General features: G+C 37.0%; 61 protein-coding genes and 7 pseudogenes (2 of these 68 cut by a window edge). 22 read left to right on the forward strand and 46 right to left on the reverse strand.

Annotation, left to right across the window (positions count from 1 at the left end; genetic code table 11):
* From D0Z64_RS07520 to D0Z64_RS07545, 5 genes and pseudogenes are all read left to right on the forward strand, one after another.
* Positions 1-1,548 carry the 3' portion of an ATP-binding cassette domain-containing protein gene (locus D0Z64_RS07520; protein WP_127345858.1) on the forward strand. Its footprint begins 24 nt before the window's first position, so the window shows 1,548 of its 1,572 coding nt (coding positions 25-1,572); its start codon lies beyond the left edge, outside the window; it ends in the stop codon at positions 1,546-1,548.
* Between the two features lie 222 nt (positions 1,549-1,770).
* On the forward strand, positions 1,771-2,022 hold the full coding sequence (locus D0Z64_RS07525) for a hypothetical protein (RefSeq protein WP_127345859.1): 252 nt from the start codon (positions 1,771-1,773) through the stop codon (positions 2,020-2,022).
* Positions 2,023-2,138: 116 nt separating this feature from the next.
* Positions 2,139-2,486: pseudogene (locus D0Z64_RS07530) on the forward strand (AAA family ATPase); the annotation flags it as partial.
* A 752-nt stretch (positions 2,487-3,238) separates the two neighbouring features.
* A pseudogene (locus D0Z64_RS07540) lies at positions 3,239-3,543 on the forward strand (DUF6176 family protein); the annotation flags it as partial.
* 45 nt (positions 3,544-3,588) lie between these two features.
* The gene (locus D0Z64_RS07545) at positions 3,589-4,311 is read left to right on the forward strand and encodes a GNAT family acetyltransferase (protein WP_241244184.1); all 723 of its coding nucleotides are present in this window, start codon (positions 3,589-3,591) and stop codon (positions 4,309-4,311) included.
* Positions 4,312-4,359: 48 nt separating this feature from the next.
* On the opposite strand, the gene D0Z64_RS07550 is transcribed toward D0Z64_RS07545, so the two are convergent.
* The 4 genes from D0Z64_RS07550 to D0Z64_RS07565 form a co-directional block, all read right to left on the reverse strand.
* Positions 4,360-4,689, reverse strand: coding sequence for a hypothetical protein (locus D0Z64_RS07550; protein ID WP_335621974.1), 330 nt, complete (start codon positions 4,687-4,689; stop codon positions 4,360-4,362).
* Positions 4,686-4,952, reverse strand: coding sequence for a TSUP family transporter (locus D0Z64_RS07555; protein ID WP_080881958.1), 267 nt, complete (start codon positions 4,950-4,952; stop codon positions 4,686-4,688). Before D0Z64_RS07555 ends, D0Z64_RS07550 begins: the two co-directional genes overlap by 4 nt.
* A gap of 59 nt (positions 4,953-5,011) precedes the next feature.
* On the reverse strand, positions 5,012-6,379 hold the full coding sequence (brnQ, locus tag D0Z64_RS07560; RefSeq protein ID WP_080881959.1) for a branched-chain amino acid transport system II carrier protein: 1,368 nt from the start codon (positions 6,377-6,379) through the stop codon (positions 5,012-5,014).
* Between the two features lie 165 nt (positions 6,380-6,544).
* Positions 6,545-6,877, reverse strand: coding sequence for a pyridoxamine 5'-phosphate oxidase family protein (locus D0Z64_RS07565; protein ID WP_040457271.1), 333 nt, complete (start codon positions 6,875-6,877; stop codon positions 6,545-6,547).
* Positions 6,878-7,017: 140 nt separating this feature from the next.
* Here D0Z64_RS07565 and D0Z64_RS08605 point away from each other — a divergent pair.
* The 8 genes and pseudogenes from D0Z64_RS08605 to D0Z64_RS07600 all read left to right on the forward strand — a co-directional run.
* Positions 7,018-7,155 (forward strand): annotated as a pseudogene (locus D0Z64_RS08605) (ABC transporter substrate-binding protein); the annotation flags it as partial.
* 221 nt (positions 7,156-7,376) lie between these two features.
* Complete coding sequence (locus D0Z64_RS07570) at positions 7,377-7,631, forward strand: hypothetical protein (RefSeq protein ID WP_080881960.1); 255 nt, start codon at positions 7,377-7,379, stop codon at positions 7,629-7,631.
* A gap of 179 nt (positions 7,632-7,810) precedes the next feature.
* Positions 7,811-9,352: an exopolyphosphatase gene (locus tag D0Z64_RS07575; protein ID WP_080881961.1), complete on the forward strand. Its 1,542-nt coding sequence runs from the start codon at positions 7,811-7,813 to the stop codon at positions 9,350-9,352.
* On the forward strand, positions 9,349-11,538 hold the full coding sequence (locus tag D0Z64_RS07580) for an RNA degradosome polyphosphate kinase (RefSeq protein ID WP_127345863.1): 2,190 nt from the start codon (positions 9,349-9,351) through the stop codon (positions 11,536-11,538). Before D0Z64_RS07575 ends, D0Z64_RS07580 begins: the two co-directional genes overlap by 4 nt.
* Before the next feature lie 79 nt (positions 11,539-11,617).
* Positions 11,618-12,550 carry a Ppx/GppA family phosphatase gene (locus tag D0Z64_RS07585; RefSeq protein WP_080881963.1) on the forward strand — a complete coding sequence of 311 codons (933 nt, stop codon included), beginning with the start codon at positions 11,618-11,620 and terminating at the stop codon, positions 12,548-12,550.
* 598 nt (positions 12,551-13,148) lie between these two features.
* Entirely contained in the window at positions 13,149-14,510 is a 1,362-nt protein-coding gene (locus D0Z64_RS07590) for a DHA2 family efflux MFS transporter permease subunit (protein WP_127345864.1), read from the forward strand.
* A 75-nt stretch (positions 14,511-14,585) separates the two neighbouring features.
* A pseudogene (locus D0Z64_RS07595) lies at positions 14,586-14,866 on the forward strand (FMN-dependent dehydrogenase); the annotation flags it as partial.
* A 62-nt stretch (positions 14,867-14,928) separates the two neighbouring features.
* Entirely contained in the window at positions 14,929-15,114 is a 186-nt protein-coding gene (locus D0Z64_RS07600; RefSeq protein ID WP_127345865.1) for a homoserine O-acetyltransferase/O-succinyltransferase family protein, read from the forward strand.
* Here the strand turns inward: D0Z64_RS07600 and D0Z64_RS07605 are convergent.
* Positions 15,111-16,103: an AraC family transcriptional regulator gene (locus tag D0Z64_RS07605; protein ID WP_127345866.1), complete on the reverse strand. Its 993-nt coding sequence runs from the start codon at positions 16,101-16,103 to the stop codon at positions 15,111-15,113. The two genes, D0Z64_RS07600 and D0Z64_RS07605, sit on opposite strands and share 4 nt — an antisense overlap.
* 201 nt (positions 16,104-16,304) lie before the next feature.
* On the opposite strand from D0Z64_RS07605, the gene D0Z64_RS07610 reads away from it, so the two are divergent.
* Complete coding sequence (locus tag D0Z64_RS07610; protein ID WP_127345867.1) at positions 16,305-17,426, forward strand: NAD(P)-dependent alcohol dehydrogenase; 1,122 nt, start codon at positions 16,305-16,307, stop codon at positions 17,424-17,426.
* A gap of 55 nt (positions 17,427-17,481) precedes the next feature.
* Here the strand turns inward: D0Z64_RS07610 and D0Z64_RS07615 are convergent, their stop codons facing one another.
* Complete coding sequence (locus D0Z64_RS07615) at positions 17,482-19,101, reverse strand: glycoside hydrolase family 13 protein (RefSeq protein WP_080881968.1); 1,620 nt, start codon at positions 19,099-19,101, stop codon at positions 17,482-17,484.
* A gap of 497 nt (positions 19,102-19,598) precedes the next feature.
* Positions 19,599-20,693, reverse strand: a complete 1,095-nt coding sequence (gene xerS, locus D0Z64_RS07620; RefSeq protein ID WP_006352277.1) for a tyrosine recombinase XerS — start codon at positions 20,691-20,693, stop codon at positions 19,599-19,601.
* A gap of 330 nt (positions 20,694-21,023) precedes the next feature.
* Here xerS and D0Z64_RS07625 point away from each other — a divergent pair, with 330 nt between their 5' ends.
* The 4 genes and pseudogenes from D0Z64_RS07625 (at position 21,024) to D0Z64_RS07640 (ending at position 23,497) form a co-directional block, all read left to right on the forward strand.
* On the forward strand, positions 21,024-21,212 hold the full coding sequence (locus tag D0Z64_RS07625) for a hypothetical protein (protein ID WP_241244185.1): 189 nt from the start codon (positions 21,024-21,026) through the stop codon (positions 21,210-21,212).
* Between the two features lie 9 nt (positions 21,213-21,221).
* Positions 21,222-21,946: pseudogene (locus tag D0Z64_RS08390) on the forward strand (carbon-nitrogen hydrolase family protein).
* Positions 21,947-22,797: 851 nt separating this feature from the next.
* On the forward strand, positions 22,798-23,004 hold the full coding sequence (locus D0Z64_RS08835; protein ID WP_406565685.1) for a hypothetical protein: 207 nt from the start codon (positions 22,798-22,800) through the stop codon (positions 23,002-23,004).
* The gene (locus D0Z64_RS07640; RefSeq protein ID WP_127345871.1) at positions 22,937-23,497 is read left to right on the forward strand and encodes an MFS transporter; all 561 of its coding nucleotides are present in this window, start codon (positions 22,937-22,939) and stop codon (positions 23,495-23,497) included. The genes D0Z64_RS08835 and D0Z64_RS07640 overlap by 68 nt, the downstream gene beginning before the upstream one ends.
* Positions 23,498-23,529: 32 nt before the next feature.
* Here D0Z64_RS07640 and D0Z64_RS07645 read toward each other — a convergent pair whose 3' ends face one another.
* A complete protein-coding gene (locus D0Z64_RS07645) occupies positions 23,530-25,605 on the reverse strand; it encodes a hypothetical protein (RefSeq protein WP_127345872.1) in 2,076 nt (691 codons plus the stop codon).
* A 280-nt stretch (positions 25,606-25,885) separates the two neighbouring features.
* Between D0Z64_RS07645 and D0Z64_RS07650 the strand changes: the two genes are divergently transcribed.
* Positions 25,886-26,107, forward strand: coding sequence for a hypothetical protein (locus D0Z64_RS07650; RefSeq protein WP_006352284.1), 222 nt, complete (start codon positions 25,886-25,888; stop codon positions 26,105-26,107).
* Positions 26,082-26,978: a CPBP family glutamic-type intramembrane protease gene (locus D0Z64_RS07655; RefSeq protein ID WP_155860222.1), complete on the forward strand. Its 897-nt coding sequence runs from the start codon at positions 26,082-26,084 to the stop codon at positions 26,976-26,978. The genes D0Z64_RS07650 and D0Z64_RS07655 overlap by 26 nt, the downstream gene beginning before the upstream one ends.
* A gap of 161 nt (positions 26,979-27,139) precedes the next feature.
* Here D0Z64_RS07655 and D0Z64_RS07660 read toward each other — a convergent pair whose 3' ends face one another.
* From D0Z64_RS07660 to D0Z64_RS08610, 3 genes and pseudogenes are all read right to left on the reverse strand, one after another.
* Positions 27,140-27,751, reverse strand: coding sequence for a tyrosine-type recombinase/integrase (locus tag D0Z64_RS07660; protein WP_080881974.1), 612 nt, complete (start codon positions 27,749-27,751; stop codon positions 27,140-27,142).
* Positions 27,752-27,957: 206 nt separating this feature from the next.
* Positions 27,958-29,010 carry a C39 family peptidase gene (locus D0Z64_RS07665; RefSeq protein ID WP_080881975.1) on the reverse strand — a complete coding sequence of 351 codons (1,053 nt, stop codon included), beginning with the start codon at positions 29,008-29,010 and terminating at the stop codon, positions 27,958-27,960.
* A 56-nt stretch (positions 29,011-29,066) separates the two neighbouring features.
* Positions 29,067-29,595 (reverse strand): annotated as a pseudogene (locus D0Z64_RS08610) (NlpC/P60 family protein); the annotation flags it as partial.
* A 355-nt stretch (positions 29,596-29,950) separates the two neighbouring features.
* Here D0Z64_RS08610 and D0Z64_RS07680 point away from each other — a divergent pair.
* On the forward strand, positions 29,951-31,057 hold the full coding sequence (locus D0Z64_RS07680; RefSeq protein WP_127345874.1) for a glycosyltransferase: 1,107 nt from the start codon (positions 29,951-29,953) through the stop codon (positions 31,055-31,057).
* Between the two features lie 383 nt (positions 31,058-31,440).
* On the opposite strand, the gene D0Z64_RS07685 is transcribed toward D0Z64_RS07680, so the two are convergent.
* The 22 genes and pseudogenes from D0Z64_RS07685 to D0Z64_RS08400 form a co-directional block, all read right to left on the reverse strand.
* Positions 31,441-32,295, reverse strand: a complete 855-nt coding sequence (locus tag D0Z64_RS07685) for a metallophosphoesterase family protein (RefSeq protein ID WP_080881978.1) — start codon at positions 32,293-32,295, stop codon at positions 31,441-31,443.
* 115 nt (positions 32,296-32,410) lie between these two features.
* Complete coding sequence (locus D0Z64_RS08840) at positions 32,411-32,530, reverse strand: LPXTG cell wall anchor domain-containing protein (RefSeq protein ID WP_164742142.1); 120 nt, start codon at positions 32,528-32,530, stop codon at positions 32,411-32,413.
* Positions 32,531-32,674: 144 nt separating this feature from the next.
* Positions 32,675-33,139, reverse strand: coding sequence for a mucin-binding protein (locus D0Z64_RS07695; protein WP_320051450.1), 465 nt, complete (start codon positions 33,137-33,139; stop codon positions 32,675-32,677).
* A complete protein-coding gene (locus D0Z64_RS08845) occupies positions 33,085-33,378 on the reverse strand; it encodes a YSIRK-type signal peptide-containing protein (RefSeq protein WP_127345876.1) in 294 nt (97 codons plus the stop codon). Before D0Z64_RS08845 ends, D0Z64_RS07695 begins: the two co-directional genes overlap by 55 nt.
* Before the next feature lie 257 nt (positions 33,379-33,635).
* Positions 33,636-34,118 carry a DUF7679 family protein gene (locus D0Z64_RS07705; RefSeq protein WP_164742143.1) on the reverse strand — a complete coding sequence of 161 codons (483 nt, stop codon included), beginning with the start codon at positions 34,116-34,118 and terminating at the stop codon, positions 33,636-33,638.
* A gap of 246 nt (positions 34,119-34,364) precedes the next feature.
* A pseudogene (locus D0Z64_RS07710) lies at positions 34,365-34,805 on the reverse strand (HAD hydrolase family protein); the annotation flags it as partial.
* A gap of 238 nt (positions 34,806-35,043) precedes the next feature.
* Positions 35,044-36,816 carry a DNA helicase RecQ gene (recQ, locus tag D0Z64_RS07715; protein ID WP_127345878.1) on the reverse strand — a complete coding sequence of 591 codons (1,773 nt, stop codon included), beginning with the start codon at positions 36,814-36,816 and terminating at the stop codon, positions 35,044-35,046.
* A 292-nt stretch (positions 36,817-37,108) separates the two neighbouring features.
* Positions 37,109-37,816 (reverse strand): biotin--[acetyl-CoA-carboxylase] ligase, encoded by a 708-nt coding sequence (locus D0Z64_RS07720; protein ID WP_080881985.1) that lies wholly within the window; start codon positions 37,814-37,816, stop codon positions 37,109-37,111.
* A 1-nt stretch (position 37,817) separates the two neighbouring features.
* The gene (gene fabI / locus D0Z64_RS07725; RefSeq protein ID WP_006351377.1) at positions 37,818-38,576 is read right to left on the reverse strand and encodes an enoyl-ACP reductase FabI; all 759 of its coding nucleotides are present in this window, start codon (positions 38,574-38,576) and stop codon (positions 37,818-37,820) included.
* A gap of 8 nt (positions 38,577-38,584) precedes the next feature.
* Positions 38,585-39,355, reverse strand: a complete 771-nt coding sequence (gene accA, locus D0Z64_RS07730) for an acetyl-CoA carboxylase carboxyltransferase subunit alpha (RefSeq protein ID WP_080881986.1) — start codon at positions 39,353-39,355, stop codon at positions 38,585-38,587.
* Positions 39,348-40,199 (reverse strand): acetyl-CoA carboxylase carboxyltransferase subunit beta, encoded by an 852-nt coding sequence (locus D0Z64_RS07735; RefSeq protein ID WP_127345879.1) that lies wholly within the window; start codon positions 40,197-40,199, stop codon positions 39,348-39,350. The genes accA and D0Z64_RS07735 overlap by 8 nt, the downstream gene beginning before the upstream one ends.
* Positions 40,177-41,562: an acetyl-CoA carboxylase biotin carboxylase subunit gene (accC, locus tag D0Z64_RS07740; protein ID WP_127345880.1), complete on the reverse strand. Its 1,386-nt coding sequence runs from the start codon at positions 41,560-41,562 to the stop codon at positions 40,177-40,179. The genes D0Z64_RS07735 and accC overlap by 23 nt, the downstream gene beginning before the upstream one ends.
* Before the next feature lie 8 nt (positions 41,563-41,570).
* Positions 41,571-41,999 carry a 3-hydroxyacyl-ACP dehydratase FabZ gene (gene fabZ / locus D0Z64_RS07745; protein WP_080881989.1) on the reverse strand — a complete coding sequence of 143 codons (429 nt, stop codon included), beginning with the start codon at positions 41,997-41,999 and terminating at the stop codon, positions 41,571-41,573.
* A gap of 1 nt (position 42,000) precedes the next feature.
* A complete protein-coding gene (accB, locus tag D0Z64_RS07750) occupies positions 42,001-42,456 on the reverse strand; it encodes an acetyl-CoA carboxylase biotin carboxyl carrier protein (RefSeq protein WP_080881990.1) in 456 nt (151 codons plus the stop codon).
* Positions 42,456-43,691 carry a beta-ketoacyl-ACP synthase II gene (fabF, locus tag D0Z64_RS07755; RefSeq protein ID WP_080881991.1) on the reverse strand — a complete coding sequence of 412 codons (1,236 nt, stop codon included), beginning with the start codon at positions 43,689-43,691 and terminating at the stop codon, positions 42,456-42,458. Before fabF ends, accB begins: the two co-directional genes overlap by 1 nt.
* A 9-nt stretch (positions 43,692-43,700) precedes the next feature.
* A complete protein-coding gene (locus D0Z64_RS07760) occupies positions 43,701-44,432 on the reverse strand; it encodes a 3-oxoacyl-ACP reductase family protein (protein WP_080881992.1) in 732 nt (243 codons plus the stop codon).
* Positions 44,416-45,360, reverse strand: coding sequence for an ACP S-malonyltransferase (locus tag D0Z64_RS07765; protein ID WP_080881993.1), 945 nt, complete (start codon positions 45,358-45,360; stop codon positions 44,416-44,418). The genes D0Z64_RS07760 and D0Z64_RS07765 overlap by 17 nt, the downstream gene beginning before the upstream one ends.
* Positions 45,360-45,605 carry an acyl carrier protein gene (locus tag D0Z64_RS07770; protein WP_080881994.1) on the reverse strand — a complete coding sequence of 82 codons (246 nt, stop codon included), beginning with the start codon at positions 45,603-45,605 and terminating at the stop codon, positions 45,360-45,362. The genes D0Z64_RS07765 and D0Z64_RS07770 overlap by 1 nt, the downstream gene beginning before the upstream one ends.
* A gap of 15 nt (positions 45,606-45,620) precedes the next feature.
* Positions 45,621-46,589: a beta-ketoacyl-ACP synthase III gene (locus D0Z64_RS07775; RefSeq protein ID WP_080881995.1), complete on the reverse strand. Its 969-nt coding sequence runs from the start codon at positions 46,587-46,589 to the stop codon at positions 45,621-45,623.
* Between the two features lie 15 nt (positions 46,590-46,604).
* On the reverse strand, positions 46,605-47,042 hold the full coding sequence (locus D0Z64_RS07780; RefSeq protein WP_080881996.1) for a MarR family winged helix-turn-helix transcriptional regulator: 438 nt from the start codon (positions 47,040-47,042) through the stop codon (positions 46,605-46,607).
* A 65-nt stretch (positions 47,043-47,107) separates the two neighbouring features.
* Positions 47,108-47,512 carry a hotdog family protein gene (locus tag D0Z64_RS07785; protein ID WP_040456768.1) on the reverse strand — a complete coding sequence of 135 codons (405 nt, stop codon included), beginning with the start codon at positions 47,510-47,512 and terminating at the stop codon, positions 47,108-47,110.
* A 280-nt stretch (positions 47,513-47,792) separates the two neighbouring features.
* Positions 47,793-47,939: a hypothetical protein gene (locus D0Z64_RS08400; protein ID WP_155860223.1), complete on the reverse strand. Its 147-nt coding sequence runs from the start codon at positions 47,937-47,939 to the stop codon at positions 47,793-47,795.
* A 214-nt stretch (positions 47,940-48,153) separates the two neighbouring features.
* Here D0Z64_RS08400 and D0Z64_RS07790 point away from each other — a divergent pair, with 214 nt between their 5' ends.
* On the forward strand, positions 48,154-48,639 hold the full coding sequence (locus D0Z64_RS07790) for a TetR/AcrR family transcriptional regulator (protein ID WP_080881997.1): 486 nt from the start codon (positions 48,154-48,156) through the stop codon (positions 48,637-48,639).
* A 53-nt stretch (positions 48,640-48,692) separates the two neighbouring features.
* Here the strand turns inward: D0Z64_RS07790 and D0Z64_RS07795 are convergent, their stop codons facing one another.
* The 13 genes from D0Z64_RS07795 to treR all read right to left on the reverse strand — a co-directional run.
* Positions 48,693-48,956: a hypothetical protein gene (locus tag D0Z64_RS07795; RefSeq protein ID WP_006351360.1), complete on the reverse strand. Its 264-nt coding sequence runs from the start codon at positions 48,954-48,956 to the stop codon at positions 48,693-48,695.
* Positions 48,957-49,029: 73 nt separating this feature from the next.
* The gene (locus D0Z64_RS07800; protein WP_080881998.1) at positions 49,030-49,545 is read right to left on the reverse strand and encodes a GNAT family N-acetyltransferase; all 516 of its coding nucleotides are present in this window, start codon (positions 49,543-49,545) and stop codon (positions 49,030-49,032) included.
* Position 49,546: 1 nt separating this feature from the next.
* Positions 49,547-50,311, reverse strand: coding sequence for an ABC transporter permease (locus D0Z64_RS07805; RefSeq protein ID WP_080881999.1), 765 nt, complete (start codon positions 50,309-50,311; stop codon positions 49,547-49,549).
* The gene (locus tag D0Z64_RS07810) at positions 50,308-50,943 is read right to left on the reverse strand and encodes an ABC transporter ATP-binding protein (protein ID WP_006351357.1); all 636 of its coding nucleotides are present in this window, start codon (positions 50,941-50,943) and stop codon (positions 50,308-50,310) included. The genes D0Z64_RS07805 and D0Z64_RS07810 overlap by 4 nt, the downstream gene beginning before the upstream one ends.
* Positions 50,944-51,067: 124 nt before the next feature.
* Positions 51,068-51,619: a DNA-3-methyladenine glycosylase I gene (locus D0Z64_RS07815; RefSeq protein WP_080882000.1), complete on the reverse strand. Its 552-nt coding sequence runs from the start codon at positions 51,617-51,619 to the stop codon at positions 51,068-51,070.
* A gap of 124 nt (positions 51,620-51,743) precedes the next feature.
* Positions 51,744-52,223, reverse strand: coding sequence for an MFS transporter (locus tag D0Z64_RS07820; protein WP_127345882.1), 480 nt, complete (start codon positions 52,221-52,223; stop codon positions 51,744-51,746).
* Positions 52,224-52,262: 39 nt separating this feature from the next.
* Positions 52,263-52,484, reverse strand: a complete 222-nt coding sequence (locus tag D0Z64_RS07825) for a hypothetical protein (RefSeq protein WP_080882002.1) — start codon at positions 52,482-52,484, stop codon at positions 52,263-52,265.
* A 172-nt stretch (positions 52,485-52,656) separates the two neighbouring features.
* Positions 52,657-54,396, reverse strand: coding sequence for a 1-deoxy-D-xylulose-5-phosphate synthase (locus tag D0Z64_RS07830; protein WP_080882003.1), 1,740 nt, complete (start codon positions 54,394-54,396; stop codon positions 52,657-52,659).
* Positions 54,397-54,501: 105 nt separating this feature from the next.
* On the reverse strand, positions 54,502-55,455 hold the full coding sequence (locus D0Z64_RS07835) for an aldo/keto reductase (protein WP_080882004.1): 954 nt from the start codon (positions 55,453-55,455) through the stop codon (positions 54,502-54,504).
* Between the two features lie 114 nt (positions 55,456-55,569).
* Positions 55,570-55,779 (reverse strand): hypothetical protein, encoded by a 210-nt coding sequence (locus D0Z64_RS08625; protein WP_127345883.1) that lies wholly within the window; start codon positions 55,777-55,779, stop codon positions 55,570-55,572.
* Positions 55,730-55,870, reverse strand: a complete 141-nt coding sequence (locus D0Z64_RS08630; RefSeq protein ID WP_236943551.1) for a winged helix-turn-helix transcriptional regulator — start codon at positions 55,868-55,870, stop codon at positions 55,730-55,732. The genes D0Z64_RS08625 and D0Z64_RS08630 overlap by 50 nt, the downstream gene beginning before the upstream one ends.
* Before the next feature lie 46 nt (positions 55,871-55,916).
* Positions 55,917-57,599, reverse strand: coding sequence for an alpha,alpha-phosphotrehalase (gene treC, locus D0Z64_RS07850; protein WP_080882006.1), 1,683 nt, complete (start codon positions 57,597-57,599; stop codon positions 55,917-55,919).
* Positions 57,600-57,610: 11 nt separating this feature from the next.
* Positions 57,611-57,671: the 3' end of a trehalose operon repressor gene (gene treR / locus D0Z64_RS07855; protein ID WP_080882007.1), read on the reverse strand. It continues 665 nt past the right edge of the window; the window shows 61 of its 726 coding nt (coding positions 666-726); its start codon lies beyond the right edge, outside the window — the gene reads right to left on this strand; it ends in the stop codon at positions 57,611-57,613.

Raw genomic sequence — 57,671 nt, forward strand, 5'->3', positions numbered from 1 at the left:
TTCAAATTTATCTTAATGATTCTTATGGGATTTATTTCAAGTTTCTCTGCAATATTACTTGCATATATGGTACAAACCTTAACTAATATTGCCACCCAAAGAAACTTTTCTCACTTGCAAGAATTTTTAATCATTGTCATTAGCGGTTTTATTATTACTTTTCTTGCCGGTCTAATTTTCAATCGGTTAAAAACAAGTACTATCAAAGAGACCAACACTTACTTAAGAATGAATATCTTTAAAGGGATGCTAGCAGAGGACAATGAACAAAATAGTGGTAGTTTAGGTTTTTTAACGAATGATTTTAAGCTGCTTGAAACTAATCGCTTCGATGCTCAAATTGAAATTATTATGCAGCTTTTTGGGATGGTTCTGGCTTTAGGATATGCCTTAGCCGTCAACTGGGTTATCACCATTATGTTTTTAGTTTCTTCCTGTGTGCCAATGATTGCTTCAAGCTTTGCTCAAAAAGCAATTCAAAAAGCTTCAGAAAAATGGACGGAAGCAAATGGTAAATACGTTAACCAAACTAAAAATTTTTTGGCAGGAAGTGAAACACTGAAATTGTATGGTGGCCAGGCAAGTGCTGCAGCCAAGAATGCGCAAACAATCACTTCTCTTGAAGCAGCTTTAAGGAAAATGAATTTGCTCAATTTGGATACTAATTCCTGGATTCAGTTATTAAGTAATGTTGTTACTTTCTTGGTACCATTTTTAGTTGGCATATATATGGCTGTTAAAGGAATGACTACTTTGGGTGCATTGTTTGCCATCGTTCAATTGGCCAATTCCTTTGTAAATCCAATTTTAATTATTTTGGAGGATCGTAACAAACTGGCAACGACTAAAAAAATCGTTGAAAAGACGAAGAAATACTTATCATTGTCTGAAAAGCAAGATCAAGAAAATAGTATTTTTACTAATAAGTTGAGTGTGAAAGACCTTGATTTGTTCAGAAAAAAGCAAAAATTAGCACACGGTATCAGTTTTGAAATTCAAAAAGGTACTAAGACAGCGATTATTGGGCCTTCTGGAGTTGGTAAGTCAACTTTATTGCAGTTCTTAATGTATGGCAAATACGGCCATGCCAAAGAAATTATGCTTGATGGAGTCAGTCAAAAAGCAGGAAGTTTTAATAAGATCTTTGCTTACGCTAGCCAAGCTCCAGTGATTTTTGCTGATAGTTTATGGTTCAACCTAACCTTGGGAGCAAAAATTTCAGAAGAAGAGGTTAGAAAAGTCTGCGCAAGCCTCGATTTGAGCGAATTAGTTGAAGAAAAAGGCTTCGCTTATTCATTAGGTGACAACGCAGATCAATTATCTGGCGGTCAGCTTGCGAGAATTGAATTGGCAAGAGCAATTTTAGCTAAACGATCGATTCTGTTGCTGGATGAAATCAATGCTTCATTAGATAAGAAAACCTCAGATGATATTCATCGTTACTTACTGAATTCAGATCTCACTTTTGTTGAAGTGATTCACCATTATGAACCTGAAGAATTAGAAAAATACGATCAAGTCATTGATTTAAAGGAGTTTGTGGATTAGTAATACCTAATAAAAAAGTCTTACTGCAATTTTCAGCAGTAAGACTTTTATGTTTGTTTATGTAAAATATTTATTCGGCTAATCTAGCTCTCAAACTGAAGTTGCCACTGAATTCATCGGTATGATCGCCTTCGTTGTAACCATACATTGAATCGTCGCCGATTCCTTTGATATACTGATAAAAAGCTAAAAATATTAGAGCATCTTATGGGAAAGGGAGACATGATGAAAGCAAAAATCAAGATTATAGGATTATGTATGTTGGTATCACTTTTTGTTGCTTTACTCTGGCCGCTTTTTGATGTGCTTTTGTCAATTATTCAACAATTTATACAATTGCATTATATTAATCATATTGTCTGGCCGCCGACATTGAAAGATTATCTTATTGGCTATGTGGCTGCTTTTGTCATTTTTAGCATATTTTTCTCTCACTATATGCTTAGGGATGACGAGAAAACGAGAGATAAATGATTTGATAAAATTTTTTGTAGGTTCAATGTTTAATGCAATTTTGTGGTTGGTTATTGGTGTGATAACTTTCAATTTGACCGACAAGTATGTAAAGAAAAATGGAACGTTGGCTCAATATGAAAAAATTAATTATTATCAGAGGTAATTCTGGAAGTGGAAAGAGTACGCTAGCTCGTGAAATTCACAAAAAATTAGCCAGAAATAATTTGTTAATTTCACAAGATACGATACGTCGAGATATGCTTAGAGCTAAAGATGGAAAAGATACTGGTGCTTTACCACTTTTAGAAAATTTGTTGGAATATGGTCATAATAATTGTGAAATTACGATTTTAGAAAGGATTCTTAACGCTGAATGGTATACGCCATTATTCAAAAAAACTCAGCATTTGTATGGCGAAAATATTGACGCGTATTATTTTGATATTCCTTTTGCAGAAACTGTAAAATGCCATAAGACACGGCCACAAAGTGGTTCATTTAGTTAAGAAAAAAATGAAATCTTGGTGCATTTTCTTTTTTTAAAATTAATGACTTTGAGTTTTTAAAAAAGTGGGAATTTTTAAAAGTTGGAGAAAAAATGAATTCTGAATTTTCAAAAAATAGAAGTTTTTAAAAACTTGAGTAACTGTGCTAGGATTGTTTATTAACATCAAAATGCAGAAAAAATATAAGAAGTAAGCAACTTTTTTATATATTATCGATCTTTTCCTCACCTATGTCTTTTCCAAATCAATTCCTGTTTAATATTGCAGTCATTATAGCAGGTACTGTATAATATGAAAATAAAATTAAAGAATCTAAAAATTTAGCTAGGGGTAAATGGTGACTCTATGAAGGAAAAGGCAAAATGGCTAACAAGCTTAATTGCCATCAATTTAATTGGATTATTACTCATCACGTTGTACTCAGCATATTATAGTTTCGGGACAATGATCTTTGGTGTTCATAAGGCCGACGCAATAATAGATTTTTGGCACAGTGAGATGTTATTAGGCATTCCTTTCTTAATTGGCTTTAACTTATTAGCTATCATAACTGCCATATATCGAAAGATTAAAAATGGTAAGAAATGATAAAAGAGGCACCACAATGGATGAAGAGCCTTTTATTTACACCCGACTTCTTGGCCAACATTGTAATTATGATAAACGTAGCTGGGGAGAAGAGTCTTACAGTGCAGGCTTAAAAATTTGAGCTAACATTTTAATTAGAAAAGGCTCAGGAATGGATGGACTTTCTCAATAGTCATCATGAAGATACTATAGGTACGATGGCTGCAGAGAATATGTTTGTTGAAACTGTTTTTGCTGAAAAGGCCCAAGACGGGTATATGTATTTCTATTGGTATTCCATTCAAGGCGAAGATGGTCAGCCTGTAGAAGAATCAGAAAATTATATTGATAAAAGCATAATGAATACTGGGATGAATGTATCGATGAAACATATAGACCAGTTGATATGAAATTAAAAGAGAGTTTAATTGCTCCGAACATCAATAATATCATTAACAAAAAATAGCCGTCCGAAGACGACCATTGCTGTTTTAGAAAAATTTGGAGATAAATGATGTCATTTTCCATTAAGAAAACTGATTCGAAAACTTATGAGATTTTATATAATCAAGAACAAATAGGAACGATTTCTACATATCAAAATGAATTCCATAATACTTGTGTTTATTTGAAAATTAAACTTATTTCTTATCCTGATTTTTCACCTTTTGAGAAAATTAAAGAAATTGAAGGTAAGCCTTTGCAGGTAATGATTGAATCTTCAGAAACAGAATTGATCAAATATTTAACTAGCAATGGTTTTGAGTGTAAACGTCATTGCTTTTGTCCAGAATTTACTAAAACTGATTTAAAGGATAAATTGCAATCAGATCATCCAATTCTTTATTTTTCAAGTGAAGATTCGATTTATCAAAAATGCTGTCAGCTTTTGTATCAGCACTATATTGAAATTTCAAGGCCAGTTTCACCTTACACAGCCGATTACGAAACTTTTCTTGAGAACGTTCCAACGGACAGTGGTTTTTACAGTTTAGATATAAACGATCGAGTTGATAATGTGATTTTTACTGAAAAGAATGAAATTGCGTATGTCGCTTCAAGTGATAGAGAAACTTGTTCTGTATTCTATCAGTCAGTCTTGAAACGTATCTTTTCAAAATATGATCAAACTTTCTTTGAAGCAGATGAGGAGACAGATTGGTGTGCAATGACGCTACTTCATTTGTTTAATTATGATTATCAAAAAAGCTTTAATACTTATATTTATAAATGATAAATAAAAAGGCATTCTGCTCTTGCAGAATGCCCTTGCTTTTCAAAATTATTTTACAAATTTCATCGCAATCATCATAATACCAAGCAAAATGAAGATTACTGCGACGATCTTGTTTAATTTTTCTTTGCTGACATCATTAGTAAATTTTGCCCCAATCACGCCAGTACCAACCAAGCCACTGATAATTCCGATCAAGAACCCGATCAAAAGCAATAATGTACCCTGAGCAATTTTACTCTTAAAATGAATGCCTTTGCTTGAATCAAAACTCTTGTTGCCTCGACGCAAAGTGGCAATTCCTGAAATGATCAAAATAATGGCAAACAGAATGTTTAGTTTTTCATCCGAAATAATACCGGCCCACTGGCTACCTATCTGAGCTCAAATAATTGAACCAATGGTAATCCAAAGACTCGCTTGCAAGCGAACGTTGCTTGTCTAAAGTAGGAAATTGCTACTACTAAACTTGTGATAACGTCGACTAATAAACTAGTTCCGATTGCAAAATGTGAATTAACTGCGAAAAAGAGCGTTAAAGCTGGGACAACGATGCTGACGCCGCTTGCCTCGATTAAACTGGTTACCGTTCCTGTAACTAATCCAACAGCGATTGCTCCAATAATGATCAAAATAGACATAAAAACCTCCCTTAATGGTATAAGCTTACCATAAAAGCCTATTTAAGGGAGGGGATTTTCTACTCTTCAATTGTTGCGTAAAAAAACTTCCGCTTAGTGAAGTGAATGCAGAGTGCAATGATAAAACCACCAATTGCAAAGCAAAGCCAGCCGAAGCCTAAATTAAAGAATGGGAAGGATTTCTGAGCAAAAGAAATCATCCCTTGTGCCAGCTGAGTATTGCGTAAAACATCTGGCAGGGCATTGATCATGTCGAAAGTTGCGGGAATAAAAGTCAACGCTGTTGTAATTCGGTAGACTACCGGATCATTTTTAAAAAGCGGAGATAAAATTCCCATAATAATCAATGAAATAGCCAAAGGATAAAGCAGCATCAGGACAGGTTTTGACCAATCGATTATGTTGTTTAATCCTAGATTGGCAAAACCAAAAGATATTAAACAATTGACTGCTAAGAAAGTCTTGTATGAGATTTTTGGAAAATGCTTATGAAAATCCTGAGCAAAGGCCACAATCAATCCCATCGCTGTGGTTAAACAAGTGATTGTCGTTAAAGTAGCCAGCAAGGCATTACCAGCAGGTCCTAAATAATAATGAACAATCTGTGCTAGCGTGGTGCCGCCATTGTCTGCCAGTTTAAAATGATGCAGGCTACTTGCTCCTAACCAAATTAAGCAGATATAAATCATTGCAATTCCCAACACACCGATTGCACCACTTTTGGCTGCAGCAATAGAAACGTCCTTTTCACGTTTGATTCCAAGGCTGCGGACAGAGGTGATAATCGTGATGCCAAAAGTAATGGCACCTAGTCCATCCATCGTGTTGTAGCCTTGCAAAAAGCCATTCGCAAAAGAATTTCCTTGATATGCGGTGGTTGCTGCAGCAGATTGTGCAGAACCTAACGGTTTCATAAAAGCAAGCAGGAAAATGCCAAAGAGAAGAAGAAGAAAGATGGGATTTAAGAACTTGCCAATGAGGTCTGTGATTTTTCCTTCTTTTATTGAGAAGAAAAAGACGATAGCAAAGAAGATAGCGGAATAAATCAGTAGTCCGATACCGTGCATGCTTTTAGGCAAATTAGGAGCAATGCCAATGGAAAAAGGCACGGTTGCCGTTCTAGGTGTAGCGAAAAATGGCCCTAGCGTGGCGTGCACTAATATCAGAAAGAGCAGGGCATAGCCGGCACCAATTGGCTTAGCCAGCTCATAAACGCCACTGGTTTTAGTAATACTGATTGCCAAAAAGGCCATTAATGGCAAAAGCGCACTTGAAACTAAGAAGCCACTACTCGCAGAAAGCCAGTTGCTTCCAGCTAATTGCCCTAAGTGAATGGGGAAGATTAAGTTCCCGGCACCAAAAATGACGCCAAAAATCATGGATGCGATCAGTAAAGTTTTTTGCAAAGATAATTTAGAATTTAACATAATTCACCCTTCTGTTAGAGGTCACTATAAAAAAAGCGCCCCTAAGCAGATTGCTTAAAGGACGCCATTCGCGTACATGAAAGAAATCAGATACGTTGCTGTAGTGTTTATTTCTTTTTTTAGAAGATTACAGGAAATAATTAAAACTGTCAACTTATATTTTAATTATTCGTCAATTTCTTCAATTGAAATAACAACTGGGTACCAACCGTTGTCATCTTTTTCTCCGACTTTAGGTGTACCGATGATTCTAACATTGGTGTGACTTGGCTTATCAGCTACTACAACGGCAACTTTTGAACCATTCTTAATGTTTTCAAAAGCGTGTTGTTGAGTCTTCTCTAAATATTCAAGGTGAGTTTCATCCTTCACCTTCATTGATTGCTTAGGACCTACTTGAGGAATACCGTCCTTGCTGACAGTAGCTAAGTAAGCTAAGTGAGTTGCAAAAAATTCTTGTTGTTCCTTGCTTAATTTGGTTGAATCTAATTTTTTCATAGATGTTCTCCTCTCTTGTTTTTTGATAATTACTTTATGATTATATTCTAACTTATAATAAGTGAAATTGCACTGATTTTGTTTCAAGTTAAAATTAATTTAAAAAATATGTTGACAAAATATTAAACATAGATTAAACTGATGAAGACGTTATGCAGTTTGGTAAAGAAACTTTGTTTGATACTGATAGTCATTACAAGATCAATAACAAGGGTGCCGCTACTTTTAAATTAAATAAAAAGGCTAAAACCATTACGATCACTTTGAAAAAGATGGTTCTTTAACAACATTAGAAGTTATACGTAAATATATTTTTGGTCGTGATGGTCAAATCTATCACTACTCTCGTTCAAAACGGGGCAACCATACAGCTTCGGCTAGAAGAATTGCTAAACTTATAGCGAAAGTTGTTGGACGAAAAGCAGGAGATACTGATCGTAAACGAGCAGGTATCGCCGCCTACTATGTTGCTTGTTTTGCAGGTCTTGATCGCTATTCGATGAAACATCCATACTACAACAAAGCTTATAGTGTCTTTATTAATGGTTATTGTTCATGTGCTGGTACTACTGATGCAACTCAAATGGTTCTTCATTACATGGGCATGAATGGCAAACATGTACACCATAATCAGTTTCGTCATCAATGGGTATCCGTTACTTTGGATGGCAAGAAAGGCTGGGCTGATGGTCAAGTAGGTGCTGCAGGTTATGGTGCTTGGGGAGATCATTCATATAATCCAGGCTGGAATTAATAAATTTTATCTGATGGAGACAGGAAATCATGTGATCGCCTGTTTTTGTTTTATTCAAAAATAATGAACAGATTTCAGCTATGAGTATATTTTTATTAAAACACTTCTCTTATAGAATCATAAGCAACAAATGAGGGTACAATATGGGTAGGAAGAGCACTATCAAGCAGGTGAGGAAAATGAAAAAAAGCTTATTTGGCATCATTTATATGTCTTCATACAAAATCCAGTTAAATATTGTTGATTTAAAAGATTTTTCAGTTGTCGAAAAACTAGATTCACCGTCGTTTATTCAAGCCAGCAGCAAAGCTCAGGTTTTCGAACAAGATATGACCAAAATCTGTACTGCCCTTGATGGTTTCAAACAAAAATTGGCCGAATATAAAATCGATGATTTCAAATTTTATGGCAACAAACAACTAATCAATGATTCTTCAGCCAGCTTTATTGCTGATCAGATCAAAGCCCGGACCGGTTTCGAAATCGAATGGCTGAGCAGTAGTCAAATTGTCTATGACAAGGTCTTAAGCGGTATTAAAAGCCTGCAGGATATGCAAGACATGCAGCTCAAACAAAAGCCAACCTATTTACTCAGTTTGGGAAGCGCAATGATCAGTCTTTCCTTATTTGAAAACAATAAGTTTATTTCTACTTGGAGCTTGCCGCTGGGTCCAAGAGAAATTAATCAAATCAATGAAATTACGAATGAGACGCCGAATAATCCTATCGATGTGATGAGCGATTATTTAGGTGTCAAAATTGATTACCTTGCTCGTCAAATCAAGGCTAATTCCAATGCCGCTTTGGTTATTCAGCATGCTGACGCCTTAAACAATAACTATTTGCATGAAAACGATTCTGCAATGAGAATCAGCCGGGATGATTTCAACAGTTTTTATGAAAAAACAATTACGATGCCGCAGGATATTTTGATTCAAAGCTATCATCTTGAGCCTGCAGTTGCGGAACATATGCTGCCTAACTTGGTTTCTGTTCAAAAATTCGTAAAACTGCTAAATCCTACAGAACTTTATATTACGGATATGTCTGTGATTACAGGATTGTTGATGCAGGAAAAATACCAAAAACAGTATCTCAAGGATGAAAACGGCAATGATATTATCATGACTTACGCACAGCACATGGCTGAACGCTATTTAGTCGATCAAAAGCATTCTGAAGCCGTTAAAAAATTTGCACTGCATCTTTATGATCGGCTGCGTCGTGTTCATTTGTTGCCGGAAAAAGACCGTAAATTGTTGGCAATTGCAGCTCAAATCGATGATATTGGCAGTTTTGTCAACCAGGTAAGACGATATGAGCAGTCCGCGGAAATCATTGAGGCTAATAATATTATTGGTCTTTCCGACCAGGACAATGAAATAGTCAGTGAGATTTGTTGCTACCAAACAGTCAAAGAGGATCAAGCTTCACCATTTATCGGAGGCCATCACTACCGTCATCTTGATCCGCAGATTCAGTTGGAGGTAGCCAAACTATCGGCAATCTTGCGCCTTGCTACGGCACTAGATGCTTCACATAAGCAAAAAATCAAGAAAATCGTGATTTCTCTTAAAAAGGATAAGCAGCTGATAGTTCGGGCTAAAACCAATGCTGACATAACTCTTGAGCGCTGGTCTTTTAACAAACGAGCTCAATTATTTCAGGACGTGTTTGGCATTAAGGTTAGTTTAAAGCAAGAAGGTATGAATAGACGATGAGCAAAGAATTTTTAGCTAATGAAGAAGAAAAAACAAAACCATATCGTAAGGCTGAATATTTTACCAATCGTGAATTAAGCTGGATGGACTTTAATGATCGAGTCCTTGAAGAAGCCCGGTCAAAAGATAATCCCTTGCTTGAACGGATTAATTTTTTAGGTATCACTCAAAGCAACGTAGATGAATTTTTCATGGTGCGGGTTGCTTCCTTGCACAAATTAATTGCTGCTGGTATTAAAAAGACTGATGCTTCAGGGATGACGCCTTTAAAGCAGCTCAAAGCAATTAACAAAAAGGAACAGCTCACCGTTAAAAAACGCTATTCGACATACTTGCGCTCGCTTTTGCCACTTCTAGAAAAAAACAATATCTATATTAAAGACGTTGCTGATTTGAATGAGCAGCAGTATGAATTTATTCGGCGCTATTTTGATGATGAATTGTATCCTGTATTGACTCCCATGGCAGATGACGCTGACCGGCCATTTCCATTTATTTTCAACGATTCATTGAATATCGCGGTACATCTTAAGGATGAAGAAAAAAACGAACATGATTATGCTACGGTAAGGGTGCCAAATATTTTTAAACGTTTGGTAAAACTGCCAGATTCGGATAATAGCTTTATTTTGCTGGAAAATATTATTAAGGAATTTATTGGCAAGCTTTTTGACGGCTATGAGGTTAAGGAGTCAACTTGCTTTAGAGCCACAAGAGATATGGATTTGGATGTTGCCGAACGAGATACCTCCGATTTTTTGCTCAGCGTACAGAAGCAACTGAAAGATCGTGAACATGGCAAGGTTGTTCGCTTGGAAATCGAAAAGGGCATGAGTGAAAAACTGCGTCGCCGCTTGTTTAAGAAATTAGATGTTGACAAAGAAGAAGTTTATGAGATTTCAGGTCCAATTGATTTGACCTTTTTGAAAAAGCTGTATGGTGCTGTCAAGGACCATGATGAATTACGCTATAAGCCATTTAAAGCCTATGTTGACCCAGCCTTGGATTTAAGCAGCGATATTTTTGCCAACATTCGCAAGCAGGATTATTTGGTGCAGCATCCATATGATTCTTTTGATGCGGTTCTAAACTTTATCAAAAAAGCAGCACATGATGACAAAGTTTTAGCGATTAAAATGACCTTGTATCGGGTGTCTGGCAATTCGCCAATTATTAAATATTTAGGCGAGGCTGCACAAGCTGGTAAACAGGTCACGGTTTTGGTTGAAGTTAAAGCGCGTTTTGATGAGCAGAACAATGTGCACTGGGCAATAACCTTGGAGCAGATGGGCTGCCACGTTATTTATGGTCTAAAAGGCTTAAAGACTCATACCAAAATCACTTTGGTTATTCGCAGGGATGAGGATGGCATTCGGCGTTACTTGCACCTGGGAACTGGTAATTATAATGATGTTACGGCGCATTTTTACACTGATATGGGTCTGTTTACCTGTCAGCGTGAATTAGGCATCGATGCCACCAATTTGTTCAATATGCTTTCTGGGTATTCACGTCCGCCTTACTTTAGACAGTTGCGGATTTCACCGGAACACATTCGCGAGTTTATTAACCAAAAGATCGATCGTGAGATAGAAATTGCAAAGGCAGGTCGACATTCAGAGATTCATATGAAAATGAATTCGCTGTCTGATCCTGAAATAATTGCCAAATTGTATGAAGCTTCCCATGCTGGCGTGATTATTCATTTGATTGTTAGAGGCATTTGCTGTTTAAGAACTGATCTTCCAGGAATCAGTGACAATATCGAAGTGCACTCAATCGTTGGCCGTTTTCTTGAACACAGTCGAATTTACTATTTCTATAATGATGGTAATGACGAAATTTTCCTTTCAAGCGCGGATATGATGAAACGCAATTTGAATAGAAGAGTCGAGACTTTATTCCCAATTTTGCAGCCAGATTTGAAAGCAAGAGCCATCGCAATTTATGACAAGATGTGGCAAAACAATGTCAAGGCCAGAGTCTTGCATGATCAGAGCTATTCAATGATTGATCTTCGCGGAAAAGAAGCTGTCAACTCACAAGAGTACTTTATTAATGAAGCAGTGGAGAAAAATCGGGTTTTAAAAGAAAAGCGCAAGGAAATGGCAAGAAAGCCAGAAGCCTTCAAGGTAATGCGCAAGGAAGACAATGAATTAACATTAGGCGATCAAAAAGATGAATAGTAAAAACTTCAAAATTGTTTGCTAATCATCCATTTTGTGGCAAGATAAACAAAAAGGATGAAACAAAGGGGATGAAGAGATGACTAATTTAGTTGTCATTGACCTGGGTTCAAATTCTGTTCGGATGCAAATTTCAGAAATTGATGATTACGGCAGTTACACCGTCAAAGGTTATTATCGAGAATACGTCCGTCTTTCGGAAAATATGGGTAAGGAAAAGACGCTTAAACCAGACCCGATGAAACGGACTGTTAAGGCTTTGAATAGTTTTAAAGAAAAATATGAAAATTTGGATCATCTTGTAGTTAAGGCCGTGGCAACCGCCGCAGTAAGGCAGGCCAAGAATCAAAAAGAGTTTTTGGACATGGTCGAAAAAGAAGTTGGCATTAAACTTAATGTCATTTCTGGAGAGACTGAAGCCTATCTTGATTATCTCGGAGTGGTCAATACTTTGCCGGTTAGAAACTGCATCATGATGGACACTGGTGGTGCATCAACAGAATTGGTTTGGGTGCAAAACGGTCAGTGTTGTGAACGAGTCAGCATCCCTATTGGCGCGGTTCTGCTATCGCAAACATACAATTTAACAGACAAGATTTCTGCAGCCGACCTTTACCAGGCAATGAATGCTGCGGGAAAAATGATGTCGACAGTTCGCTGGCTTTGCAATGTTCATAATTTGCCGCTTATTGCTTTAGGCGGCAGCAATCGAACGATCGCTAAAATTCATCGTCGCGAATTGAGCAATGAAATTGATGAAGTTCCTGATATCCATGGGATGCATTTGCCACCGCAGTATATTTTTGATTTATTTGATCGCTTGGTTGAGATGAGTCGGGAAGAAAGAATGCAAATTCCTGGTTTGGCCAAGAATCGGGCAGATGTAATTGTTGGAGGGCTGATTCCGATAAGTTTGGCTTTGCGCAATTTGCAAGTTAGTGAAGTTGTCTTTTCAAATCATGGTTTGCGTGATGGACTTCTTTATGAATATTTGCAGGATAAGAAGAAATAATATGTAAGAAAAATGGCTGAGTTTTGGACTCAGTCATTTTTTAATTGTCTTGTTCTCGTTTTAAAAGCATAAGCAGTTCCACTGGTGACTTTATTTGAATCTCACCAAGAATATGCCTAACTTGATGAGGCGAGAGGCTGGCGTCAGATTTAAGCTAAGTAATAATTGTTTTAACAACGATATCAGCATAAATATTGATAATAAAAGTAGCAGGAATTTCAGCTTTCTTTTCAATGTCTAAATAACCATTTTTAAAAAGAAAATTCAGTCGCCTTTTAGTTTCAAGAGTGGAAATTTCACGTATTTTTGTTAAATTTCATGTTCCCATTTGGCGATAAAAGTACTGTAATTATTTCTTTTATTGAAACGCAATAATCAACAACCGAAAGAAATAACATTCTTAAACTTTAGATCCTTTAATAAGGAATATGGTTTATCCTATATTTTCTAATAATGACTTTACACTCTATATCGTATTATCGTTTTTGAATAAGGTTAATAAGCACTAAGATATTCTCTACTATCTTAGTGCTTTTCTTTCTATTTTGTGGCAAGATAAATATAAAGAATGATGAAAATAGTAATATGAGAAGAAATAATGTCACGCAAAAATAGTTTTGTCTTAACTATCATGATTATTGGTACTTTCTTTGGTGTCATGTGTTCAACAATGACCAACCTAGCTCTGCCGGTTTTCATGAAAGATTTTGGAATTACCTCAAGTCAGGCGCAGTGGGTAAGCAATGGATATTTGCTAGTGAATGCCATTATGATTCCTGTCAGTGCCTATTTGATTAAAAAATATTCCTACAAGTGGCTGTTTATCAGTTTCACTTGCCTTTTTGGCATTGGGACAATTTTTGGTGCTTTTGCCAATAGCTTTGCCTTTTTAGTAGTTGGTCGCATGATCCAAGCGATGGGAACAGGAATCATGATGCCGTTAGTAAATGTGATGGCAATGCTTTATGCTAAAAAAGGCGAGCAAGGCAAAATAATGGGTCTGGTCGGTCTTGCCTTTAATTTTTCACCGATCATCGGTCCTTCCGTGGCTGGCTTAATATTAGACAATTTGAGCTGGCACTATCTGTTTATTTTGATTTTGCCATTCACTTTGTTAACCCTGATCTTATCTGTTTTTCTTATGCCTAATGTTGCCAAAAAGGAACGGCTGCAATTTAATTATTTGGGCTTGATTACTTGTTCACTAAGCTTGTGGTTTTTGCTGGACAGTTTTTCAAATTTTGGAACAAGCAAACTGCTTAGCTTTAGCGTTTTAGGATCATTTATTATTGGACTCGTTTTTTTGATAATCTTTGTCAAAAGTCAATGGTCGAGCCAGCATCCTTTCGTCAATCTTAAAGTGTTTAAAAACAAGCAGTTTAAGATTGCAACGATTGTCAACTGTTTGCTTGTTTCGACAATGTATGGCAATACGATTTTGATACCGCTGCTGGTTCAAGATGTTATGCATCAGAGTGCATTTGTTACAGGTTTAGTCATTTTGCCTGGTGCCATTTCAACTGGAATACTGTCTCCAATTTCTGGAAAATTGTTTGATAAGTATCCCGTGCGCTATATGGTAACCTATGGTTTAATCGTTGATTTATTTGGCACGGCGATGCAGGCTTTCGTAGGAGTTCATACGAATGTAGTCTTTGCGGCTTTTTGGCAATGGATGCGGCAGTTCGGCATTGTTATGCTACTGATTCCGCTGCAAACGCAAGCCTTAGCTGTTACGAAGAGAAATTTGCTGCCGGATGCGGTAGCCATGTACAACACGACGAGAATGGTAGCTGCCAGTTTTGGGATGGCCTTTGTTGTAGCAATGGTCAATTTGGCAGATCAATACTTCCATGTTGGAATTTCCGCCCAAGGCATTCAAGTAGGATTTATGTCTTGTTTTGCTATTTTAATTGTTGCTTTGATTTTTGCTCAGTTTTTGCGGACTAAAAAGATATAAGAAAAGAGGAATTTCATGAGTTAGAAAAATGATGCTGTAACCGGTGCGTCTTTAACCGAAAAACAGAATGAAGGGGTGAAAAGCCCATGGTCAGGTCCTAAAGGCATGATTTCCGTCACTGATGGTAAAGCTGACGATGCAAACGTGCATAATCGTGCATATCTGGACAGCATTTTAGTAGAAATGCGTTTGATCGATTCAATTCAACCAGACTTAACAAAGGAATTTTTTGGAAAAGAATTCGCTTCACCAATTACTCCGGCGGCTGTCTCTCATCTGAACAAAGTTCTGCCTGATAAAAAAAACGCAAGCCAATGCAAGAAAAAGCAAAAGCAGCTAAAGATCTGCATGTTTTGGCTAAGAACAGTCAAATTAGCCCATTTTGTTATATTCTTCTGCATTTAAAAGTACTTATATTATGGGACATCCAGAATATGATCGTTTAACTCTTGAAAAAGAATATCATCGTGATTTAGCAAAGGGATTGAAAATTCAAACGCCTGAAAACTATTTCTTGGATAGTAGCCACAAAAAAATTAATTATAATTGGCGATCATCCAGCGAATTGATCTATCAAGACTGGTTAAATAAACTGCGCGCCTAAATATACTGTTTTTGTCTACGGTACTCAGCTGGCAGACAGTGATAGTGTTTTTGGAATTGATGATAAAAAGAAGTTTTATTCTTTTCTCCGACCATCTCGCAAATTTGACTGATAGGGTAGCTTGTCGTGCTTAATAAACTAGCTGCAGCTGCTAACTTGCTTTGAACTTTTAATTGAGCGAAATTGCTGCCGGTTTTTTCCTTAATTAAATTGCTGAGGTAACTGCTACTATAATTATATTTTTGTGCTAATTTCGTTAAAGTGATTGTTTGATAATTCTTTGAAATATCATGCAAAATATTGATTAGCTGCTTTTCGCTTTGATAATGCTGGCGATCAATCTGCGATACGTCAGGCATAGGATAGTAGCGAATTATTTTAGCTAGCAGAATATCGAAATAATTTTTGATAATGGCAGTGCTGTAAGTTCGATGCAAATAATATTCATTGATCAAATCATCCATTGTTTGCGTAATATCGGCATTATTCGGAAAGATAATAAATGATTGCTGATTATGTTTTTTGAGCGATATATTTAGCAAAAATTCATATACCAGACTGTCTTTTTTGCGCATATTCAGCTGATTTAGAAAATTGAAACTGATATTTTGATTATTAAAGACTAAATTGATCAAAAGATCGCTCTTATTTAAGCGCCCAATCTGATGCTGACAATCTTTATCCATCAGCAAAAGATCGCCTTGAAGCAAATTGATTTTGATTCCATTGATAATTTGCTGGCACTTGCCTCGAAGCATGTAGTTGATTTCCACAAAATTATGCTGATGAAGCGGATAGGGAGCAAAACGATTGTGCTTGCTGATATAAACTGGACGATGACTGAGCAGCTTATGGTTAATAACCAGAACTTGTTGATTCTTGTTTAAATACTTATTGGCTAAATCAGGATAAAAATGTTTATTTTGATACTGTTTATTTTCAATTGGTGAAAAAGATAACAATTGTTGCATTACGCTTTTATCAATCATTTTTAAACTTTTTTTCTATTTAATCAACTATTTTGTGAAATACTTTACTATCACTAATTATAGCACCAAAATTATAAGGAGTCTTAAAAAATGATACTAAAATATCATTCAATTGATATTGTAAGCGCTTCTTTTTATGCATAGAATTAAAAGTGAAATGAGTGAAAAACAAGTTTTTGATTATTAAAAAGAGGCAAAATTATGAAGATAAAAGCAGCTGTTGTTGAAAAAATGGGCGATCCATTTGTTATTAAGGATGATATCGATTTACACGAAGTAGGTCCAACTGATGTTCAAGTTCATATGGTAGCAAGTGGTATCTGTCACTCAGATGAAGCTATTCGTAAAGGCGATGCTTCACTTGGCTATCCAGTTATTTTAGGCCACGAAGGTGCAGGTATTATTGAAAAAGTAGGTTCTGAAGTTCAAAACTTAAAGCCTGGCGACCACGTAGTTATGGCCTTCTATGCAGATGGTTTATGTGATAAATGTTTGCAAGGTATTCCAACTCAATGTCGTAATTATGCTAAATACAACCTTTCTGGTACTCGTTTTGATGGTGACGATCATTTCCAAGAAAATGGCAAGCATATTTCAGACATGTTTAACCAATCATCATTCACGACAACTACCGTTACTAATGAACGTAACTGTGTCAAGGTAGATAAAGATGTCGATTTGCGTAAAGCTGGTCCTTTAGGCTGTGGCTATATCACAGGTTCAGGTACTGTCTTTAACACTTTGAAGCCACGTCCAGGTCAAACCATTGCTGTCTTTGGTACTGGTGCAGTTGGCTTGGCAGCAATGATGGCCGGTAAGATCTCCGGTTGTACGAAAGTTATTGCTGTTGATATTGTTCCATCACGTTTGAAACTTGCCAAAGAATTAGGTGCCACAGACGCAATTAATTCTAAGGAAGAAGACCCAGTTAAGAAGATTCAAGAATTGACCGATGGCTACGGCGTTGACTACACTGTTGATACGACTGGTTTGCCAGCAGTTATGAAGCAAGCCATTGATGCTTTAGCACAAGGTGGTACAGAAGCTGCTATTGCCGTAACACCACACAACCTTGAATTCTCAACCTGGAATGACCTTTGCACTAGTGATCGCAAGATTATCGGTGTTAATATGGGTGATGCTATTCCACAAATTGATGTCCCACGTTTGCTTAAATTTAACAAGTTGGGCATGTTTGATTATCAAAAGACTGAAAAGTTCTATGATTTCGAAGACATTAATGAAGCTAACCATGCTTCAGTAATTGGTGAAACTATTAAGCCAGTTTTGATCATTGATAAGGACTACAAGCCAGGAGAATAATCGTTATTTGAATGAATGAAAAAGTCGCAGTTCATTGAACTGCGACTTTTTTGTTTTATTGAACTTTTACGGCAAATGCTTCGTATGGTTTAAGTGTTAAATCTTGGAGCTGTTGGTGTTTATCATAATTTTCAATGATGTTTTCTTTGACTTGGTCTTTTGTTGAGAAACTTTCTTCATTGCCGGAAAGGTTAGCAACCACCAACCATCTTTGACCATTCAGTTTACGATAGTATGCTAAAACAGAGTCACTGGTTTTTGGCATTAATTCAAAATCGCCATTTACAACAAGATCATTTTCGTGCCGTAATTTTATTAGTTTTTGGTAAGTGTAGAAAATTGAATCTGGATCTGCTAAAGCTGCTTCAACATTGATTTTCTTATAGTTGGGATTAAGTGCAAGCCAAGGTTTACCTTTAGTAAAACCAGCATTTGGCTGGTCATTCCATTGCATTGGACGACGGGCATTATCACGTCCCTTAACATTAATTGCGTGAATCAAATCGGCTTTCGTGTATCCTTGAGCTAATCGCTCATTGTACATATTAATGCTTTCAATGTCTCCAATTTCGCTAATATCTTTAACAGGACAGTTGGTCATACCGATTTCTTCACCATTGTAGATATACGGCGTGCCATGCATCAGATGAAGAACAATGGCAAACATTTTGGCAGACTGTACGCGGTATTCTTGGTCATTTCCCCAGCGAGAAATTACCCGTGGGATATCATGATTTTCCCAGAATAAACTGTTCCATGCATGGTTGAAATCAACTTGCGTTTGCCATTTTACTAAAACATCTTTTAATTGCTTCAGATCGAGTTTTTTCAAATCCCATTTTTCTTTATTTTCTTGCTGATCCAATGATTGGTTTTCAAATTGGAAGACCATTGACAGTTCATGACGAGCAGGATCAGAGTATTCTTCTGCAATCTTTGGCGTAGCATTCCATGTTTCGCCAACTGTCATTAAGTTTTTGCCGCCAAATGTCTTCTTATTCATTTCTTGCAAATATGGATGAAGCATTGGACCATTTTCGCGAATTTTCTTGTCAGGCTCTTTACCGATTAATTCGATCACATCCATCCGAAAACCGCCAATACCTTTATCGATCCAGAAATTCATCATGTCGTAAATTTTGTCTCTTAATTCTGGATTTTGCCAATTCAGATCAGGCTGCTGATCCGCAAAGAAGTGCAGGTAATATTGACCGGTTGCTTCGTCAAATTTCCAAGCAGAACCAGAAAAGGCTGATTTTAAATCATTTGGCTCGTGTCCATCTACGGGATCGCGCCAGATATAGTAATCACGATATGGATTATTTTTGCTCTTGCGTGCTTCAATGAACCATTTATGTTGATCTGAAGTATGGTTAACTACTAAATCCATAACGATCTTAATGTGATGTTCTTTAGCCTTTGCCAGCAATTCATCCATATCAGCCATTGTGCCATATTGTGGATCAATGGCTTCGTAATCAGAGATATCATAACCATTGTCTACTTGCGGTGATTGATAAACAGGGGAAAGCCAAATGGCATCGATTCCTAATTTCTCCAGATAATCTAAACGTGAAGTAATTCCCTTTAAATCACCAATTCCATCACCATTGCTGTCTTGAAAAGACTTAGGGTAGACTTGATAAACAACTGCTTTTTTCCACCATGGTGTCATTTTAATTCCTCCAAAAATAATTTTTGATAAGTTTATTATCCTTATAATGTAAGCGGTTTACAAGGTGGAAAATGATTGTTAGCGATATCAAAAAAGGATTCAAAGCGGTTGATACTCTGAATCCTTATGCAGTGGCAAAACTATTTTTGAGAAGAATTTAACCAATCGATTGCAGATAATCATTTGAACTATTAATTATTTTCGAATTGCAGTTCCCACCAGCTAAACTAGCAGATAAAAGAAATCCATAAATAAATAATAATTGAATATTTTTTATTAAGGTCGCACCTGATCCTACGGATATACCGTACAATCTCAGAAAGCCTATTAATCAAAAAATGACTGAATATTACCATCGATTAATTAATGAGAATTGTAACCAAGCAGATTTCTGGCGGATTTACCGTCTAGAAGAGGAGCAATTGACAATTTATTTCAAAGCCTATTGTAACATACAAAAGATATTATTTGCATAGTTAAAAGAAAGTTTATTATCATTAATCCGTTTTGTTTAATTCTTTTCTTTGCTTATCGACTTGTGATTGCTGAATGTATTGGTCGGTTGCAGAAATTCCTGTATGTCCAAGCTGTGAAGCGACAACCATGACATCTTTGCTTTCATCATATAGTTCAGTTCCAAGAGAGTGCCGCAGTTTGTGAGGAGTTGTTCTGTTGCCATCAGGAAAAGCTTCAGAATATTTGCCAACGAAACGTTCAACGGTGTTGGTTGCAATTCTTTTAGCATGACCAGCATATTTGGTAAGGAATAATGCCTGTTCATTTTTAGCAGGTTGGTATCTTTTTTCTCGAATATCCAGATAGGATTTGATGTATGGCATTGCCCAATCAGCAATTAGCGGTGCATCTTTTTTATTGCCTTTTCGAATAACAAGAATACTGCGATCTCGTAAATTCAGGTCTTTCAAATTTAAACGGGCCAATTCTGAAACACGAATTCCTGAACCAAGCAACATGGCAATAACGGCCAAATCTCTTTCTTTGTTAAATAGGAAAGAAGAGCGTGCTCTGCTGCTCAAGGTGTGTTCATATTGATTGGAAATGAAGTCAAGCCATTCATGCTTTTTTTCACCCGTATAAAGCATCGGTGAAAATTTTGCATTCCGGTAAGAGATAGATTCTTTAGATCCTTTTACCAAAGGAACTTTAAGCATAACGTTTCTGTAAAAATAGGGCTCACCATTATTTAAATCAGCTGTAACAGTGAGGTAATGGAAGAGGGAACGAAGAGCATTAATTGTTCGATTGATCGTCTTTTTACTATCACGAGTAGACTGCTTATTTTGTCTGAAACTGAGCTCCTTTAAAAACATTTGAATTTGAGAGGCTTGCAAGTGCTCGAGTGTAGAAAGTTCAATATCCTTGTTGCTTTTTGCATTGCTGATTGTACCTTGATCAGGATGTTCAAAGTCTGCTGGCGTTTCCCTTAACCAGTCAAAAAACCTTCTGAATTCAGTCAAATATTGATAGACAGTAGTAACAGCTAGGTTAGGCTGCTGGGTATAGTAAAAAACATAAGTAGGTAAGTCCTGTAGTTCCTTGTCTATCAAACGAGCGTATTGTTTTGAATCCATTTCTTTTCATCTCCGAATTTGTATGATACATATGATATTATAACGAACATATGGTCGATTGTAAAGTAATGATCGCACATAAAAAGTTGTTACTAAATCAAAATAACCTTAGCTTTCTTTTGTTAAAAGAAAGCTAAAGAAAAAACAAGCACATAAGAAAGCGGTTTACATTTAGGACGATATAATGATGATGAACTTATTTTTATATAGAGGTAAAAAACAATGAAGTTGAAAAAATTACAGTCTGTTCTGTTGCTTTAGTTTTAGCTGTTATACCAGTAATTGCTAATGTGAATGGCTTTTAATCTGCCGCCGAAACAAAAGGTTAAGTTGATCAAGACAGTTTATGACAACAGCTTAAGTGATCCACAATTATACTTTAAGATCTCTGGTAAGGATCAATATATTTACTGGGGCGATGCCGGTGAGTATCCAGGAGTGGATCGTGTTGCAAATTACAACCCTAACTATATTTGGGGCGGCGAATATGGCTTTAACTTTAAGCAATTCATGGAGTAATAAAGATAAATGAAACTAAAGATTGCCTTGCTGCAGCTACTGCCAATATCAACTTTAAAAAAGCAGCTTCAAAAAGGAATAAAAGCATGTCAAAAAGCACATGAAGAAGGTGCTAATGTTGTACTTTTTCCTGAAATGTGGAGTATTGGCTACAATATCTTTCAGGATGAGCAAAAGTTGCAAGAAGAAGCTAAGTACATACCTGTGATTTTGGTGATGAGTGCAAACTAGATCCTGGCAAGAAATTTAGCACTTGTGAAATTAGTAGCAAAGTAGGAAAGGTGAAGATAGGCTGCATGATTTGCTATAATCGTGAATTTCCAGAAAGTGATAGGATTTTGATGCTTCAAGGTGCTGAAATTATTTTGGTACCAAATGCCTGTCCAATGGAAATTAATCGCTTGTCTCAGTTTAGAGCGCGTGCCTATGAGAATATGTGTGCAATTGCAACAGCAAATTATGCTGGTGGAAATTTAGATTGCAATGGTCATTCGACTATTTTTGATGGTATTGCATATGCTGAAGAATCAGACAAGGCTGTTTCAAGAGATATGAAGATATTGGAAGCAAATTCTAAAGAAGGCATTTTTATCGGTGAAATTGACCTAGATCGCTTAAGAGCCTATCGTGAATCTGAAGTTCAAGGCAACGCATATCGTCGCCCTGAAAAATATGGCTTATTAGTCAGCAACGAGATTCATCCGCCTTTTATTAGATCTGATCGTCGTCCATAATTGTTAATCTGTTTAATTAAAAATAAATATTCTATTTTTACTCTGATAACTGTGATGGTTATCAGAGTTTTTTATTTGAAAAGGCAGGTATTTACCTCATATCTTTTTATGTTTAAAATTTCTGTTTTAATCAAACATGTTATACATGTATTGTAGAGGCAAGCTGCATGTTGAGATAATTATTGCAGCCATTTGTTTAGTTGTTTGATAAGAATATAAATTATAAGTTTTGTTTTTATCTATATTGAATCAAAAATAATCTATTCAATTCCTTGCTGATAGTATTATAGATTTTCTGAGTTTGGTGAATTCATTTATTTAAATGTATATTTGAACACCATAAATACAGTTTGAACACCATAAATGCAGATTGAGTGATTTATGCCAAAAAATATATTCTCATTTAGACTTAAATATGCTGATTAAAAATTTAAATCAGAGAAAATCTTAAATAAAAACCAAGAAAATACTTTTCTTCCGAAGTCTATTTGTATAATACAAATAAATATGATTAAAGTAATCACTTAAATCAAAAATGTTTTTATAACGACATTTGTTAGAGATTATAAAAATACTAGTCTAAATCATATATACATACTTGCTAAATGCTGTTCATTATAAAAATTTTGAAATAACATGCCATTCTATTTCTTTTCCCTAATAAACAAATTAGCAATTACCTGTCTGCTTTGCTGCACTTATTACTATATGCGTATATCCTAAATTGAATAACCTTTGTTATTAAGGCATTTCTGCCCTATATTTGAATGAAAAATACTATTACATTCGTTATTTTAATATAATATATTATATATTTAGCTTTTTTCAAAATTGGAAATACTTGGACAGCCTTGACTACCAACTATTGGTCATTGTTTTGCTCAAGAATTCTAACGGCATGTACGGCTGGAGCAATTATTACACTCGTCCTAGTACTCGCAAATTACATCGCACCAATGGATAAACGAGCTGGCTTGCTCTCCTGGGTCTTTGCTGGATTTCAGCATCGCATCAGTTGTTGGCCTGCCTATTGGTACTATGCTGGCTCGGATCTCTAATTGGCATGTAAGTTTTGGCGTTATTTCAATTTTGACAATTATTTCTTTAGTTTCATTACTATTGATTGTTCCCATAAATACGCCACAAACCCGCAGCAACCTGCAAAAACTATTTGCCATCTTGGGAGACAAGAGAATAATTTTCGCGGTTTTATTTGTAGTCGTATCTTTGCTTTTGGGTTTCACGCTTCATTTCCCATGGATTGGTATTGTCGTCATTTCAATTCTCTGTGTCTTTTATTCAAGTTATGGCGCAACCACGCAAATTATGTTTTTGGATATTGCGCAAGATAAGTATCCCGCTTCCGTTGATTTAGCTTCCCCATTGAATTCTATTTTTGCAAATATCGGTATTTCACTGGGATCCGTTACTGATTCCGTAATTGCTGGTATTACTTCGATCAATAATTCAGGCTACTTCGCCGCAATTTATGGTCTGATTGCTTTTCTTGCTATCTGGGAAGCAAATCACCTTTATCAAAAAAGCAAATAAAAACCGGTTAGCTAAGCTAACCGGTTTTTATTCTATTCAAATACTTGACCCTTGACCACTTTAGCTACATCTGCTGCTCTAATTGCACCTTCAGGATCATAGTCATCGTTAAACTCTTCACCACCAGTGAAGTAATATGCACCATTGTATTTTACAACATATGGATCAACAAAGAAGTCATATTTACCCTTCTTTAAGATCTGCTTGCTTGGAGTTAATTCTTTGTATTCATCAGTGTTGTAAATTGTAGTATTCTTCTTGGCTTGAACTGAAATTTCAAAGTCAATCAATTGAGTTGGGCCCATCAAATTATCAATCATGTTTTGATACTTCTTGTAAGTTGCGCTAGTGCTGAAATTATCAAGCTTAACGTCACTTGCTTTAATGAAGTATGTACTCTTTTCTTGAATCATGAAGTAGTATTGGCCTTTAATTTTTACAACCAAAGTAGTGTAATAGCCAATATTGTTGCCCTTCTTGATTGTACGACCAGTATTTTTCAAACTGATCTTGTTGACGTTGAAGTTAGAACCTAAGCCTACCTTTGTTGAGCTTTGATAAATATAGGTATTCTTTTTGGCTACTAAAGCACTCTTTCGCATATCATAATCAAGCATTTTGGCATACTTAGCTAAAGTTAAATCTTTTTCAATTGAAGCAGGAGTTGCAGAAGAATCATAACCCTTCTTATTCTTAATCTCAGGGGTATCGGCTTGAATGTAATCATTAAGATCAAGCTTCTTGTAACTTACTTGATCGTTTTTGCCATACTCCATTTGCCACAATTCACGATCATGATTTGCCCACTGGATAGAGTTAGAACCTGTTGCAGAAATTGCCGCATTGCGAATTTTAACTTTATCATAATCGGTTAAGAAGTTTGGATAAGCAACCTTGATTTTGGCACCATTCAAATTATTTTCCGCTTGTTTGATTAATGCTGTTTCTAGAATTGCTTGTGTACCAGTTGCAGTCTTTGAATCGGCAAGAGTTTTGCCTTTACTGATGGCCTTATCATAGGTATCACGGTTAGTCTTGCTTGCATTGGTGTATTTCAAACTCTTTTTAACAGTGTCAGCTTTTGATAATTCTTCATTTAAAGCACTTTGCTGACTTGTGCTTGCAGGTTCAGCATCCTGCTCAGCTTCAGAAGCAGTGTTGATAGGAGTTGGCGTTACTCCCTGAGAAATTATCGTTGCTGAAGCTTTAACAAAAACAGGCTCACTTGGTCTCTCAAATTTTTGTTGGTGCTTGCTATCATAAACAGCAATCGGAGTAGTGTTGATTGAGTAGAATAATTCTGCTTTTTGTTCACTTGGTACCCAAAGATATATTGCGGCATCAACAGCGAAAGTTTCGTGCTTAGAAGTCGTGTAGCCAGGATACATATTCTTTCCATCAATGTTATAAATTGATGTAGCAGTACCATTCACTTCAGCAGCGGTACCATATAAATCATCGAATTCGTTGCCATTTTGAACCGAACTTAATAATGTAGTGTATTCGGCAGAAACATAAGTATTCTTCGTACCAGCAATCCGGTAATATTCTTGTGGTACGCCTGAATCAATCCATTCACCACCCGGAATAGCACCGAATCCATCTGCAGTGATGACTGTTCCCTTCTTCAGGGTTTCATTATTAAAAGTACCATCAGCGTTGTTGGTATGAACGGTCTTATCGATTCTAACCTTTACATTTTGATCAGTAAGAATGGTTGAATTATCTACTAGATCAAGATTATTAATGTTGATGTAGCAACCACTGCCGATGTTGTAATATTTCTTGCCTTTGATTGTATAAACTTTAAGGTAGATTTTGCTGCCCTTTTTATCATAAAAGTAGTAGTGGGTCTTAGCATTGCTAGTGACAATAGCTGCCTTTAAGCTAGAATTTTTCTTAAAGTACGCATTTTGCTTTTTGTATTTATATACTCCTTGTCCTTTTTTGTTATAAACATAAGAATTATGTTTGAAGCTAAGTTTCCGCTGACTATAAGTAGCAGCAGTAACAACTTGGTTATTGTTGATTGCAATAGTTGCCACGGGGGCAATTCCCATTAATGCAGCAACAGAAACAAGTGCAATTTTCTTATTGAATTTCATCATCGTTACCTCTATTATCTTATCTATCTTCTACTCCTGTATTGTAAGATATAGAAACTGTTTTTTCTATCAAATCGCTCCTTAGTTAATTATTTTGTATTATTTTTGCTATCAAATAGGTATAATGAAAATATTTAGGAGGGATAGAATGAAAATATTAAGTTGGAGGCGGTCTAGATGGCAGTTGCTGTTAAATATTTAGATAATTTATGCCATTTTATTTCAGTTATATGAAGGTGCAACCTTTAGCAGGAATAATTTTTAGGTTGCCGGAGAATTGTTTTTGCTGTTAGTTTTAAATTATTTTCAAGGCAAAAACAAAGCTACGTATTATTTAACTATTTGGTTAAACTTGCTGATCCTGCCTGATCAGTTTTGCGAATACTGGGCAATTACCGGTAACAATTTGCTGCATTTGATGCCCACAAGTATCGATTTTAATAATTCTGCTTTTATGGCTAGTTTAGTTGGTTCTACTATTGCCAGTAGCGATGGTCTCAGCTAGTCAAATAAAAAATTGGTTTTTAAGATTGATAGCTTTTGGTCTCTTTCTTGATGTGCAATATGGCAGCGATCAAGTACTGCTTATCAGCAAAAGCTTGCCGGTAATGCATTCTATAAATAACCAAGGCGTTGTTTCTGCCTTTGCATTACTGATTCTGGTTTGCTTTTTGGTTCGCAGCTGGGGATTCCGGTTTAATCCAAATTTGAAATTTCAACCAAGTGCTAATTTTAGCTGGGTCGTTTATTCCGTGTTAATTCTACTTTTAGTAATAAATGTTGCGTGGAATACTTTTGGTGGCAATGGCAATAACATCTTCTCGATTTTATTTTCTTATATTGTTGACATTCACAGTAAATATATCAATGTACCCAGTTTTACTTCTTCGTTGGAACCAGGAGTTCTTGAAGAAGCAGAACGCTATATCAACATTATGATTTTGCTAATCGCTTCCAGAAATTTGAAAAAATGGCGTATTCCTATCGCTGTCTATGGTTCAACTTTATTATTTGCTTTGCCCCATTTTTCTAACATTGGATGGAATGGGCAAACGGTTGCAGCCACAATCTCGCAAGTTTTGGCAGTTACTGATGCGATGATGTGGGTTGCTGCCTACTTTTACATTGGTAAATTGTGGTTTATTATGATTGTTCACTTCTTTAACGATTATTTGATAAATATTCAATGGGGTTGGAACTCACCATCAACTTGGACAGGTGATTTTAATGATTGGGCTACAACGATTATTCCATTGATTTTTGGATTGATCGTTACAACTTGGATGATGTATGGCAAGCGTCGTTTAGTAATGGAAGAAAATGTAGATCGTTTGCTTGGAACAGATCAAGAGCTCGATTTTTCACGCATGTATTAGTTGCTTTACATAATTTAACATATTAAAAAAAGAAAAAGCATCGTCAATTAGACGATGCTTTAATTTTGCACTTTTTATAAATTCGCATTTTAAGGAGCTAAACGATTACTTACTTATTGGTCTTGAATGTTTTTAAAGGCCATAGAATCCTCCTCTCAGCATTAGCCAAAATCGATCGTATCTAAGATATGTTCCCTAGCTTCCTTATCTAATCCAAGGTAAGCCAAAGTAACTTTTTCTGATGAGTGATTCAATAGCTGCATAACTAATGCAATATTATGATTTGATTGTTCATAGACACGATAAGCTCCTGTTTTTCTCATCGTGTGTGTCCCAAGATAATCGATATTTAGCACTTCACCTACTTTGTGCATAATCATGTAGTAGCGCCTTTCATCAATGTGTTTGCTTGGATTTTTCATTGATGGAAATAACCATTCACTTGTAAAAATTGGTTGATCAGGATGCTTTTCTTGGTATTCCGTCATCCAGTCATAGTAATCTTCAAGATCATTTTCAACTGGTCTTAAATAGAGCACATTGTGTTTTTGGGTTTTCTTATCAATAATGTATGCGTTGCGTTTGATTCTTCCATTGTCACGATAAACGTCTGATTTTTTTAATCGTAAAACATCACTGACTCGAAGCAAGGTTGCCTTTCCCACTTGGAAAATGGTGTAGTTTCTTCTTCCAGTATCAAAATCATTTAGCAGATGATCCTCAACCTGTTTTAAAACCCAAGAATCTTTTATTGGTTTTACGTTCTGTTTCAAAAAGCATTCATCTCCTAAGATTCGCTAAAAATAGCGTAATGTTATTATGTCCTTATATTTTATTATAACATTAGCTGATTTTTTAGTTGCTTTAAAGTGCTGATTTAAAGCCATTCTTGTCATCATTGCCTAGTGTTATAATGTAATTATAACACTAGCAAAAAACAGTAAAAAAGAACGAAGCTTTTAGCCTCGCTCTTTTAATTTTAATAGCTTAATGCTCGGTGAGCATCTAATGCCCAGTGAACTTTTAATGTCGATTCTTTGATGCTGCGCTTGGTACCTGTCCAAGGATCCATAAAGTAAATCAAGCCATTATGGTAGCCAGTTAAAGTAATAGCATGGTTGGAAATTCCATTGAACATTCCTACCCACATAACAACGCAGTGTGACCGCAACAATTTCTTTTTAATTGAAGTCATGCTTGCTCCCGTCATTACTTGGCTCGTACCTAAGTAGTGCTTAACTACTGACTTAATTCCGTTTGGTGCTACCCAATAGCCACCTGGCCATTTTTTATAAGGTGAACCGATGAATCCTTTATTAGGATTGCTGCTGTAATGCATTACTTTGGCAGCTTGCTGCTTGGTAACTTTAACTCCGGCAAAGTTGATCATCATTGTCACTGCAGTAATTTCACATCCGGTCGGCATTTCTGGCAATTGTGAAATTACTTTAGCATAGTTTTTAATGCCGGTAATGGTACCAGATTTATTGATCCAGTAGTAGGCTTTGCTGGTTTTAGTATTTTTAAATTGTCTGTGACCAGCTGCGTTGAAGTAACCGTAAGTCGATTTATTTGGAATCTTTCTAACGCCGGTTAAAACAACGCCATTCTTGTTGAAGACATACCAGTAGTTACCAATCTTTTTATAACCCGTAGTCTTTTTACCATTAACTAGATAATATTTTTTACCATTAATGGTTTTCCAAACTTTAGTAGTAGTCTTGGTAGTTTTAGTCTTTTTCTTGGCAGTTGTCGCAGTTGATGATTGCTTCGAAGAACTAGAACTAGTTGAACTACTGCTCGTACTTGTATTGCTGCTTGAAGAAGATGAGCTTGATTGCTTGTCCGCTTCACTATTGTTTTGATCAGTACTCGTACTGGTGCTTGAACTACTGTTAGCAACCGCGCTTGATTGGTTTTGGCTGCTACTTGAACTACTGCTTGTTTCGTCAGCATGAGCTAATGGTGCTGATAAAAATGCTGCCATTAATGCTGCACTTGCAATTAAATATTTAAATTTGTTTTTGACCATTGTTTTTATCTCTCAAAATAAAAAAGTACGTTCAACAAACGTACTTTTATTATACCTTAAATAAATGGCCTTTTAATACCTGCAATGATATTTCGTTGTCCATTAACGATTGGTTGAACCATTACACGTGGTGGCAACTTTCAATTACACGGTTTCTGCTGATTAAAATTGCAATGTGCCAAATTGTGTGGGTACCTTGTTGGTAGTAAAATACCAAATAACCGCGGCGACGAGCGGAACATGGAACTCTCTTTAAATGTCTGTCTGCCATAAGTTGCGTGAATTCCATTCATTGCCTGGATGAGCATGTCCAATTGAGATTGTTGGGATCAGACTAATTCCACCTGCATATAATTCTTGCATGACAAGGCCGGAACAATCAACACCGTAGTTAGGGCTAGAAGAACAACCTGCAAGCCATGGTTTACCCATATATTTATATGCTTAGTTGATCATGGCATTGATATGAGCGCTTCGACCTTGCCAAGCTTGAGCTCCCAAAGGTGCTACATATGAATCGATGCCAAACCATGATTTTTTAGAAAAACCTAATTTAAGCCAAGTCTTTTCATTAACATCGCCTGTAACTGCTTTTTGCGTTAAAGCAGTATCATGATACAAACTGGTACTCTTCTTTATTTCAATGATTCTAGGATTAGACTTAAAATAGTTAATATTTTCAACTTGTTTAGTTTCATTTTGACTATCATTACTGCTATTATTTGAAATAGCAGATGATGGTTCAGATGAAACTGTATCCGCATTGACTTTAGCTGTTAAAAAAGTCGTACTCAAAACAGCAGTTGCTAAAACAACTGCAATATTAGTTTTTAAACATTCTATACTCCTCCAAGTACTATATAGCCTACCCCTAGCTTACAGCTAAATTGATCCATTATCAAATTGAGATATAGAACATTATTTATAAAAGGTTGCACCTATGAAAATACTAGTCGTTATTGATGATTATTTTAATCAAAGCAATGGTCTTTGCATTTCGACCCAACGTTTTGTCAGTGAATTTCAACAAATGGGACATGAAGTTCGCATCGTTTCGACCAACTCAAAAGCAGATTATCCTGTTAAAGAACTAATTGTGCCCTTTTTTAGAAAAATCATTGCAAAAGAGAGTTTCCATATGGCTCGGCCACAAAAGAAAGTTCTGCTAAAGGCGATTTCATGGGCAGATCTTGTGCTAATTGAGACGCCCTTCCCTCTTTCCTGGCGAGCAGCAGCCTTAGCCAAAAGGCATGGCAAGCCAGTAGCAGGCACCTTGCATATTTTCCCAGGAAATATAACAGAACCACTGCACTTAAATTATCGTTTCTTCAATTCCTTCTTTATGTATTTTTTCAAATATGTCTCTTATAGAAATTGTCAGATGATTTTTTGTCCTAGCAAAAAGTTGAGAAACTTAATGGAGCAGTATCATTTTAAACAACCGCTGCAAGTCATTTCCAACGGCATCAGTGAAGCTTTTATCAATAATCCGCACAAGGAAAAAATCGGTAATCCTTTTACTATTATTTGTATTGGACGCTATTCTGAAGAAAAGCATCAAGCCACTTTATTCAGAGCTTTGCAACACTGTAAACATGCTAATGAATTAAGAGTGATTTTCGCGGGAAAAGGGCCACTGCAACAAGAATATGAAAAACTCGCAGCTAAGCTCTCTTGCGCAACAGAACTAAGATTTTTCACACCAGAAAAGCTGCGCCAAACTCTAACTAATTGTGATCTAGTTGTTCACTGTGCTGACGTTGAAGTTGAAGGCATGGCATGCATGGAGGCCTTTGCAGCTGGTTGTGTTCCGGTAATTGCTGACAGTAAGCTCTCCGCCACGGCTGATTATGCTTTAGGCAAAGATAATCTTTTCCCTTTTGACGACGATCAAGCCTTAGCAAAGAAAATCAATTACTGGTATGAACATCCAGCAGAACTTAAACAAATGCGCAGCGACTACCGCAACTATGCTAAAACGTTGACAGTTAAGGCCTCAGCGCAAAAAGAAATCCGCTGTCTTAAAAAAATCGCTAAAAATGTTTAACAGATGCTTAGAAAACAGACACAAAAAGTTCACAATTAGGGGCTAATCTATAGACAATCCAAAAAGAAAGGATGATTTACATGGGTTTACTTTTAATCGGATTGCCTGCGATCATTGGTATCAGCGTATTGTTAATGAAGACTTCAAAAGAGGCAAAGTTAGTAAAAATTCCAGCTAAGAAGAACTAAAATTCTCTACATTCTTATTTCAAAACATTTATACTCTACACTCTATACTCTATACACTCTACATACAATTTCTATAACATTCTATTACTCTTATTTTTTAACATTTATTCTTACATTCTTAAATTTTATTCTATACTTTTTATTTTTCCTTATAAAAAAGGCACTTAACTTCATTTAAGTTAGGTGCCTTTTAATTTACTTTAAAGTATTTTCGTAATTATAAACCTGTTTAATTTTTCCCGCTTGGTCCAATACAACTACATTGCCGTCATTGTGTGGGTACAGCTTGGGATCTGAGTGTGAACCACCATCAGTGAAAATTCGACCTGGTTCATTATCATATTTGATCTCTTTGACCGGATTCAAAGCTGAGCTGTTGATCGTTTTCCCATTATCATATTGACCACTGATTCTGGCCGTGGGCGTATGGCCTGTTACGATCGTCTTGCCAGTTTGATTATGTGCAAAAATCTTCTGCCCTTGATCTGAATACCAGTAATTTTGCCGAGCCCAAATCCGATAAAAATCATAAGTATAATGATGGTGGCGGACATCAAGCACGTGAGCATAGGTTGATGGATCATCGTAGTGTTCGTCTGAACGCACGCCGGCATGAACGAAGATATAATTTGGCGTTTCATACATCATAGGCAAGGAAGAAAGAAATTCATAGTATTTGCTGTTTTGAATTTCTTCAGGACTGGCTACTTTGCCAAAAAGCTGTTTCAGCGTTTCTTTACCACCATTGTAAAACCAAATGCCGTCTTGATGTTCTTCGTGATTGGCAAAATTGAGGAGCATCTGTTCATGATTGCCTTTGATAATAATGGCACCTTGTTCTTTTTTCTTCATTAAATATTCTAAAACATCTTTAACATGATCACGCCCATCGACATAATCACCACCAGTTACTAGCTGAGCCTCCGGGTGATCAGCCAAAGCCTGATCGATCAAAGACAATGTTTCAAGGTTGCCATGAATATCAGAAATAAAAATATATTCTGAAGCATCGGAATCACTTTTTAGAGTTTGTTGGAAATATTTTGTCATGAGAGGATGCTCCTTTCTCTTTCTATAGTTTAGGTGATAATTCATTAAAAGTAAATATCAATATTAAATATAAATGATAAAAAGAGATACTTCATTTGAAGTACCTCTTTTGCTTTCAGTTATGAATATTAGTTGCGTTCACGAGATCTACAGCCAATCCAATTAAAGCGGCAGCTGATACAAGTGCAAGACCAATCAAACCAAATTCGGATTTCTTTTCACCAGTTTGTGGCAAAGCTTGTTTTTCTGACTTATTAGCCTTATCAGTTGAGTTCTTAGCAGCAGTCTTGACTAATTTAGCAGATTCTCGCTTGTTTTCTTTATTAGTCTTTTGGCTGACTGGAGCAATTGTCTTAGCAGTCTTTGGTTGGGCTGGAGTTCAAGCACCGTAATTAGTCTTACCATTTTCATCAGCTGAAACCGTTCTTTGGAAGGCAACTGTTTGAACCGTATCATCCTTAGCAGCTTGTCCTTCAGCAACTTGGTAATGAATGGTTCTAGTTGCTTCCTTATTTTCAGTCTTAGTGAAAGTTACCTCAACGGTGATGCTCTTATCACCATACTTTAAGTCAACGGCTGGAAGTTGCTTGGTTTCTTTACCATCAACTAATGAGGTCCAATCTGGAATTTGAGTAAGGTCGATTGCATCAAAGGAAGCTGGTTGCCACTCACCTGTTGTAACTTTACCAGTCATCAAGTCGGTCGTTACATCCTGAACAAATGTTGCACTTTGAACTTGATCACTAATTGAGTTCTCGCCTTCTGGAACATTGTAGTGAATAGTCCGCGTTATGGCTTCTTTGTTTTGATTTTTGCTGGTAGTGTTTTCTGGAAAACTTGAAATAAAACAGCATAAGGATTAGTTGTAATTGCACTCAAGTCTCCTTGGTCAGCAGGAGCTTCATCAGCTGAAGCAACTGCACTGTTGCCACCTAAATAAAGAAAACAGCCAATCATTACTGAAGCAGCGCCAATGCTTAACTTTCTAATACTAAAACGTGAACAACGTTCTGCTTCTTGATTTAACTTTAATTGTGTATTCTTCTTTGATACATAATCACTTATCTCGATTCTATTTCGTATACTCTCTTGAAATACTCTATCATTTTCTCTTCACGTCTAATATAACACTTTTTTAAAAATAAAATAACTTCATGTTATTAATTATTTTTTAGACATTTGTTTAAGGATTGATTTATGGCAAGCATATCAAGGCTTTGTATTATAAAAGCTCTGGCAAAAATTTTTAAAATAACAAAAGACGCCATATTTTCACATAAAAAAGAGGAGAGTTTATATACAGTCTCATCTTTTATACATATATAAATAGATAATATTTACTAATACCTTCTCTTTTTTGCCCTTCTTTTTAGCTCATTTATCTGCCACCGGCTACGACTAATTTTCTTTTTCATCTGTTTAATCCGCTTTTGCAGCAGCTCATTATGCCAGTAGTTGAGTGCAATCCAAATGGAAAAACGATTGTACCAGATATAATCATGCTTCAGATAGTTGTATGCATCCCTAAAATCAAGCAGATGTTCCGGCGTTACAAACTGGTTGCGGGTCCAATTCCACTTGTGCGTGCCATGATGTGAGACACTCATTTTGGTAATTTTGCCAACTGTTAGATGAGTCCGATTCATCACGTATTCGGTAGTAGAAACGGTAATATAATTGCCGATCATCTTTTTCTTCCAGTAACGATTATGTTCACGCTCGATCAGAATACTTTGACGCAGAACGCGACTGATGCAGTACCATTCCTTATTGCCATTAGTAAATTCAATTAATGCCCAGATGTATGTCTTATTTTTTCTCACGATGTTCCTCGATAAAACAAAAGCAGACATTCAATGAATGCCTGTTTTGAAAACGCTGTTCTTACCATTAATTTTAATAAGTCCTATTTATTAAGGCAAGAAAAAACAGTAAATTATTTGTGACTGCCGCTACTGTTATTGTCATCAAGAGCCAGTGCGCTGACATTTTGGATTTAGCTGGTTCTTGATCAGATCATGGATTAGTATCCGCCTTTGAATAAGTGATCACGGTCTCGTTTGATCTCAATCATCTGGCATCTCATCCGGCTGACGAATCAGCATTCCAGCTTTATTCTCCCAAGACTGCACTAATTCCATAAAGTCAACATCATGATCAGCCGTAATAATTTTTGAATCAGAATCCACGACATTGAATGGCACATGATTTTCTTTAGCAAAGGCGGTCAACCGACGATAATCTCGATTCGAGACTAAGTCTTTGGGCAAAATTTCGTCATCCGCATTTCTGACAATAGCTCCATTAAGAGTAACTGCATATTGATCTTTGCCCTTTATTCCCAATTCATCCATATATGGACGAAGGCCGGCCAGCGGCCGACCGGAACAAATAACAACTTTAACGCCGTTATCCAGTGCTTTTTTAACTGCCTTTTTAGTAGAAGGTAAAATTTTGCTTGCAGAGTTAAGCAAGGTCCCATTTGGCGTTTCCCAAGTTACGCTTAACAATCAGCTTAAATAAAGCAATCAAATGCCCTTGGGCGCTTACCTGAAGCTCACTCGTCTATTGCATGCCCGGCAGCTTTTATTAAACCAATTGAATATATCGCCAATGAAGTGGGATTTCCCAGTTCACGCGTATTAAATCGCAACTTTAAGAACTGGAAACATAAAACACCAACTCAGTGTCGAAATGAATATAAAAAATATTATCTGGGCTAAAAAACCCGATTTATTCGGGTTTCTTTTATCTTTGTTTATCGTTGTAAGCTTTAATCGTTTCTAGCATAATCTTGCCATATTTTTTCATCTTGGCCTGCCCTACACCACTGACTTCCAAAAACTGGCTTTCTGTCTGTGGATTTTTAGTAGTCATATCATGTAAACTATGATCAGAAAAAATCATGAAGGCTGGAACATGCTGTTTTTGTGCCAATTCCAATCGTTTTGCCTTCAGCAATTTGTATAAACTGGATTCAGCCTCTCCTTTGGCAGCAATCGGCCTAATTTCACCTTTACGGAAAACCTGACGCTTACCATCAAGCACGTCCCATCCCGGATTGGTTACATGTACTAATGGGTATTGATCCCCCTCTACTTCCAGGAAGCCATTGGCAATCAAATAATTGATCAAACTTAAGGCCTCATTTTGCCTCATCTTTAAACTGCCAAAATAATGTAATTTTTCAGCCTGTATCTGTTTCATCTTTTGACTTTTAGAACCCGTTACTGTCTGCGCTATGATGTTTTTGCCAAAACGCCCATCAAGTTCATAAACCGTGCCGATAATTTCACGCGCTTCTTTGGTTACATCAACCAATTTCCTTTTGTCCGTACAGTTGGAACATTTACCGCATGGTGCACAATCTTGGCCAAAATAACGCACAATGAATTGCTGCAAGCATTCAGAAGTATTTGCATATTGCGTGATTGCGGCTAATTTGCGGTACTGAACCTTTTTATAGTCATCATTTGCATCGGATTGATCAATGAGCCAGCGATAAGTAGCCAGATCCCCAGGATGATATAGCAAAATCGCACTGCAGGGATCGCCATCACGACCGGCCCGTCCTGCTTCTTGATAGTAGCTTTCAATGTTGCGAGCACTGTTTGCATGGATAACAAAACGAACATTGCTTTTATCTATCCCCATGCCAAAAGCATTAGTAGCGACGATTACCTGTAAACGATCAAATTGAAAATCATCTTGAATGCGGTCGCGATCTTCAGTAGCCATACCGCCATGATAAGAAGCTGCGGAAATACCTTTTCTCTGCAAGTAGGCAGTTATTTCTTCAACGCGTTTACGGGTATTGGTGTAAACAATTCCTGCCTGATTGACGTGAGCCTTAATATAATCATAAATATAAAGATTATTAACTCTGGGTGAATTGACAACCTGAAAACTTAAATTCGATCTTACGAAAGAAGTAACAACGTAGTTTTCTTTTTTAATATTCAATTGCTTGGCAATATCATCTTGAACAGCCGGCGTAGCGGTTGCAGTCAAAGCCAAAATATTGGGCTTAGATTTTAATGAATTGATGCCATCCAAGATTTGCCGATAAGCGGGGCGAAAATCATGACCCCATTGTGAGATACAGTGCGCTTCATCAACAGCTACCAAGGACACATCGATAAAATTGAGTTGATAGCGAAAATAATCCATGGCTAAGCGTTCAGGCGTCATATAAAGAAGTTTGATTTTACCCTCATACGCCTGGCGCAAAATCGGATTAATTTCTTCTTGTGGAGTGGCTGAATTCAAAGCCGCAGCCTCAATCCCGCTTTGGTGAAGAGAATCGATTTGATCTTTCATTAAAGAGATCAACGGTGAAATAACCAAAGTGACTCCGGAATTTAAAAGTGCTGGTATCTGATAGCACAGTGATTTGCCTGCACCTGTAGGCATCACGGCAAGGACATTTTGACGTTGTAAAACTAAATTGATGACTTTTTCCTGTCCAGGGCGAAAAACTTTGTAGCCGAAGACATTTTGTAAAATTCGTTGTGCATTCATACTAATTATTATCAACTATTTTAAAAGCATTTTTCAAGAGCGGACGCTCTTTTCGAACAATATGTGTGGATTAAATTATGAATTGATGATAAAGCCCGGTATTATAGGATTCTTCTAATGTTTCGCAATGGCGATTTCATAAAAATAGCGCACTAATAGTATTTAGTGCGCTTTCATTTTTGATTATTTGCAGCATTTTTGTTTCATTGCTGAACAATTGCTGCTTTTTTAACGATTATTTGTTCTTACAGATAAGATACCAAGTTTAGATGTGAATGGCAATTAAAAACACTTATTTTTCCAAATCTACTTTATCGATTTCACCGCTGGAAAAATGGAGCAGCCGATGTTGAATATCTACAAGCAGGCAACCTTGGTCATCTATGTTTACAACGCGACCTGCATATCTTTTTTGCCCTTGATGCAGGCTGACCTGACGCCCAATTACGCAAGACAATTTGCGATACTCATCCAAAAAATCAATTTGATCATAGTTCTGAACTGCAAACAATACATTTTTAATTAAAAACTGCTCAAGTTTTTCACGGTCAAAACTTTGGTCAATGCTGCCAGCCTTTTTTGCAATAGCCTTTGGAAATTTTGTAGTGGTAAGGTTGATGCCGAAGCCAACCACTAAGCCAACGGCAACTTTTTCAACTAAAATGCCCGCGATCTTGCGCTGATTCAGATAGATGTCATTCACCCATTTTAATTTGAATGATTTATTGGGGAAAAGTTTTTGCAAGACTTCAACAATTTTTACGGCAATAAAAGGCGTCATCAGTCCTGCCTTAGCAGAATCAAGGTCAAATTTTGGCAATGCAATACTAAAGTACATGCCAGTTTTGGCAGGAGAATAGAAATCTCTTCCTTGTTTGCCATAACCATTAGTCTGACTGTCTGCGACAAAGGCAGCAGCAATTCCATTCGGATTATTCTTAAGATATTCTTTCGCTAAATCCTGAGTTGAAGATACCTGCTCAAAATGAAAAACTTGCATTTTATCTTAAGTGAACGCCTTTATCAACGAAAATTACATCACCAGTCAAGCCGGTAGCCAAATCACTCATTAAGAAGGCACAAGTGTTGCCCACCTCTTCTTTAGTGACATTGACGCCATCAACTGTTTCGCTCTGAGAAATTTTAAGCAAGTCAGCATGACCTTTTATACCAGATACGGCGAGCGTTCTCATTGCCCCAGCCGAAATCGCATTAACGCGGATGCCTTTTTCACCCAAATCACGGGCTAAATAACGCATAGCTGATTCAAGTGCGGCTTTTGCAATACCCATTGTGTTGTAGTTTGGCAATGCTCGATCACTGCCCATGTATGTCAAAGTGACAATGCTGGAAGGATTATTCAAAATCTTGACCCCTTCTTTAGCCACAGCAAGCAGTGAATAAGCTGATACGTCAAGCGCTTGACTGAAGCCATCCCGGGTTGAATTGAGAATTGAACCGCCTAATTCTTCTTTTTTAGCAAAAGCAATCGCATGGACAATACCATCAATTTTGCCAAAACGCTTTGCAACTTCGCCAAAGGCAGCTTCAAGACTGTCATCACTGGAAACATCACATTCGATTAACCGATCTTCATCAGTCACCAGTTTAGAGATAAATTTCTTAAGTCTTTCATTTTGGTAAGTATAAATGACTTCCGCACCCTGTTTTGCCATCGCTTGCGCACATCCCCAAGCAATGGAACGATTATTTGCAACTCCCATGACAAGGATCTTTTTTCCGTCTAAAATACCGCTCATTTTTTCACCTAAAACTTTCTGTATCTCTCGTAGCGTCTTGCCAACAGTTCCGTATCCGATAGGCTCTGCAGCTTTTTCAATTCTTTTTGCAGCACATCATCAATTTCATCGCATACTTGCTGATGATCTTCAGGTTCATCAATGATTCCTTCAATTACCTTAAATTTGAGCAAATCCTGCGGCGTCAATTTCATTACGTCTGCTGCTTGAACTGCTTTTTTAGCATCTTTCCATAAAATAGAAGCAAAACCTTCTGGTGACAAAACAGAATAAATACTGTTTTTCATCATCCAAACCTCATCGCCGCAAGCCAATGCCAAGGCTCCGCCAGAACCGCCTTCACCATACATGATGGTAATAATTGGCGTTTTAGCTTGGCCAATTTGCAGCAAGCTTTGGGCAATTGCTTGTCCCTGACCATTTTCCTCGGCACTTTTTCCTGGATAGGCGCCGGCCGTATCAACGAACAAAATAACTGGACGATGAAATTTGGCCGCGTTTTTTACCAAACGACAAGCCTTGCGATAGCCGGTAGGTTCAGGTTGGCCAAAATGTTTTTGCATTCTTTCGTTTAAGCTGTGACCACGACTAGTTGTAATTACAGTTACAGTTTGACCATGAAAAGTAGCTAGCCCACTTACAATTGCCGGATCATCGCCACTCAAGCGATCCCCATGCAGTTCAAAAAAGTCGGGAAACAAGCGCTGCCGAATTTCGTGACCAGAAATATGTTTCTCATCTCTAGCTGCTTTTACAATATCCATTGCTGTCTCAGTCATTATTTTCACCACCAAACTGAAGTAGCCAAGCTAAAGTTTTCTTTTCATCCTGACGTTTAACAATATGATCAATGAAGCCGTGCTTTAACACATTTTCAGCATCTTGAATGTCAGCTGCCAATTTTTCATGAATCGTTTGCTCAATCACGCGTCGACCAGCAAATCCAACCATCGCATGTGGTTCGGCTAAAATAATGTCGCCCTCATTAGCAAAACTGGCCGTGACCCCGCCAGTAGTTGGATCAGTTACAACCACTATATACAAAAGTCCGGCTTGAGAATGCTTAGCTACTGCATTTGTAACTTTTGCCATCGACATTAAAGAAAGAATCCCTTCTTGCATGCGCGCACCACCTGAAGCTGTGAAAAGGACAACCGGCAATTTTTTCTCCGTTGCTTTTTCAAACAATCGACTTAATTTTTCACCGGTCATTTGTCCGAGTGAGCCCATAATGAAAGTTGGATCCATGATGCCTAGCGCAAATTGCTGACCTTGGATTGTTGCTAAACCAGTCATTACGGCTTCATTTAAACCGCTAGCTTTTTTAGCTTTAGCAATTTTTTGATCATAATTTGGAAAATGCAATGGATCAGATGGAGAAATTTCACTATCCCATTCCTCAAAGTCATCAAGCAGCCACTTGCTTCGCTTTTTTGCGGAAATTCGAAAACCATAATCACATTCGGGGCATGTTGCATATTGATCTAATTGGTTGGCAAATATTTCATGACCACACTTCGGACATTTTTTAATTAAGCCATCGGGAACCCGATCATCTGCGCTCTTGTTTGCTTTGACGTGCTTTTCAGTCAAAGTATTCTTATGCTGAAATAGCTTGACCATGCAATTGCTCCTTCCATTGCGGCAAGAATTTTTGCTCTAAGTATGTATTAGTGAATTCACCTTTTACAAAACCAGGATCTGCAAGAATTGCTAAGTGAAATTCTTGGTTGGTATTGATACCGCGAATTACCATTTCTTTTAATAAACGGCGCATTTTGGCGATTGCTTCGCTGCGAGTTTTTCCAAAAGCAAGAACTTTCGCGATCATTGAGTCATAAAATGGTGAAATTACTTCACCTTGATACAAAGCTGAATCAATTCTCATCCCTGGGTTGCCAACCGGCAAGTAAAGATAGTCAACGCGGCCTACTGATGGCATGAAATCATTAGCTGGATTTTCAGCGTTGATTCGGCATTCAATTGCGTGTCCCTTTGCCTTTAAATCAGTTTGACTGAATGGCAGCTTTTCACCAGCGGCTACCTTGATTTGTGCCTTGACCAAATCAACACCAGTAACCATTTCAGTTATAGTGTGTTCAACCTGAATTCTGGTATTCATTTCCATAAAGTAGAAATTATGATCTTGATCCATCAAGAATTCAATCGTCCCTGTGTTGACATAGTCAGCAGCTTCTGCGGCTTGAACGGCGATCTTTCCTAACTTGCTTCGTTCTTGATCGGTAATTAAATCACATGGACTTTCTTCCAGCACTTTTTGCTTATTTCTTTGCAATGAACAATCACGTTCAGGAAAATAAACGGTGTTGCCGAATGAGTCCCTAAAAATCTGCACCTCAATATGCTTTACATTTTGCATAACTTTTTCAAGATACATTCTATCGTCGCCAAAGTCAGTCTTAGCCTCACTTTGGGCAGAGGCTAAAGCTGTAGCCATTTCTTCAGGTTTAGCAACTTGACGAATTCCTTTTCCGCCACCACCAGCTGCGGCCTTAAGCAAAACAGGATAGCCGATTTTAGCAGCAATTTGCTTTGCTTCCTCAGCTGAATTGATAAAACCGGTGCTGCCTGGTGTGACAGGAACATGATTCTTGATCATCATTTGTCGTGCATGTTCCTTGTTGCCCATCAGATCAATGGTTTCAGCCTTAGGACCGATAAAAGCAAGACCACAATCGCTGCACATTTTCGCAAATTCTGCACTTTCTGAAAGAAAGCCATAGCCGGGATGAATAGCCTGTGCACCAGTACCAACAGCAGCAGCCAAAATATTTTTAATATTCAAATATGACTCTGCAGGCTGCGGACCACCAACACATACTGCTTCATCAGCAAGCTGCACATGCAAACTGTCACGGTCAGCTGTCGAATAAATCGCTACAGTCTTAATGCCCATTTCTTTTAAAGAACGAATGATTCTAACCGCAATTTCACCACGATTAGCAACTAAAACCTTATTAAACATTCAATCACCTAACCAATCATGAAGGTTAATTCTGCTTCTGCAATTACTTGATTATTTACCAAAGCCACGCCTTGACCAACGCCAATGTTGAGTCTGATTTTGGTTAATTCCGTTTTTAAAAGCAATTGATCACCTGGACGAGCTTGGCCCTTGAAGACCGCCTTTTGAATGCCACCGAAATAGGCGGTTTTGCCAGCAAAATCCGGCGTTTTTAGCAAAGCTACAGCACCAGTTTGGGCCATTGCTTCAACAATTAATGGCGATGGGAAAACTGGATCAGTATCAGAACTGGCTTGAACAAAAACTTCGCTGAATGAAACGCAATGAATTGCTTCAGCTTTTTTGCCAGGAGCCAAATCAATGACGCGATCGATCAGCAGCATCGGGTAGCGATGGGGAATGATTTTTTGAATTTCGTCAATCTTTAATTCCGTCATCTTAATCTTCCTTTACTGTGATCAATGGTTGATCAACTTCGACTAAATCTTCGTTTTCGACGTTAATAGCAGTAACCGTTCCTGTTAAATTGCTTTTAACTTCAGTCATCATCTTCATTGCTTCAATGATGCAGATAGTCTGTCCTTTTTTAACATGATCACCAACATGAACCAATGCTGGTTGACCTGGCTTAGCCTGCAGGTAAACAATCCCAACGATTGGTGCCTTAACAGCCTTGCCTTGATCTTCAGTTTTCTCTTCTTTGCTCTCTTCTTCTACTGCCTTTGTATTTTCTTGTGCAGTTTGAACTGGAACTGAAATTTGAGCTTGCTTGTCTGAATGATTCTGCTTGTTTTTGCTTAAATAAAGGTGGAAATCACCATCGTCAATTTTTAATTCTCGCATTTCAGAATCTTCAAACTGCTTCATTAAGCTAGAAATTGTTTGTAAATCCATTAATTCTCACTCCACTTCTTAAAGGCCAAAACAGCATTATGACCACCAAATCCAAACGAGTTTGAAATGGCATATTCGGTCTCAAAATTTTGATTTTCTTTATTAACCAAATTGATCTTGCAGTCTGGATCCTGCTTAAAGCAGCCGACATTTGCAGGAAACTTATTCTCATTTAAACTTGCTACAGTGATTACGGCTTCGATTGCACCGGCTGCACCAAGCAAGTGACCTGTCATGCCTTTGGTTGATGAAACCAGAACTGAACTGTCATCACCGAAAACTTTGTTAATCGCTTTGCTTTCACTACTGTCATTAGCATGAGTTGCAGTACCATGCGCATTGATATAGCCAACTTGATCTGGCTTAATCTTCGCTTCATCAATTGCCATCTGCATTGCTCGTGCGGCGCCTTCACCATCTGGATCCGGGGAAGTGATGTGGTAAGCATCGCTTGTAGTACCGTAACCAACAATTTCGCCTAATATTTTTGCATCGCGTGCTTGCGCATGTTCCAAACTTTCAAGAACCATTGCGCCACTGCCTTCTCCTAAAACAAAGCCGTTTCTGTCCTGGTCAAAAGGCAAAGAGGCATGTTCAGGATCAGTATTTTTTGATAAAGCGGTCAAAGCGGCAAAACCAGAAATCGCAGTTTCATTAACAGTTGCTTCAGAACCGCCAGCGATCATTGCTTGGGCACGTCCTTCAGCAATTTGTCTATAAGCTTCACCGATAGAATTAGTACCTGATGCACAAGCAGTGACAATTGAAGTTGAAATATTTTTGGCATTAAAGCGAATCGAAATATTACCGGCAGCCATATTAGCGATTGCCACCGGAATAAAGAAAGGCGAAACTCGTCTAGGACCTTTGTCATGCATCCGAATGACTTGTTTTTCAATCGTCGTTAAACCACCAATACCTGTACCAAAAATTACGCCTAAATCTTCAGGCTTAGTATTGTCAGAATTGATCCCGGCCATTTCAACGGCTTCACTTGCTGTTTGAATTGCGTATTGCGAGTAAAGATCCATCCTTCTGGCTTCTTTTTTGCCAACAAAATCAGCTGGATCAAAATCATCAATTTCACCTGCTACTGTAATTCCGGTTTCTTTTGCATCGAATTTTGAAATTAGCTTAATTCCAACTTTGCCGTCCAAAGTATTTTTGACAAATTTTTTTAAGCCGTTTCCATTAGGAGCAATTGCTCCCATTCCTGTAATAACAACTCTTTGCATCATTTTCTCCTATATCGTCATTCCGCCGTCAACCACAATGGTTTGCCCAGTAATATAGTCATTTTGAGCCAAAAAAATAGCAGTCTTAGCTATTTCGTCGGTTTGACCCAGACGTGCTAATGGTATCTGCTTCAAAATATTCTCTTTTACACGGTCGGACAGCTTTTCCGTCATATCCGTATCGATCATGCCTGGTGCAATTGCATTAACGCGAATATGACGCAAGGCTGCTTCACGTGCTGCTGCCTTTGTAAAGCCGATCAATCCAGCTTTTGCTGCAGCATAATTTGCTTGCCCGGCATTGCCATGAAGCCCAACGATACTTGCCATATTTATAATGCAGCCGCTGCGCTCACGATTCATTTTTTTGATAATTGCTTTAGTCAAGAAAAATGGGACGCGCAAGTCAAGATCAATTACTTGGTCAAAATCATCATCACGCATGCCAATCAGCATTTTGTCGCGATTAATTCCAGCATTGTTAACCAAAATATCAATTTTGCCATATAAATCCCAAGCTGTTTTTGCAAAATCTTTCAAATTGCTTTGCATTAAATCTGCGGATAAATATTGGTAATCAGCGGACAAATCAGAAAGTGCTTCTTGAAATTCGGGGTCAAGGTCTGGATGGCGACCATTGATAATTACCTTTGCTCCCTTTTTTGCGAAGGCTAACGCCATGCTTTTGCCAATTCCGCGAGTAGAGCCGGTAATCAAAACTACTTTATTTTTCAGTTTCATGTATTGCCTCAACGAATTCTTGATATTCTTTTAAATTGCCAATGCGATAGCTTTCTAAGTCGCGGTCGATTTGGTGAGCAAAACTTGATAGCGTCTTGCCTGGTCCGATTTCCAACGTTGCATCGATGTGCTCATGATCAATTAAATATTGCAGACAAGCACCAAAATGCGTTGGAACAGCTAGCTGCTTCTCCATGATTTCTTTCCAATTTCCATCAAAAGGCTTAGCCGTAGTATTTGAAATGACCATAATCTTGTTTTTGGCAAAGTCTACATTAGCTAAACGATCATGCATCTTCTTGCTGGCTTCATTAAACAAAGGAGTATGAAAGGCACCGTTAACGCGCAAGAGTAAAGCCCGTTTAGCTGCAACTTGATCATTGATTTCTTTTACTGCAGCAGCAACAGCATTCTTTTCACCACCGATGACCACTTGTTTTGGTGAGTTAAAGTTTGATAAATAAACTTGCTCTCCATCTTCTTGCAGCTTAGACAAGATTGCTTTGACTTTTGACAAATTTGGTTTGATTAAAGCAGCCATTCCGCTAGCAACTCGATCAGCGTCTATTTGCATGTATTTTGCGCGATCACTAACAAGAGAGATCGTCTCTTTAAGCGAAAGTGCACCGCTAGCAAACATTGCACCGTATTCACCAAGTGAAAGGCCAACCATGCCAGCAATATTCAATTCAGGAAGATCACGCATGAGCATGCGATAAATGCCGGCTTCAAAGGATACCAAGGCAGGCTGAACGTGAACTGTTTTTTTAAGTTCATCATTTTCACCTTTGAAATCAGCTACGATATTTTGACCACTGGCACTACTTGCTTCATCAATAGTCTCTGCAAAAAGCGAATCAGCTAGTAAATCTAGCCCCATCCCAGCTTTTTGCGCACCTTGACCACTAAATAGAACTGCAAACTTCATTATTTTTGCTTTTCCATTTCAGCTTGTACAAAGTCAACCAATTGACTGATTGTTTGAATTGAATCATCAGCATCCAATTCAATGTCATATTTGTCTTCAAGTTCATTTAAAATTTCAAACAAATCCAAGCTGTCAGCATCTAAATCTTCTTTGATATTAGTGTCCATTGTAATTTTTTCTGGTTCAACATCTAATTCATCTTGAGCAATATCTTGAACATCTTTTAAAATTTCTTCTTTAGTCATAATTTAACCTTCTTTTTAAAATCTAAATATCAACGTTGCAACGGTTAGGCCTCCGCCAAAACCGCTTAAAGCAACAACATCATTTTTCTTAATAATTTTCTTTTGAATACATTCTGCTAGCAAAATTGCTTCGCTAGCCGCTGCTGTATTACCATATTCAGCAATATTAATTGGGAATTTTACAAGTGGCTGATGCAGTTTGCGTGCCACTTGTTCAATAATTCTCTTGTTAGCCTGATGCAGCAAAAAGTGATCAATCTCATCTAGATCAATTTTTGATTGAGCCGCAGCTTTAATGATCGAGCTGGGAACTTGATGTGTAGCAAAACGATAGACTTCACGTCCAGCCATGGTAAAAGTCGAAAGCTGATGCTTGTTTTTCAAAAAGTCATGTTCAACTTCGCTATGCCCAGCAACAAGTTTGTCACCCAAATCGCCAAATGTTTCCAAATCCTGACCGAGCAAATGCTGCTCAGAACTATGAGTCAGAAGCACTGCCCCTGCTCCATCGCCAAATAAAACAGCTGTGCTGCGATCATGCCAGTCAAGCAATTTTGACAATACCTCTGCCCCAATCACGATTGCATTTTGCCAGCCGTTAGCTAGCATCATGCTGCGTGCAACCGCAATTCCATATGAAAAACCGGAACAAGCAGCTGAGATATCAAAGGCAACTGCATTTTTTGCCCCTAATTTTCCTTGAACGATAGCTGCCGTGCTCGGCGTCATATTATCCGGTGACATTGTGGCTACAATAATCAAATTCAAATCTTCACCAGCAACATTCGCTTTTGCAAGAGTCATTTCTGCGGCTTTCAATGCTAAATCAGATGTATTTTCTGTATTGCTGACATGTCTTCTTTTGATGCCGGTTCGCTTGCTAATCCATTCATCAGAAGTATCCATGAACTGCGTCAACTGATCATTGCTAATTATTTGATCAGGTACGGCATAACTAGCAGCTGTGAATTCAACATCTTCCACGTTTTTCAATCCAATCTAATGTGAATTGACGAATTCTTCTAAGTTTTTAAATGCGTGATAGATCGTTTGCAAGTCATCATCATTCATGTTTTGCAAAAAGCTCTTCACCATCATGTTGTGATAAGCATGATAGGCACGACAAAGTACGCGACCTTTGTCTGTTAAAGCAAGACGAACTACTCGACGATCTTTTTTATCACGAATTCTCTCCGCATACCCTTTGCGTACTAATCTATCGACTGTTGAAGTTACTGTTGCTCGTGACAAATGGAGCTTTTCAGCCACTTGAGAAACAGTTAAATGATCATACATGGTAATTGCATCAATTGCATGCAATTCTTTAACCGTTAAATCCTTAAAGCGACTCTTTTTTAATTCTTCTTCTTCGATCCGGTTAATACCGTAATAAGTGTTGTAAAGTGCGTCATTAATTTCTTTATATAAGCGTTTCATAATCTAGTTCCTTTTAATTAGATATTCGAATATTTAGCTAAACTAAATTATAAAACAAAACTGGCTTATTTGACTGCTGCAAAGGTTAACTCGGCACTGCAAGCTAACTTATCTTTAAGATATGCTTCTGTCTTAAAACAAAATTCATCTTTATCTATTCGATTAATTTTAATTTCTAATTGATCTCCGGGTTTTACCATTTCTCTAAAACGTGCTTTTTTAATTTGGCTTAACTTTAGATCCGGATGCTTATGTTTGAACATTACTTCGCAGGTCTGCTCCATTGTTTCAATAATTAGCACCCCTGGCATAACCGGATTTCCTGGAAAGTGTCCTTGAAAAAAGCTTTGACTCATAGTTACACTGGCAAGACCAGTTAATGAATCATCATCAATTTCCGCACTATCCAGAAGAGTTAACGGCGATTTACGCCCTGTTAGCCGTTTGATTTCTACGGCATTTAGTTCCAATGATTTCACCTCTTTTATTTCGCATTGCAAATAGTTTGAATATCTAACTATTTGCTGTACAAATTATATTACATAATTTTAAATTGTCAACAAGCTGCTGGTTCGTATAGAAAATGCTGAATCCTATTAAACTGTAAATGTAAGCTTTTAAAAAATAAAAATAAAATTTTTGACTACTATTTTGATAAATCCGTTGCTCCTGCAGCCGATGGTATTAACTATATTAAAAATAACTAGCAACAAAAAAGTCCTGATGATTAGTTCATCAGAACTTTTTTTACTATTTTTGCATATTGTTTTGCCAAAAACGAATCGCATCATTGATCCAGCCTTCAGCTACCATATCGGTTCCCAATCCGAAACCGTGACTGAGACCAGAATAAATATGAAATTCAGTTGGAATGCCTAGTTTTTCTAGATAAAACAAGCGCTGCTTCATCGTTTGCCAATTTGCAATCCAGTCATTATCGCCAACGGCAACATAAGTTGGTGCATTAGCAGAAACCGAATTGAATTCTTATGTTGACAGAAAGTTGGTCTTCATTCTTAACTGGCTTGATTTTACCGATATGATTTCTGTTAAAGAAGCGAAAAAACTACTAAACTCTACTTTTAGTATCAAGTTATAATGAGGCATTCTAATGGACGTCAGAAGTGTTGTAACCAAGAATAAAATTAAAATGGCTTTGCTTAACTGCATTAAAGAAAAACCATTAGCAAATATTTTAAACAAAGATATTATTGCGAAATCAGAAGTTAGCACCAGAACTTTTTATCATTATTATTTAGATAAAGACGAAGTTCTTAACGAAATAGAAAATGAAATTCTAGCAGGCTTGAAAAAGGTAAATGATCAAGATTATCAAAATGTAACCCAAGTTTCAAGCCCACTAACCAATGAGACAAATGTCGCATTAGCCCAAAAAGAATTTAAATTTCTAATCGATTATTGTGACACGGTTAAGGAAGAAGGTACGATTCTCCTTTCTTCAAATGGCGACATTAATTTTGCCAATAAAATCCGCGAATTGTCAGTTAAAGAAACCAAAAGATATCAAGTTCGTGAAATTCTCGGATTGGTGCAAGTGAAGTCGCCGGTACAATTATTATTGCTGCTCAAAAAGTAAAAAAAGAGAGTGATCAAAAATCACTCTCTTTTCTTTTATTATTAGTTTATCAATTATACAGCTTTAACAACATGTTTAGCATGATGGTTGTTCATGATTGCCCAGCTATTAAAAAAGGCCATCCCAAAACCGATGACCATCATTACACTAACAATAATTAGTGCAAGTGTTGGGCCTGCGGTAGCAAGTCTTTGACCAGCGTCAAAATTGCTTGCTTCATTCATTTGAATAATTAATCCTGAAAACAACATGGCTAAACCGGTTAAAGTTAATAAGCCATTGATAATCATTTTCGTTTTGGTGTTAATAAACTTCATTTGTAACCATGTCCTTTCTAGTATTTTAACTAAACAGCATACACTCTTGAGACATAGATTCAAATAAAAAGCACTATAAATTTAATTCATATGCCAAACGATCCGGATCTACTTCATCATTGCATTGAATAATGCCCCGATATTTAAAACCATTATGCTCGGCCAATGTTTGCATCGGAATATTTAAGCGATGAGTATCAACACGTAAATTTCTAATTCCGCGGCTAAGTTCAAGCGAAACAATATTTGAAATAAAAATCTTCGCTAAACCTCGCCCTTGATAATTAGAAGAAAAGCAAATACGGTGAGTGATTGCGTACGGATCACGTTCATTATGCCAAGAACCATCTATTTTTTGGTAAGTTGGTTCAATGCCTTCGATGACTGCCGCATAACTTGCAATTTGATTGCCAACTACGAAAACATATCCATTTTTATTAGCAATATCTTCTTCTATCACCTTTTGATTTGGATAACCATTTTGCCACTGAGTTGAACCTGATTGTTTTAAAAAGGCTATCGCATCGTCAATACTTAACATAATATTTGATATATCATTTTTCGTTGCTAATCGCGTATATTTCTGCATTTTAATCCAACTCCAACTGTTTTCTTTCATTAAAGTAATTCCGATATGCTAAATAACCAGCAATTACCGCACCTAAACTTGTCGCTGATAAAAGCATAAAGGTAATCATAATCTGATACTTGATAGCGTAAATTGGGTTAACACCAGCAAAAATTAATCCTGACATCATCCCAGGCAAGTTGACTAATCCAACGGTTTTGGCTGAATCAATCGTCGGCTGCATTGCTGTTTTGATACTTCTTCTTAAAATAGGAAAGCATGCCGTTTTAATATCACTGCCTAATGCCAGTCTTTCAAGAATTTGTTGCTGCAAATCATGGAAACTGTCGTTTAAAGCCTTATAACAAAGACCAACCGCTACCATTTCATTTCCCGCAATCATACCGGTAATTGGAATGACTTGCATTGGCGTCGGTTTGATAGTTCCAGATAGCACCAAAATTCCTAATGTTATATAAGTCCCAACCAAAATTGCGATGACTGAATTCCATATTTTGCGCTTTGAATTTGGATCACGCTGATTGGCATTCCACGAAGCATTGAAGATGATCACTGTGGTAGAAACAATTGTCAAAATCAGATTGTTGGCATGCAGGATAAATTTCAAAATATAACCAACAATTATCAACTGAATAATTGCTCTTACAACACTAATTAAGATGTCCTTAGTTAAGCCTAACTTTTCTTTGGCACTAATAGCGATTGAAACAAGAACTAAGGCGAATGCTAAAAGAAGCGACCAATTGCTAACAGCTAAGGATTTCATGCTAAGGTACCCTCTTTCGTCATCTTCATCAATTTGCTTGCAGAATGCAGCTCCTCTTGATCGTGCGTTACCTGCAAAATCGTCGTTCCTTTTTCATGACAATCATTAATTAAATGGTGAACGATTTCTTTGCTTTGATCATCTAAACCCGTTGTAACTTCATCTAGCAAAAGGATTTTTGGCATAAACAATAGATTACGAATAAGTGCCACTCTTTGCTTTTCACCACCAGATAACTCTTCTTTTTTCTTGTCCAAATATGAATGATCAAGATCAACCAACCTCAGCAATTGGTCAATTCTTGTCATATCCATATTTTGTTTACGGATTTCAAAAGGAAAAGAGAGATTATCATTGACTGTTTTTCCAAAAAGAAGAGGCTGCTGAAAGCAATATGAAACTTTTCTGCGATACTGAATTGGATCAATTTCGGCGATATCCCGATCTTGATAAAAAATCGTACCTGTCGTGGGGGAAATCAGGGATGCAACTAATTTCAAAATCGTGCTTTTACCGCAACCTGATGGGCCCGTGAGTGTTAAAAAATCGTGTTTCTTCAAAGAAAAAGAAATATTATGGAGAATTTTCTTCTTTTTAACTTTGTAAGATATATGGTCTAGTTTTAATAGCATTTTTTGTCTTCTATCTAACGATTACAATATTACCAGTTAAATTATAAACACCTTGAGTATACTCTAGCCAATATTTAATGAAATAAAGTAAAACAGTAGGTTAAAATACTTACTGCTTTATACTTTATCTAAAATCACAAGCCTCAATATGATCATTAATCAATCCAACTGCTTGTAAGAAGGAATAAACAGTTGTTGGTCCAACGAACTTAAAGCCAGCTTTTTTCATCGTTTTCGAAATTTGAGTTGATAATTCATCTTTGGCGGGCATATCAATTTCATCCTTAAAATGATGATCAATTGGCTTAGGAATAAATTCAGTTAAAAAAGCGGCAAAATTTTTACCTTCTTGATGCCATTTAACAAGAACTTGTGCATTGTTAATCGCCGCATTAATCTTCAGCCTATTTCGGATAATTCCTGCATCCTGCATCAATCTTTGAAAATCATCATCATTAAATTGGACCACTTTATTTACATCAAATTCCGCAAAATCTTTTCTAAAATTTTCCCGCTTGTGCAGAATCGTCGACCACGATAATCCTGACTGAAAACTTTCTAAGACCAGCATCTCATATAAATATTTTTCATTTAGGTTGAGCTTTCCCCATTCCTGATCGTGATAGTTACGATACAGCAAATCATCAGTATTACCCCAAGAGCAGCGTTTTACCATTTATTTTCTCCTTTATTTTGATGATTTAATTATAAGACAAAAAGCAGGCATCCCCTCGAATGTCTGCTTCAGTATCTTTTCTCTACAAATCCATTTTATGTCGAAAACTGTCTTTTTGACCAGACTAGTGCTTTTTAACTGCTTCATTTAATTTTTCTTCGTTAATCAAATACAAAATAATAATGAATGGAATTAAAACCAACATAATGGGATAAAACCAGCTTAATGGTAAGTAGTCGGCAATAAGGCCGCCAAAAAAAAGACTTTTAAGAGAAATTCTAATAATGAACAAGACAATCGCATAAATTAAGAAGTAAGAACCGATGGCAATATGCAAATGTCTTTCTGCTACATAAGAAACGATATCTGCTTGAGTAGCAAAGTAAGGAATTGACATTAAACAAATAATTGCAGCTACCGGCAAAGCATCTTTTTGGATAATCTTAAAGGAATGCTTGTTATTCTTTCCGTTAACAACGGGTTTGGCGCGATTGCCAATAAATTGAATTAAAATTATCATCAGCAAATTGGCAGTGGCTGATAAGCACAAGGTCATTCGATAGCCAATTATCTGATAGACGTTAATAGAAACAAATGGAGCCAAGTAGCCATGCAGACAGTACACAAGACAAAACCAGAACCATTAATTAAACGAAATAGCAGCAATAAGTTGGGATTTGGAGAAAAAACATAACCCTAAAATACCTATTAAACTCAAAACTCCGCCAATAAAAGTTAAGGTATATTTAGAAATTCGATCAGTTAAATTACCCGCAACCGTGTCGGCGTTTACTGTTTGGGCACCCAAACTTGCAAAACTTAATGCTACAACAACGCTGGAAACAATCTTAACTAACTTTCTCATTTTAAATACCTCTATATCTATTAATCATTTATATCTATTTATCTCTTGGGATCCTATCCCTCTTGACGCTTTTATTATATAACATAAGTTATTTTATACAAGGGCATTTTTGAAAAAGTTTTATTAGATACAAAAGATCCCTGACAATGCCTGTCAGGGATCTTGTAATTATTTAGAGAACATTCTTAATATCTTCTACAATTTGATCAACTGTTAAATGATTATCTTTATAGATTTGTTCGAGTGGAATTTGATCAGTATAAACGCGTTTTTGTCCAAAGTTTAATACCTTGGTCGTAGCTCCTAGGTAACTAGCAACTTTTTCACCAAAACCACCATCAAGAGAATTATCTTCCAAAGTTACGATAACCTCATGATCAGCGGCTAATTGATCCAAAGTGTTCTTATCTAAAATATTGGCGGAAACAGGATTTACTAAGGTAGCACCAAGCTTGTCGGCAACTTTTTTACCTAAACTATAGAAATCACCCAAAGCAAGAATTGCAACATCTTTGCCTTTCTTAACTTGGTATTTAATTTCATCATAATTTGCTTCAACTTGTTTGCCTTCAGGCACTGCTTTTGTCGGCATTTTAATTGCAACCGGATGCTTGCGTTGCTTAATTGCCCATTCCATCATAGCCTTTTCTTCATTTAAAGTTGTTGGGGCTAAATAAATCCAGTTTGGCAAATTGGAAATCATGACTTGATCGAATATTCCTAAGTGGGTCTTGGAAGTACCAGAAATTCCACCGCCGGCAACCATCATGACAACAGGCAAATCGTTGGCAGCAACATCGTGTGATAATTGGTCAAACGCACGTTGTAAGAAGGTTGAGTTCTCAAATAAAACAGGGATTGCTCCTTCTTTAGCAGCACCAGCAGCAAAGCCAACAGACTCTTGTTCCGCAATTCCAACATCAGTGTAGTGATCAGGATATTCGTTTTTGATCTTATCAAGGCCAAAAACACCTGGAATAGCGGCATTGATGGCCATAATATTTTCACCACTATTAATATGTTTAATTACTTCGTCAAGGGCAACTGAATTTGCAGTTGGTCCTTCTGGCGCAGGACTTGTTGGCTTATCAGTTTTCAAGTCAAATGGCATTACCCAGTGGTGCGCTTCTTCGTTATCGATTGCAGGTTGATAGCCCTTACCCTTCAAGGTATTAATATGAAGCAAAATTGGATGATCAACATCTTTAACAGCTTTGAAAGCATCAATCATATCCTTGATATTGTTGCCATCTGCGACATAGCGGTAGTCAAAGCCCATTGCAGTGAACGGATTTTCTTTGGTTTCACCATTAGAATCGCGCAATTTCTTTAAAGCGGTAACCAAACCACCAACATTTTTATCGATGGACATTTGGTTGTCATTAACCACAACGACAAGATTGTGTTTTTCAATGGCGGCGTTGTTCAAGCCTTCGTATGCCATACCACCTGTCATTGAGCCATCACCGATTAATGCCATAATATTTTCATGCTTGCCCATTAAATCGCGCGCTTTTGCCATTCCTGTAGCAAGCGAAATTGAAGTTGAAGTATGACCAACAGCATAGTAATCATATGGGCTTTCGTCAGGATTGCTGTATGGTGTTACATCTTGATAATGATCAGGATCAAGCCAAGCAAGGGCCCTGCCTGTCAACATCTTGTGCGGATAAGTTTGGTGAGAAACATCCCAAATGATCTTATCTTTTGGTGCGTCGAAGACGTAATGATAAGCAATGGTAGCTTCAACAATTCCCAAGTCTGGTCCAAGGTGTCCACCTTCAGCAGCATCTTTTTCAAGAATCAAAGTTCGAATTTCTTTAGCCAGTTGATTCATTTGATCAAGATTTAACTTTTTCAAATCTTTTGGACCATTGATTTTGTTTAATAAAAAGTCTGGATGTTGATTCATAAATGGCTCCTTTCAACTGTTTTTCTTTTCAGTTACTTATTTTAAATCAGAAAGATTTGAAGAGAAAATATTTAGATTATAGGCAAGACCATAACTTTTAGTTATTTATGGCAATTTATGTCCTGCAGCCATGTATAAGTCATACCATTCTTGACGAGTCAGTTTGATATCAGCACCCTTTGCGGAATCCGCAATATGTGCAGGTGTCATTGTTCCCATGATCATTTGTACTTGACCAGGCCATGCCAAAATCCAAGCGGCAGCAATTGCATTTTTACCTACTCGATATTTATTAGCTAAGTTTTCTAATTCATCATTTAATTCTGGGAATTTAGGATTATTAATGAAGGTACTTTCGAATTGACCATATTGGAATGGTGACCAAGCTTGCAGAGTAACATGCTTTCTTCTTAAGAATTCCATCAAGCCTTGGGCATGGTTTGCATCAACTGTTCCTGTCACATTGGTATTAAAACCAGTATCAATCATCCCTGTGTGCATCAATCCAAATTGCAATTGGTCAAACATTAAAGGTTGGCTCACAACATCTTGCATCATCTTGAATTGTTCAACATTGAAGTTAGAAACACCGAAGAATCTTACTTTACCCTCTGCTTGCAAAATATCAAATGCTTCTTTGACTCCTTCCAAATCCATCAAAAAATCAGGGCGGTGAAGAAGCAATGAATCAAGGTAATCTATATCCATTCTATCCAAGACGCCATCAACAGCATTCAAAATATAGTCTTTAGTAAACTCATATCTGCCACCAAAAACTCTTGAGCCATGGCTTCTTTCTGGACTTACAACAATTCCAACCTTTGATTGGATAAAAAGGTCTTCGCGGTTAACCTTGCTTAATTTCAATGCTTGATCAAAAATCTCTTCCGACTTGCCTTGGCCATAAATGTCAGCAGAATCGATAAAATTAATGCCATTTTCGTAAGCAGTATCAATAGCTGCGGCAGCTTCTTCTGGGGTTTTATCACACATCCGCATGATACCCAAACCCATAGCAGAAATATTTAAAGTAGTTTTTCCTAATTTTGTTTCTTTCATAATAAAAGCCTTTCATAATATACTTGTTATTCTTTACACTTCAAATAATACAAGTACTATGAAAGTTTGTGAATACGGCACTTTTTTGTTCCCAGGGAACATGTGAGTACCCTCTTATTCTTTTTTCCAGTCACCTAAATTATCATCATCAATCCAGTTTTGCAATTTCTGCAAACACATTTTCTTTACTTTTCTCGCCCTTTCGGTTGGAGGACAAGTGGCATGTTTAATTTCATAGCCATCTTGGTTGAGATAACCCCAGGCACACATGATATCAAGCAGCGGGAACCGTTGGGATAACTTTGCGAGAAATAATTCCATCATTTTCCAGCTCTCTTAATTGAGCAGTCAGAGTCTTCTTAGATGCACCATCTAGATAACGTAAAATTAGAGGCTTCCACTTGCCACCAACCACATCCAGGTAACTTTAATTTCACTTAGTACTTCTTTTTTTGACATATCTATTTCTTTCGTAAATCAGGCTTAATCTTGATTGCCAAAGCCTCATAAGGTCTTAAGCTAATCTTTTCACCTAAAACCTCACCATTTTGATCATAATTGCTCAGCAATACCTGATAATCTTTTCTTTGATATTCTTTTGGAAACTCTGCTTCATGATCCTTGCCATAGAAATTAGTGAACACGAGCAATTTTTCATCGCTATTATCTAAGTATCTTTCATAGGCAAAAATTTGTGGGTCATCCTTCAAGAACATCTTGATATGACCATCAGAAATTAATTTTTCATCTTTACGTAATTTGATCAATTTTTGATAGTAATTAAAGATTTCGCCATGATCAAGTTCATCCTTAACGTTGATTCGGTCTTGATCCATTGGCATCAGCCAAGGCTTAACCGTACTAAAACCAGCATATTTGCTATTATCCCAATGCATCGGCACACGTGAATTATCCCTGGCCTTAGTTTTCACAATTTCAAAGGCCTCTTCATCACTCAAACCTTTGTCTTTTAATTCCTTAAAGGCATTCTTGGCTTCAACATCGACATAATCATCCATTGATGAATAATCTGGATCAATCATGCCTAATTCTTCACCCATGTAAATATAAGGAGTCCCACGCATAAAGTGGGTTGCAGTTGCCAGCATTTCTGCAGACTTTTCACGATATTTGCCTGTATCGCCAAAACGAGTTAAAGCCCATGGTTGGTCATGGTTATTCCAAAACAGCGCATTCCAGCCGCCACCTTGATCCATCTTCTCTTGCCAATCGGTAAACAACTGCTTCAATTTCATGAAATCGAAAGGCATTTTTGACCATTTTTCACCATTTTTATAGTCAACTTTCAAGTGGTGGAAAGTGAAGACCATAGATAATTCATGCTCACTAGGTTTGGAGTATTCAATTGAATTTGGAATAGTGGTTGAGGACATTTCGCCTACAGTTACACTATCAGGATCTTGACCGAAGCTTGCAGCATTCATCTCTTTTAGATACTTATGAACTACGGGCGTATCAGTATAAAGCTTCTTTTCTTCAATTGGATCCGTTGAGTCAACTAGTTTTTCTGCTTTACCAATAACATTGATAACGTCAAATCTAAAGCCTTGCACGCCTTTTGACCGCCAAAAATTGACAACTTTAAACAGTTCTTTTCTAACTTCTGGATTATGCCAATCAAGATCAGCTTGTGATGGATCATAAAGATGCAAATAGTAGTAATCAGTATCGCCAAATTTTGCCCAAGCAGGTCCACCAAATTTGCTCTGCCAGTTATTAGGAAGACTGCCATCAGCCTTTCCTTTTCTCAAATAGAAGAACTTACGGTATTTTTCATCACCAGCCAAGGCCTTTTGAAACCATTCATTATCAGTAGAACAATGATTAAGCACCATATCAAGCATCACGCCAACATGGATTTCCTTAAGTTTTTTGACCAGTTTTTCAAAATCCTCCATCGTTCCAAATCTAGGATCGATTTCATAATAGTTGGCAATATCATAACCGTTATCTCTTTGTGGCGACACAAAAAATGGGTTGAACCAAATCATATCCACATTGAGTTTCTTGATATAATCAATTTTTGAAATAATTCCTGGAATATCGCCAATACCGTCACCATTAGAATCATAGAATGACTTGGTATAAATTTGATAGATTACTTTCTTACCTAAATCTGTCATCTTTTTTCTCCTTATAGCTTAATTTTTTGTCTTCGAGCAAAATCTACAAATTTAAATTTCTGAGGATTATGG

This window comes from Lactobacillus amylolyticus (genome assembly GCF_003999355.1).
Taxonomy (GTDB): domain Bacteria; phylum Bacillota; class Bacilli; order Lactobacillales; family Lactobacillaceae; genus Lactobacillus; species Lactobacillus amylolyticus.

What these genes read in the sequence shown, in the direction of transcription:
- D0Z64_RS07685 (WP_080881978.1), bottom strand. Translation starts at nt 32,295, where the DNA reads ATGACAAAATATTTCCAACAAACTCTAAAAAGTGATTCCGATGCTTCA.
- D0Z64_RS07605 (WP_127345866.1), bottom strand. Translation starts at nt 16,103, where the DNA reads ATGATTGATAAAAGCGTAATGCAACAATTGTTATCTTTTTCACCAATT.
- D0Z64_RS07555 (WP_080881958.1), bottom strand. Translation starts at nt 4,952, where the DNA reads ATGTCTATTTTGATCATTATTGGAGCAATCGCTGTTGGATTAGTTACA.
- D0Z64_RS07810 (WP_006351357.1), bottom strand. Translation starts at nt 50,943, where the DNA reads ATGCTATTAAAACTAGACCATATATCTTACAAAGTTAAAAAGAAGAAA.
- D0Z64_RS07780 (WP_080881996.1), bottom strand. Translation starts at nt 47,042, where the DNA reads ATGAAACGCTTATATAAAGAAATTAATGACGCACTTTACAACACTTAT.
- D0Z64_RS07800 (WP_080881998.1), bottom strand. Translation starts at nt 49,545, where the DNA reads ATGCAGAAATATACGCGATTAGCAACGAAAAATGATATATCAAATATT.
- D0Z64_RS07580 (WP_127345863.1), top strand. Translation starts at nt 9,349, where the DNA reads ATGAGCAAAGAATTTTTAGCTAATGAAGAAGAAAAAACAAAACCATAT.
- D0Z64_RS08625 (WP_127345883.1), bottom strand. Translation starts at nt 55,779, where the DNA reads ATGATGGAATTATTTCTCGCAAAGTTATCCCAACGGTTCCCGCTGCTT.
- D0Z64_RS07590 (WP_127345864.1), top strand. Translation starts at nt 13,149, where the DNA reads ATGTCACGCAAAAATAGTTTTGTCTTAACTATCATGATTATTGGTACT.
- treC (WP_080882006.1), bottom strand. Translation starts at nt 57,599, where the DNA reads ATGACAGATTTAGGTAAGAAAGTAATCTATCAAATTTATACCAAGTCA.
- D0Z64_RS07570 (WP_080881960.1), top strand. Translation starts at nt 7,377, where the DNA reads ATGAAACATCCATACTACAACAAAGCTTATAGTGTCTTTATTAATGGT.
- accB (WP_080881990.1), bottom strand. Translation starts at nt 42,456, where the DNA reads ATGGATTTACAAACAATTTCTAGCTTAATGAAGCAGTTTGAAGATTCT.
- D0Z64_RS07790 (WP_080881997.1), top strand. Translation starts at nt 48,154, where the DNA reads ATGGACGTCAGAAGTGTTGTAACCAAGAATAAAATTAAAATGGCTTTG.
- D0Z64_RS07765 (WP_080881993.1), bottom strand. Translation starts at nt 45,360, where the DNA reads ATGAAGTTTGCAGTTCTATTTAGTGGTCAAGGTGCGCAAAAAGCTGGG.
- fabZ (WP_080881989.1), bottom strand. Translation starts at nt 41,999, where the DNA reads ATGACGGAATTAAAGATTGACGAAATTCAAAAAATCATTCCCCATCGC.
- D0Z64_RS07610 (WP_127345867.1), top strand. Translation starts at nt 16,305, where the DNA reads ATGAAGATAAAAGCAGCTGTTGTTGAAAAAATGGGCGATCCATTTGTT.
- D0Z64_RS07680 (WP_127345874.1), top strand. Translation starts at nt 29,951, where the DNA reads ATGAAAATACTAGTCGTTATTGATGATTATTTTAATCAAAGCAATGGT.
- D0Z64_RS07735 (WP_127345879.1), bottom strand. Translation starts at nt 40,199, where the DNA reads ATGGTCAAGCTATTTCAGCATAAGAATACTTTGACTGAAAAGCACGTC.
- D0Z64_RS07720 (WP_080881985.1), bottom strand. Translation starts at nt 37,816, where the DNA reads ATGCAAGTTTTTCATTTTGAGCAGGTATCTTCAACTCAGGATTTAGCG.
- D0Z64_RS07805 (WP_080881999.1), bottom strand. Translation starts at nt 50,311, where the DNA reads ATGAAATCCTTAGCTGTTAGCAATTGGTCGCTTCTTTTAGCATTCGCC.
- D0Z64_RS07565 (WP_040457271.1), bottom strand. Translation starts at nt 6,877, where the DNA reads ATGAAAAAATTAGATTCAACCAAATTAAGCAAGGAACAACAAGAATTT.
- D0Z64_RS07545 (WP_241244184.1), top strand. Translation starts at nt 3,589, where the DNA reads ATGATGTCATTTTCCATTAAGAAAACTGATTCGAAAACTTATGAGATT.
- D0Z64_RS07600 (WP_127345865.1), top strand. Translation starts at nt 14,929, where the DNA reads ATGGGACATCCAGAATATGATCGTTTAACTCTTGAAAAAGAATATCAT.
- D0Z64_RS07575 (WP_080881961.1), top strand. Translation starts at nt 7,811, where the DNA reads ATGAAAAAAAGCTTATTTGGCATCATTTATATGTCTTCATACAAAATC.
- D0Z64_RS07760 (WP_080881992.1), bottom strand. Translation starts at nt 44,432, where the DNA reads ATGAAACTGAAAAATAAAGTAGTTTTGATTACCGGCTCTACTCGCGGA.
- D0Z64_RS07830 (WP_080882003.1), bottom strand. Translation starts at nt 54,396, where the DNA reads ATGAATCAACATCCAGACTTTTTATTAAACAAAATCAATGGTCCAAAA.
- D0Z64_RS07815 (WP_080882000.1), bottom strand. Translation starts at nt 51,619, where the DNA reads ATGGTAAAACGCTGCTCTTGGGGTAATACTGATGATTTGCTGTATCGT.
- recQ (WP_127345878.1), bottom strand. Translation starts at nt 36,816, where the DNA reads ATGAATGCACAACGAATTTTACAAAATGTCTTCGGCTACAAAGTTTTT.
- D0Z64_RS07835 (WP_080882004.1), bottom strand. Translation starts at nt 55,455, where the DNA reads ATGAAAGAAACAAAATTAGGAAAAACTACTTTAAATATTTCTGCTATG.
- D0Z64_RS07615 (WP_080881968.1), bottom strand. Translation starts at nt 19,101, where the DNA reads ATGACACCATGGTGGAAAAAAGCAGTTGTTTATCAAGTCTACCCTAAG.
- fabI (WP_006351377.1), bottom strand. Translation starts at nt 38,576, where the DNA reads ATGAGCGGTATTTTAGACGGAAAAAAGATCCTTGTCATGGGAGTTGCA.
- fabF (WP_080881991.1), bottom strand. Translation starts at nt 43,691, where the DNA reads ATGCAAAGAGTTGTTATTACAGGAATGGGAGCAATTGCTCCTAATGGA.
- D0Z64_RS07665 (WP_080881975.1), bottom strand. Translation starts at nt 29,010, where the DNA reads ATGGTCAAAAACAAATTTAAATATTTAATTGCAAGTGCAGCATTAATG.
- xerS (WP_006352277.1), bottom strand. Translation starts at nt 20,693, where the DNA reads ATGGATTCAAAACAATACGCTCGTTTGATAGACAAGGAACTACAGGAC.
- D0Z64_RS07770 (WP_080881994.1), bottom strand. Translation starts at nt 45,605, where the DNA reads ATGACTAAAGAAGAAATTTTAAAAGATGTTCAAGATATTGCTCAAGAT.
- accC (WP_127345880.1), bottom strand. Translation starts at nt 41,562, where the DNA reads ATGTTTAATAAGGTTTTAGTTGCTAATCGTGGTGAAATTGCGGTTAGA.
- D0Z64_RS07645 (WP_127345872.1), bottom strand. Translation starts at nt 25,605, where the DNA reads ATGATGAAATTCAATAAGAAAATTGCACTTGTTTCTGTTGCTGCATTA.
- D0Z64_RS07585 (WP_080881963.1), top strand. Translation starts at nt 11,618, where the DNA reads ATGACTAATTTAGTTGTCATTGACCTGGGTTCAAATTCTGTTCGGATG.
- brnQ (WP_080881959.1), bottom strand. Translation starts at nt 6,379, where the DNA reads ATGTTAAATTCTAAATTATCTTTGCAAAAAACTTTACTGATCGCATCC.
- D0Z64_RS07525 (WP_127345859.1), top strand. Translation starts at nt 1,771, where the DNA reads ATGATGAAAGCAAAAATCAAGATTATAGGATTATGTATGTTGGTATCA.
- D0Z64_RS07795 (WP_006351360.1), bottom strand. Translation starts at nt 48,956, where the DNA reads ATGAAGTTTATTAACACCAAAACGAAAATGATTATCAATGGCTTATTA.
- D0Z64_RS07825 (WP_080882002.1), bottom strand. Translation starts at nt 52,484, where the DNA reads ATGAGAAAGTTAGTTAAGATTGTTTCCAGCGTTGTTGTAGCATTAAGT.
- accA (WP_080881986.1), bottom strand. Translation starts at nt 39,355, where the DNA reads ATGACTGAGACAGCAATGGATATTGTAAAAGCAGCTAGAGATGAGAAA.